At 66.8% G+C, this 52426-nt stretch carries 50 protein-coding genes and 2 pseudogenes; 31 read left to right on the top strand and 21 right to left on the bottom strand.

Annotated elements, in window-relative coordinates; translation table 11 throughout:
• On the top strand, positions 1–753 hold a 753-nt coding region (locus U5775_RS33920), incomplete at its 5' end, for a DUF1521 domain-containing protein (protein WP_322062497.1).
• A gap of 334 nt (positions 754–1087) precedes the next feature.
• Here the strand turns inward: U5775_RS33920 and U5775_RS33915 are convergent.
• Complete coding sequence (locus tag U5775_RS33915; protein ID WP_322062496.1) at positions 1088–1738, bottom strand: hypothetical protein; 651 nt, start codon at positions 1736–1738, stop codon at positions 1088–1090.
• Positions 1739–2070: 332 nt separating this feature from the next.
• Positions 2071–2385, bottom strand: a complete 315-nt coding sequence (locus tag U5775_RS33910) for a ribbon-helix-helix domain-containing protein (protein WP_322062495.1) — start codon at positions 2383–2385, stop codon at positions 2071–2073.
• 289 nt (positions 2386–2674) lie between these two features.
• On the opposite strand from U5775_RS33910, the gene sctC reads away from it, so the two are divergent.
• From sctC to U5775_RS33835, 15 genes are all read left to right on the top strand, one after another.
• Positions 2675–4627 (top strand): type III secretion system outer membrane ring subunit SctC, encoded by a 1953-nt coding sequence (gene sctC / locus U5775_RS33905; protein ID WP_322062494.1) that lies wholly within the window; start codon positions 2675–2677, stop codon positions 4625–4627.
• Complete coding sequence (locus U5775_RS33900; RefSeq protein ID WP_322062493.1) at positions 4624–5721, top strand: FHA domain-containing protein; 1098 nt, start codon at positions 4624–4626, stop codon at positions 5719–5721. The genes sctC and U5775_RS33900 overlap by 4 nt, the downstream gene beginning before the upstream one ends.
• 127 nt (positions 5722–5848) lie before the next feature.
• Positions 5849–6259: a hypothetical protein gene (locus U5775_RS33895; protein ID WP_322062492.1), complete on the top strand. Its 411-nt coding sequence runs from the start codon at positions 5849–5851 to the stop codon at positions 6257–6259.
• Positions 6260–6388: 129 nt separating this feature from the next.
• Complete coding sequence (locus tag U5775_RS33890) at positions 6389–6679, top strand: hypothetical protein (RefSeq protein WP_322062491.1); 291 nt, start codon at positions 6389–6391, stop codon at positions 6677–6679.
• Positions 6679–7563, top strand: coding sequence for a type III secretion system inner membrane ring lipoprotein SctJ (gene sctJ, locus U5775_RS33885; protein ID WP_322062490.1), 885 nt, complete (start codon positions 6679–6681; stop codon positions 7561–7563). Before U5775_RS33890 ends, sctJ begins: the two co-directional genes overlap by 1 nt.
• Positions 7560–8141: a hypothetical protein gene (locus U5775_RS33880; protein WP_322062489.1), complete on the top strand. Its 582-nt coding sequence runs from the start codon at positions 7560–7562 to the stop codon at positions 8139–8141. The genes sctJ and U5775_RS33880 overlap by 4 nt, the downstream gene beginning before the upstream one ends.
• Positions 8135–8944 (top strand): FliH/SctL family protein, encoded by an 810-nt coding sequence (locus U5775_RS33875; RefSeq protein ID WP_322062488.1) that lies wholly within the window; start codon positions 8135–8137, stop codon positions 8942–8944. The genes U5775_RS33880 and U5775_RS33875 overlap by 7 nt, the downstream gene beginning before the upstream one ends.
• On the top strand, positions 8941–9924 hold the full coding sequence (locus tag U5775_RS33870) for a FliM/FliN family flagellar motor switch protein (protein ID WP_322062487.1): 984 nt from the start codon (positions 8941–8943) through the stop codon (positions 9922–9924). The genes U5775_RS33875 and U5775_RS33870 overlap by 4 nt, the downstream gene beginning before the upstream one ends.
• Positions 9921–10571, top strand: a complete 651-nt coding sequence (sctR, locus tag U5775_RS33865; RefSeq protein WP_415913717.1) for a type III secretion system export apparatus subunit SctR — start codon at positions 9921–9923, stop codon at positions 10569–10571. Before U5775_RS33870 ends, sctR begins: the two co-directional genes overlap by 4 nt.
• Entirely contained in the window at positions 10568–10843 is a 276-nt protein-coding gene (sctS, locus tag U5775_RS33860; protein ID WP_322062486.1) for a type III secretion system export apparatus subunit SctS, read from the top strand. Before sctR ends, sctS begins: the two co-directional genes overlap by 4 nt.
• A gap of 2 nt (positions 10844–10845) precedes the next feature.
• Positions 10846–11583: a flagellar biosynthetic protein FliR gene (locus tag U5775_RS33855; RefSeq protein WP_322062485.1), complete on the top strand. Its 738-nt coding sequence runs from the start codon at positions 10846–10848 to the stop codon at positions 11581–11583.
• Entirely contained in the window at positions 11580–12320 is a 741-nt protein-coding gene (locus U5775_RS33850; RefSeq protein WP_322062484.1) for an EscU/YscU/HrcU family type III secretion system export apparatus switch protein, read from the top strand. The genes U5775_RS33855 and U5775_RS33850 overlap by 4 nt, the downstream gene beginning before the upstream one ends.
• Positions 12321–12322: 2 nt before the next feature.
• Entirely contained in the window at positions 12323–14398 is a 2076-nt protein-coding gene (locus U5775_RS33845; RefSeq protein WP_322062483.1) for a flagellar biosynthesis protein FlhA, read from the top strand.
• Entirely contained in the window at positions 14395–15735 is a 1341-nt protein-coding gene (locus tag U5775_RS33840) for a FliI/YscN family ATPase (RefSeq protein WP_322062482.1), read from the top strand. The genes U5775_RS33845 and U5775_RS33840 overlap by 4 nt, the downstream gene beginning before the upstream one ends.
• Positions 15732–16148, top strand: coding sequence for a hypothetical protein (locus U5775_RS33835; protein WP_322062481.1), 417 nt, complete (start codon positions 15732–15734; stop codon positions 16146–16148). Before U5775_RS33840 ends, U5775_RS33835 begins: the two co-directional genes overlap by 4 nt.
• Before the next feature lie 59 nt (positions 16149–16207).
• Here the strand turns inward: U5775_RS33835 and U5775_RS33830 are convergent, their stop codons facing one another.
• The 4 genes from U5775_RS33830 to U5775_RS33815 form a co-directional block, all read right to left on the bottom strand.
• On the bottom strand, positions 16208–18223 hold the full coding sequence (locus U5775_RS33830) for a cation-translocating P-type ATPase (RefSeq protein WP_322062480.1): 2016 nt from the start codon (positions 18221–18223) through the stop codon (positions 16208–16210).
• 89 nt (positions 18224–18312) lie between these two features.
• The gene (locus U5775_RS33825; RefSeq protein ID WP_322062479.1) at positions 18313–19347 is read right to left on the bottom strand and encodes an SPFH domain-containing protein; all 1035 of its coding nucleotides are present in this window, start codon (positions 19345–19347) and stop codon (positions 18313–18315) included.
• Positions 19344–20411: a protease modulator HflC gene (locus U5775_RS33820; RefSeq protein WP_322062478.1), complete on the bottom strand. Its 1068-nt coding sequence runs from the start codon at positions 20409–20411 to the stop codon at positions 19344–19346. The genes U5775_RS33825 and U5775_RS33820 overlap by 4 nt, the downstream gene beginning before the upstream one ends.
• Positions 20412–20498: 87 nt before the next feature.
• Positions 20499–22520: a protease modulator HflK gene (locus U5775_RS33815; RefSeq protein ID WP_322062477.1), complete on the bottom strand. Its 2022-nt coding sequence runs from the start codon at positions 22518–22520 to the stop codon at positions 20499–20501.
• Positions 22521–22818: 298 nt separating this feature from the next.
• Here U5775_RS33815 and U5775_RS33810 point away from each other — a divergent pair, with 298 nt between their 5' ends.
• Both U5775_RS33810 and U5775_RS33805 read left to right on the top strand, forming a co-directional pair.
• On the top strand, positions 22819–24270 hold the full coding sequence (locus U5775_RS33810; RefSeq protein WP_322062476.1) for a GGDEF domain-containing protein: 1452 nt from the start codon (positions 22819–22821) through the stop codon (positions 24268–24270).
• Between the two features lie 37 nt (positions 24271–24307).
• Positions 24308–25399, top strand: a complete 1092-nt coding sequence (locus U5775_RS33805) for an alkaline phosphatase family protein (RefSeq protein WP_322062475.1) — start codon at positions 24308–24310, stop codon at positions 25397–25399.
• Between the two features lie 255 nt (positions 25400–25654).
• Here the strand turns inward: U5775_RS33805 and U5775_RS33800 are convergent, their stop codons facing one another.
• A complete protein-coding gene (locus U5775_RS33800) occupies positions 25655–26425 on the bottom strand; it encodes a peptidoglycan DD-metalloendopeptidase family protein (protein WP_322062474.1) in 771 nt (256 codons plus the stop codon).
• 25 nt (positions 26426–26450) lie between these two features.
• Between U5775_RS33800 and U5775_RS33795 the strand changes: the two genes are divergently transcribed.
• Positions 26451–26918, top strand: coding sequence for a hypothetical protein (locus U5775_RS33795; RefSeq protein WP_322062473.1), 468 nt, complete (start codon positions 26451–26453; stop codon positions 26916–26918).
• Between the two features lie 11 nt (positions 26919–26929).
• Here the strand turns inward: U5775_RS33795 and U5775_RS33790 are convergent, their stop codons facing one another.
• Positions 26930–27421: a flavodoxin family protein gene (locus tag U5775_RS33790; protein ID WP_322062472.1), complete on the bottom strand. Its 492-nt coding sequence runs from the start codon at positions 27419–27421 to the stop codon at positions 26930–26932.
• Between the two features lie 109 nt (positions 27422–27530).
• Between U5775_RS33790 and U5775_RS33785 the strand changes: the two genes are divergently transcribed.
• Both U5775_RS33785 and U5775_RS33780 read left to right on the top strand, forming a co-directional pair.
• Positions 27531–28046 (top strand): DUF1697 domain-containing protein, encoded by a 516-nt coding sequence (locus U5775_RS33785; RefSeq protein ID WP_322062471.1) that lies wholly within the window; start codon positions 27531–27533, stop codon positions 28044–28046.
• 106 nt (positions 28047–28152) lie between these two features.
• Positions 28153–28830, top strand: a complete 678-nt coding sequence (locus U5775_RS33780) for a DUF2278 family protein (RefSeq protein ID WP_322062470.1) — start codon at positions 28153–28155, stop codon at positions 28828–28830.
• 93 nt (positions 28831–28923) lie between these two features.
• On the opposite strand, the pseudogene U5775_RS33775 reads toward U5775_RS33780, so the two are convergent.
• Positions 28924–30075 (bottom strand): annotated as a pseudogene (locus tag U5775_RS33775) (cysteine desulfurase family protein); the annotation flags it as partial.
• Positions 30076–30472: 397 nt separating this feature from the next.
• On the opposite strand from U5775_RS33775, the gene U5775_RS33770 reads away from it, so the two are divergent.
• Complete coding sequence (locus tag U5775_RS33770; protein ID WP_322062469.1) at positions 30473–31519, top strand: glycosyltransferase family 2 protein; 1047 nt, start codon at positions 30473–30475, stop codon at positions 31517–31519.
• Here U5775_RS33770 and U5775_RS33765 read toward each other — a convergent pair whose 3' ends face one another.
• From U5775_RS33765 to U5775_RS33740, 6 genes are read right to left on the bottom strand one after another with little or no spacing between them, the layout of a single operon-like run.
• Positions 31520–31828, bottom strand: coding sequence for a putative quinol monooxygenase (locus U5775_RS33765; protein ID WP_322062468.1), 309 nt, complete (start codon positions 31826–31828; stop codon positions 31520–31522). It lies immediately after the preceding gene.
• Positions 31821–32429, bottom strand: a complete 609-nt coding sequence (locus tag U5775_RS33760) for a glycerol-3-phosphate responsive antiterminator (protein WP_322062467.1) — start codon at positions 32427–32429, stop codon at positions 31821–31823. The genes U5775_RS33765 and U5775_RS33760 overlap by 8 nt, the downstream gene beginning before the upstream one ends.
• Positions 32430–32437: 8 nt before the next feature.
• Complete coding sequence (locus U5775_RS33755) at positions 32438–33988, bottom strand: FAD-binding oxidoreductase (RefSeq protein ID WP_322062466.1); 1551 nt, start codon at positions 33986–33988, stop codon at positions 32438–32440.
• The gene (locus U5775_RS33750) at positions 33985–35664 is read right to left on the bottom strand and encodes a glycerol-3-phosphate dehydrogenase/oxidase (RefSeq protein ID WP_322062465.1); all 1680 of its coding nucleotides are present in this window, start codon (positions 35662–35664) and stop codon (positions 33985–33987) included. Before U5775_RS33750 ends, U5775_RS33755 begins: the two co-directional genes overlap by 4 nt.
• An 18-nt stretch (positions 35665–35682) precedes the next feature.
• Entirely contained in the window at positions 35683–37206 is a 1524-nt protein-coding gene (locus U5775_RS33745) for an FGGY family carbohydrate kinase (protein WP_322062464.1), read from the bottom strand.
• Positions 37203–38666 (bottom strand): MFS transporter, encoded by a 1464-nt coding sequence (locus U5775_RS33740; RefSeq protein ID WP_322062463.1) that lies wholly within the window; start codon positions 38664–38666, stop codon positions 37203–37205. The genes U5775_RS33745 and U5775_RS33740 overlap by 4 nt, the downstream gene beginning before the upstream one ends.
• Positions 38667–38985: 319 nt before the next feature.
• On the opposite strand from U5775_RS33740, the gene U5775_RS33735 reads away from it, so the two are divergent.
• Complete coding sequence (locus tag U5775_RS33735) at positions 38986–39423, top strand: PRC-barrel domain-containing protein (RefSeq protein WP_322062462.1); 438 nt, start codon at positions 38986–38988, stop codon at positions 39421–39423.
• A 91-nt stretch (positions 39424–39514) separates the two neighbouring features.
• Here U5775_RS33735 and U5775_RS33730 read toward each other — a convergent pair whose 3' ends face one another.
• Positions 39515–40459 carry a LysR substrate-binding domain-containing protein gene (locus U5775_RS33730; protein WP_322062461.1) on the bottom strand — a complete coding sequence of 315 codons (945 nt, stop codon included), beginning with the start codon at positions 40457–40459 and terminating at the stop codon, positions 39515–39517.
• A gap of 166 nt (positions 40460–40625) precedes the next feature.
• Between U5775_RS33730 and U5775_RS33725 the strand changes: the two genes are divergently transcribed.
• Genes U5775_RS33725 through U5775_RS33715 form a run of 3 tightly spaced genes read left to right on the top strand, consistent with a single transcriptional unit; the run spans position 40626 to position 43892 of the window.
• Positions 40626–41471 (top strand): acyl-CoA dehydrogenase, encoded by an 846-nt coding sequence (locus U5775_RS33725; protein WP_322062460.1) that lies wholly within the window; start codon positions 40626–40628, stop codon positions 41469–41471.
• A 52-nt stretch (positions 41472–41523) separates the two neighbouring features.
• Positions 41524–42684, top strand: a complete 1161-nt coding sequence (locus tag U5775_RS33720) for an acyl-CoA dehydrogenase family protein (RefSeq protein ID WP_322062459.1) — start codon at positions 41524–41526, stop codon at positions 42682–42684.
• Positions 42685–42713: 29 nt separating this feature from the next.
• The gene (locus U5775_RS33715; RefSeq protein WP_322062458.1) at positions 42714–43892 is read left to right on the top strand and encodes a CaiB/BaiF CoA-transferase family protein; all 1179 of its coding nucleotides are present in this window, start codon (positions 42714–42716) and stop codon (positions 43890–43892) included.
• Between the two features lie 129 nt (positions 43893–44021).
• On the opposite strand, the gene U5775_RS33710 is transcribed toward U5775_RS33715, so the two are convergent.
• Complete coding sequence (locus U5775_RS33710; RefSeq protein ID WP_322062457.1) at positions 44022–44663, bottom strand: DUF1109 domain-containing protein; 642 nt, start codon at positions 44661–44663, stop codon at positions 44022–44024.
• On the bottom strand, positions 44660–45205 hold the full coding sequence (locus tag U5775_RS33705) for a sigma-70 family RNA polymerase sigma factor (protein ID WP_322062498.1): 546 nt from the start codon (positions 45203–45205) through the stop codon (positions 44660–44662). The genes U5775_RS33710 and U5775_RS33705 overlap by 4 nt, the downstream gene beginning before the upstream one ends.
• Before the next feature lie 454 nt (positions 45206–45659).
• On the opposite strand from U5775_RS33705, the gene U5775_RS33700 reads away from it, so the two are divergent.
• The 5 genes and pseudogenes from U5775_RS33700 (at position 45660) to U5775_RS33680 (ending at position 48967) form a co-directional block, all read left to right on the top strand.
• A complete protein-coding gene (locus tag U5775_RS33700; protein ID WP_322062456.1) occupies positions 45660–46298 on the top strand; it encodes a cytochrome b/b6 domain-containing protein in 639 nt (212 codons plus the stop codon).
• Positions 46299–46331: 33 nt separating this feature from the next.
• A complete protein-coding gene (locus U5775_RS33695; protein ID WP_322062455.1) occupies positions 46332–47117 on the top strand; it encodes a molybdopterin-dependent oxidoreductase in 786 nt (261 codons plus the stop codon).
• Positions 47118–47163: 46 nt separating this feature from the next.
• Positions 47164–47424, top strand: coding sequence for a pentapeptide MXKDX repeat protein (locus U5775_RS33690; protein WP_322062454.1), 261 nt, complete (start codon positions 47164–47166; stop codon positions 47422–47424).
• 222 nt (positions 47425–47646) lie between these two features.
• A pseudogene (locus U5775_RS33685) lies at positions 47647–48360 on the top strand (GNAT family N-acetyltransferase); the annotation flags it as partial.
• Positions 48361–48655: 295 nt separating this feature from the next.
• Positions 48656–48967 carry a high-potential iron-sulfur protein gene (locus U5775_RS33680; protein WP_322062453.1) on the top strand — a complete coding sequence of 104 codons (312 nt, stop codon included), beginning with the start codon at positions 48656–48658 and terminating at the stop codon, positions 48965–48967.
• Between the two features lie 82 nt (positions 48968–49049).
• On the opposite strand, the gene acs is transcribed toward U5775_RS33680, so the two are convergent.
• The 3 genes from acs to U5775_RS33665 all read right to left on the bottom strand — a co-directional run bounded on the left by acs (position 49050) and on the right by U5775_RS33665 (position 52172).
• Positions 49050–50990 carry an acetate--CoA ligase gene (acs, locus tag U5775_RS33675; protein ID WP_322062452.1) on the bottom strand — a complete coding sequence of 647 codons (1941 nt, stop codon included), beginning with the start codon at positions 50988–50990 and terminating at the stop codon, positions 49050–49052.
• A gap of 85 nt (positions 50991–51075) precedes the next feature.
• Complete coding sequence (locus U5775_RS33670; protein WP_322062451.1) at positions 51076–51657, bottom strand: acetate uptake transporter; 582 nt, start codon at positions 51655–51657, stop codon at positions 51076–51078.
• 257 nt (positions 51658–51914) lie between these two features.
• Entirely contained in the window at positions 51915–52172 is a 258-nt protein-coding gene (locus U5775_RS33665; protein ID WP_322062450.1) for a hypothetical protein, read from the bottom strand.
• Positions 52173–52426 lie beyond the last annotated feature (254 nt).

Raw genomic sequence — 52426 nt, 5'->3', positions numbered from 1 at the left:
GCCAATGTTTCGATGGGCTCCTGGAATCATGGCAGTTACTTCAATGGTTCGATGCCGTTCCCGAACCAGAACGGTTTCAATAGTTCGATATCCTTACCGAATATGGGCGGCGGCGCCAATGTTTCGATGGGCTCCTGGAATCAGGGCAATTACTTCAATGGTTCGATGCCGTTCCCGAACCAGAGTGGCGGCGGCGGCAGTTCAATCGCATTGCCGGATCAGGGCAGCAGCGGCGGATCCTCTTCCAGCGCCGAGCAGCGCAACGCATGGTCCGACACCGGCGTCAACGACAACAAGTCGTCCATCAATCTCGGCGACTACACGATGGACCTGAACAAATCGGACTCGTCGCTGACGCTCACCGACCCCACGACGGGAAACCAGACCAAGGTCTGGGGCGACCCGCACATCGACTTCGACGCCAACACGTCCGACCCGGCAAGCACCATGGTCGACGGTCCGCTCCACTTCACGTTGCCCGGCAACAAGCAGGTCTTCGTCAACACGCAGCCCTCGGACACGCCGGGCGCCTCGTACGCCAGTGACGTGTACGTCGTCCAGGGCAATCGTGCTTACGAGGTCCACGGGCTCAGCGAGAAGGACAATACGCCGCTGTCCGTGAATTACAGTCCTTATGGCGGCGCCGCGCTCGAACAGAAGGCGCAGCAGGGTTTGAAGAACTACATTGCTAACCCCAACGGCATGATCGACGCCGATACTGGCCGTCCGGCCCGGGAAAGTGTCTCCGCCTAAGCATTCCCACCGCTCCTCATGAGGGCGGTTTCGCGCCGACCGTAGCGCACTGCTATGGTCGGCAAGGCATCGTTATCGATCGCCCGGTCCCCTCTTTGCCAGCCGCGCAAGCGCCTTTCGCACACGTCCCGCCAGCCGCGCCCCGATAGCCTGCAATTCGAACCAGGCGGCGAAGCATTGCGCACCGTTCAGGCACGCTGGATTTCACGACAACAGCACCCGCCCCTCTTCGGCGCAGCTCGTCCACGCCACGCCGGGGCATCGAACGGACGCGGGAGTGCATGACATACGACTCCGTCATGCACTCCCGCGTTACTCAACGCTGCGATAGCGATCAATCGCCTCCACCGCCGTCACCGCCGCCGCCATCGCCGCCATCGGCCGCCGCGGCAGCGTCGCCTCCGCCATCCGCTGCGGCCGCGCCATCGGCCGGCGCACCATCGCCTGCGTTCACGCCAGCCTCGGAAGCGCCACCGGGCATCCCTGTGCTCCCGGAGGACGGATCGTCGCCGGGTTGGCCGCCGTTCGGCTGACTGCCATCAGGCTGACTACCGTTCGGTTGGCTGCCGTTCGGTTGACTGCCGTTCGGCTGACTACCATTCGGCTGACTACCATTCGGCTGGCTGCCATGAGACTGACTGCCGTTGGGCTGACTGCCATTAGGCTGCGTACCGTGGCTGCCGTTGGACGTATTGCCGCCCCCTCCGCCACCGCCTCCCAAACGCGGCAACCCTTTCAGGAGCGAGCCGAGCAGGCCGCCGAGATCGCCGAGCCCACCGCTACCGCCAGCTGCCGAGGCTTTTGGAGCGGGTTGCTTCCCAGCCGCCCCGGTTTGCTGAGACGCTTGCGGCTTGCCCGCGCCAGCCTGTTGGCCCGATTGCTTTTCAAGCAACGCCCCGAGCTTGTCCACGGCAGCCTTCAGTTCGGCGATGCGATCGGTACCGCCGCCACCGCCACCGCCCTGCAACTGGGCGAGCGTCGGCATGTGCGCGCCGGTTGCGGGCGTACCGCCCATCTCCGATCCACCTCCGGGATCCCCTGCCGCTTGGGGTGGTGGCACGAGAGCCATGGAAGGCCCCGCCGCAGCGGCGCCGTAATCGTTCGGTCCGGCAAGCAACCGGTCAACTGGAACTGCGCCGGACATTGAAGCAGGATTGATTCTACTCATGACTTGTTTCGATTCCTCTTAATTTGAATTTACGCAAATTACGCATACATTCATTCAGAATTGAAAATCGTGATTTTTCATGTATCTCTAAATAACCATGACCCCCTCCTTTCGCCAGACAGAGATAAACCGGATATCTTCTCGCATGGCTAATGACGACATTTTCGAACTCCCTCCAACTCTTCCGGGCTAATCCTCCCCATTCGCCGAACCAGCTGAACAACACAGACCACTCTGATATATCCGGTGAAATTCTTGACGACATCGCATGCCAGATCCATTTCAAGCGCCCATCTCGAGAGCAACCTTCCAACCGTCACGGATTCCTGACGAGCAAGGATTTCGATGATGGTCCAATAGACCTCTTCGAGCCGGATGCAGGTCGCAAACCCGTTGATACGTATAGATCGCTGACGCGGCGTAACAAGCTCGATGCTGAAGTCGCAATACCGTTGTGTGGCCATAAACAGGTACTCATAAAACCAGAGGTGGCACGCCGGTACACAATTTTTCGTCGCCGCAGATCGCACCTCCTTCACCAACGCTTTTCACCGTCGTACGGAATTTTCTTTGCATGGCTATCCTCGATAATTCAGATTAATTGATGGGTCAATCGATGCACCTCGAAATGAGATATTGATGTAGTTGAAAGCTATTTGTGTGGTACTCCTATACGACCTCATATCGTCTCCGCGCCGTTAAAGTCATTCCGATACCTGCCGCAAAAAATTCGGCACGAAACAAGGAATGCCCATGAAATGGCGTAGAGAGAAGAGCCAGCTTTTGATTCGCAGCAAAAGATCGAGCGCCATTGCGCGCGGTCTGTTATTCACTTATCTGGCGTTGCAGGCGCACGCGGCAGAACCGGCGGAGCCGGCGTGGCGCGCCGAGCCCATGCATTACGTCGCGCGCAATTCGCGCCTCGTCGACGTTCTGAACGATGTCGCCGCGGCCGGCGGGCTGCGCCTCGATGTCACACGCACTGTGCGCGGCACCGTCAACGGCGTCTTCGATCAGTCGCCGGCTGCGGTGTTTCGCTCGCTGATCGAGGCGTGGAGCCTCGCGTGGTATTTCGACGGGCAGACCATTCATGTATCAACCGCAACCGACGTGCGTTCCCGCACGATTGCGTTCGCCCCGTTGACGAGCGATGAAGTGTCGGCATTGCTGCATAGCCTCGATCTCGACGATGCGCATTTGCCGCTGCGCTATTCGAGCGACAGCGTGAAGGCCGTGGGTCCGTCGCGCTACATCGATGCGATTGCCGATGCGATCGCCCAGGCGCAAGGACAGAAAGCGCCTCCGGAGCCCACTGCCGAGCAGACCCAGATCCGCGTCTTTCCGCTGCGCTACGCGCAGGCCCAGGACATTACGTATCGCTCGGGCAATAACCAGCAGACCATACCCGGCGTGGCCTCGCTGCTGCGCAAGCTCATGGAGAACACCGGCGTGCCGCAGGCCACGGCTGCGCACACGAACTCGCGCGCCAAGGCCCCGCACGCGCCGCGCGGCGTCCCTCCGCTGCCGAGCCTGCCCGGCCTCGGCGAAGCGGCCGACAGTGCGCCCACGGATATCGACAGCCCGCCGGTCCTGCCGCAATCCGCGTTCACGCCGGCGCGTCGCAACATCATTGCGGACGCCCGCACGAACGCCGTCGTGGTCTACGACGTGCCGGAGATGATGCCGGTCTATCAACGTGCGATCGCCATGCTGGACCGGCCGCAGGATCTCGTCGAAATCTCGGCCGTCGTGATGGACGTCTCGAGCGACGCGGCGCGCGAGCTGGGCATCCGCTGGGGTGCGGGCGCATCGTCGGGCCGCCGTTCGGCGCCCCCTTATGGCAGCGGATTACCCAACGTGGTCACCGCGGCGGCGGCCATCGACGCCGGCATCACCTTGACCACGTTGATCGGCAATTCCGCGCACTATCTGTACGAGCAGATCCATGCGCTCGAACAGGGCGGCCGCGCGCGCATCCTCTCGCGCCCGCGCGTGCTCACGCTCAACAACGCCGAGGCGGTGCTCTCGTCGCGCAACTCCGTCTATGTGCGCGTGGCCGGTAATCAGGACGCCAATCTTTTCAATGTCGATACCGGCCTCACGCTCAAGGTCACGCCGACCGTCGAGCAGGGGGGCGAGCACGGCAACATCTTGCTGAGCGTGCAGATCGAAGACGGCTCGTTCGACGGCACGTCGTCCGTCGACGGCATCCCGCGCGTCAACAGCAATTCGATCATCACGCAGGCCGTGGTGGGCGACGGCGAAAGCCTGCTGATCGGCGGATACGAGTACGAGCACAGTCAGACCAGCGACTCGAAGGTTCCCGTGCTCGGCGACATTCCGATCATCGGCGCACTGTTCAGCGACAACCGCACCGCCGTCGACCGCACCGAGCGGCTCGTGCTCATCACGCCGCAAATCAAGCGGCTTTCGCCGGGCCGGGCCGTCCCGCGAACGGACGTTGCCGCAGCGGCGGCCTCGGCACCGGCTTCGGACGCGATCGCCATACCGGCCGCACTGTCGTCCGCGAGTCCGGCCACGATACCGGCCACCATGCCGGCGACAAAGCCCGCGGTTGCACAGCCACCCGAACGCGACGTGTCCGCCATGCCGCCCATATTTCCGCCGTCCGCGCCTGCGAACGCCGTGCCCCTGCCCACCGGCTTGCCCCCGGCATCGCCCGCCTCGCCCAGGAGCGCGCGATGAACGACTCCCCGCGCCTTCTCGTCGCGAGCGGCCTGCACGCGGGCGCGAGCATCGCGCTCCCGGAAGGCCACGCGCTCAAGATCGGCAACGGCAGCGGTGTCGACCTGATCCTCGCCGACGCGGGCGTCGCACCCCATCACGCCACGGTGAGCCTGAGCGGCAAGCGCCTCCTCGTGCACGCCGTGAGCGACGGCGTGACGGTGTTCGGGCGCATATTGAAGAGCGGCACAAACACGCTGCTTCATCACGGCGCGAGCTTCGGCCTCGGCGAGGCCCGTCTGCAGTTCAATCACGGCGAGCCGTTCAAAGAAGGGACATCGCTGCGAGCCGAACGCGCCTGGCTGTTGCGGCACGCCCCGCTCGCCTGGCTGCTCAAGCGCTTTGCGACCCTGCCGCGCCTCGTCTGGTTCGCGCTGGCCGCGACTGCGCTCGCGCTCGCTGTGGCCTATGGGCTGAAGCTGTACGCCCCGCGGCCGCCGCGCCCGCATGCGCCGCTGCTCGAACAGCCGGCCTATCGCCAGGTGCATGTGCGCACCGAGAAGGAAACCGGCCGGCGCGTCTATGAAGGCTACGTGCAGAGTGTGGGCGAGTTGGGCGCGCTGTCGCTCGACGCGCGCGCCCAGGGTGGCGCGCCGGTGCTGCGCGTCGCCGTCATCGACGTCATGCAGGAGCAAGTGAACGACTTTCTCGACAAGTACTACCGCGGCGCCCAACTGCGTGCTGCCGGGCCCGGCGTCTTCGTCGCCACGCCGCCGGCCGCCGATGCCTACCTGGCGCCGGAGTCCTGGGATTACGCGCGCCTCGATCGACTGGCGCGCGCACAGATCGAAGGACTGAAGGCGCTCCGGTTCGCCGGCCACGAAAACGACAGCGGGCCCGTACGCATTCCGCTCGAAGCGCTCGGCCTCAATCTGCTCAGCACCTCGCACACCGCCTGGCTCGCGGATGCACAAGGCACGCGCTATTTCGCGGGCGCGCGCCTGCCGCTCGGCAAGATCACAGGCATTGCCGGTTGCGGCGCAACAGTGACTCGCGACGACGGAAGTGTCTACCTGCTGACGGTGAATCGGGCCGCGAAAGCCAGCCCCTGCTGAGCGGTATGTCAACCAGGTCAACCAGGTCAACGAATCCATGGCTTCGGGCGCAGGCGCGCTGCCCGGGGAATTCAAAAGCACGTCATGTGCTTCGAAGCGCGCCAATTTTTAATAAGGATACCTTCACATGTTTCCAGATGCAGTGGCAGGCGGCTATTTCTATTCGATGCCCATCACCCCCCGGCTCGGCAGCACGAGCACCTCCAGCCTCGCGTCCTTGCTCGCTCCGGACGGGACGCTATCCGATGCAGCCCTCGCCGACTATTGCTCCGGCGAACTGCGACGCATGGCGCGCGACATCAATCAGAACGCGCAGGCAAGCACCAACGATACGCCAACGAACGACGGCGATGGCAGCGGTGGCAGCGGCAGTGCCGGTGATGGCAGTGGCGGCGGCGCAGGTAACGGCGGCGGCGACGCAACGAACCTGAAGCTGCAAACGCTAGTCAGCAATTACCAGGCAACGGTGACCCGCTTCAGCACCATGCTCGCAAGTCACGGCGAAACCAAAAAGAGCGTCGCCAACAACACCAAGTAAGCGCGCATTTCCGCTTTCCGGGGACCCCGTCGCGGGCCCCGGGAAGTCGGACGCGCGTATGTGCAGCACGTCATTTTTCAATCGAACCCGAAAGCTACACCCATGCTCACTCAAGTCTTAACGAACCCCATGCTTCAGGACGAGGCGCGCATGCCAGCCGCCTCGCTGCCTGCCTTGCCGCAGCCCGGCGAAAGCACCGCCGGGCTGGACAACTTTGTCGAAGGCGCTCAGGAACTGGTCAAAGGCCCGGCCCTGCGGATCGAGGAAATGTTCCAGGCGGCGCGCCAGCACCCGCTTTCCACGGCGGAAACGCTCAGGCTGCAGGTCTATTTCAGCGACTATCAGGCCGGCATCACCGCGCTGCACAGTTGCGCGCGCTCCTGCGCCGACACCATTCAATCTCTCACGCAAAGAAACTGATGCGTCCCCTGCTCTATCTTCTGCCGCTCGTCCTGCTCGCCGCGTGCAAGACTTCGCTGTTCGAAGGGCTCGACGAAGACCAGGCCAACCGTATCATCGCCGTGCTCAGCCATCACGGCATCAACGGCTCCAAGGAGCGCGGCGCCGACAAGACGTGGAGCGTGTCCGTCGACGACAGCAATGCCGTCGTCGCCACGGAGCTCACGGGCGCCTACGCGCTGCCGCGCGGCGGCCATGCCAACCTCGGTGAACTCTTCAAGCGCGAAGGATTGATTTCCAGTCCTGATGAAGATCACGTGCGCTACGTGTACGGGATCACCGAGGAGCTCTCGGAAACGCTCGAAAAGATCGACGGTGTGCTCATCGCGCGCGTGCACGTTGTCGATCCTCCGCGCGACCCGTTGAGCGGCCCCGTCTCGTCGCCCAGCGCCTCGGTGCTGTTGCGCTATCGCAGCGATTTCAACGTGGAGGGCATGCGCGAAAAGATCCGCTCGCTCGTCGCCGGCGCCGTCGAAGGACTGACGGCCGATCGCGTGTACGTCACGCTCGTTCCCGTCACGCCCGTGCTCACGCCGGCCGAGATCTGCGCGCAAACAGGCCGATGCCCATCGACCACCGACATCGCGCGCGAGAACACGACGCTCACGCTCATCGGGCTCACCCTCATGGGGATGCTGCTGATCGTCTCGGTCTGGGTATGGGATTCGGGGCTGCGCACCGTCCCCCGATTACGCGGCATCACGTTGTTCCGGCGCCGCGGCAAACGCGGCCGTCAATCGCAGGCGGAACCGTCCGGTGCGGCCACGCCCTCCGCCGGTATGCCCGCCGCCGGTACGCCAGCCCGCAAGCCAGCCAAACCCACATCCTCAGGAGAGCGCTCTTGAATCGTCATTCGATACTGGCCGTCGCCGACTGGGCTCACCCCAGCTGGATCGACAGAAGCCGGCCCTTGCGCTGCGAACGCGCGCGCGCCGAGGCGTCCGCGCAACTGCTCGGCCGCTACCCGCAGCTCGCCGAGGCCGGCACGGCATTGCTTCCGTGGTTTGCCGCGCCGCTCTCGCGTCCCGCCTGCGCGCGTCTCATGCGCGTGTGCGCGGCGCTGGCCAACGCCCACGCGCTACGGCTCGTGGTTGCCGCGACCGCCCGCGAACGGTTCTCGCGCGCAACGGGTCTCTTTTCGCTCGCGCAATTTCAGCGGCACCCGCGCGGCAACCTGGCCGATCTGCGCTTCGACGCGCCCATCGACTGCTTCAACCGGCAGGCCCTGACCGCGGCGGGCCTCGCAGTCGCGTTGCGCGCGACTGCCACTGCGCCCGAACGTCTATGGCTGCAGTTGCGGCTGCCGCGCCAGTATGGCCACACCGCCGCGCAATGGCAGATGCCCAAAGTCGCGCCGCAGGAAGCAATCGAACTGGTCCAGGACGCACTCGATCTGCTGGGTGCGAGGAGGGCGTCATGCTGATCTGGCGTCTGGCGGACTGGCGCGTCGAATCGGATGGCTATATCGGCGGCCAGCAGGTCACCGAACTCGAAGACCTGCGCGCATTGCGCCGCGCCAGCGTGCAACTGGCGGCGGCGGAAACCACGCGGCTCGCCGAGCGCGCGCGCCACGCGAGGCGCCGCGCCATCACGCGCGGCTATGCCGCCGGCCGCGCGGCCGCGCTGCACGACCTCGTGATTCCGCGCGCGGCAGCCGCGTTCGTGCTCGCTCACATCAAGGAGCGCCTCGTCCAGATCGTCATGAAGGCCATAGCCGAGATCGTCGATGAGCTGCCGCCCGGCGCCATTCTGCCGAACCAGTTGCGCCGCAGCCTGCTGGCCGCATCGGGGCATCGCCTGCTTTCCGTGCGGGTTGCCGCGTGCGATCTGGACGACGTGCAACGCGCCATCGGCAAGGTCGAACAGGAACTGGGGCTTTCGCTCGTGAGCGTGCTCGCCGACGCCGATCTGCCGGCGCGCTCGTGCATCGTCGAAACCGACGGCGGCGTGATCGACGGCGGCCTGCGCCACCAGCTTGCGGCGCTCGAGCGCGGCATGCGCGACGCCATCGGCGCCGTGCTCGAGGAATACACGCGCATGGACGACGCGCTGCTGCGCCAGCTCGACATCGTCACGGACGGATTGCGCGACGCGCTCGACGTCCTGTCGCGCGAAATCGTGCCTCCCGAGGCCCCCGCCCGACCCCGGCGAGCCGCGAAACGCAAGCCCGCGCGCCGCCCAGCGGCTACACCGGCCACACCCACCCCTGGCGAGGGTAGCGCATGAATCCCTTCATCGGACTCCCAAGCTTCACGCGCGATCAGGCCGAGCGGCTGAACATCGCGGCGCTGCAATTCGGCGTGCCGTGGCCCGTCAATGTGGGCCCGCGCCGCTTCACGCTTGCGTTCGAGCCGTGCCGCCCGCGCTATCCGTTGCGCCTGCACGGCACGGCCTCGGGCGCACCGCTCGAGCTCGATCTCGACGCCAGCGCGCTGATTCCCGCGCTTGCGGTGCAGAGCATTGCGCAGGCCGGCCCGCTCGCCCACCGGCTCATCGCCGATGCCTGCGAGGACTGGCTTTGCGCGCTCGAAGGGGCGTTTGGCTTTGCCCTGGAAATCAGCGCGGTGTCTTACGACGCCACGCCCCATCCCGATGCTTACGGCCTTGCGCTCACGCATCTGCGCAGCGGCCGGATGGCGAGTCTCTCGTTCCGCTGCGAGGCGGTCGACTTGTGGTTGCGCGCCCGTCCGCCGATGCGCGCGGACCTGCAATCGCTCGCGCGCCAGATCGTCGTGGACGTGCCGGTCTGCATTGCCGGACCGACGCTCTCGTTCTCGCGCGTGCGCCGCATCCGCGCCGGCGACGCGCTGGTGCTCGAGCGCCGCACCCACTATCTGCGCGTGCCGCTACGCGACGGCGCGCAACGCATCCTTTTGAAAATATCCGGAGATCAAGCCGTGGTTGACCGTCCTCTGATGGAAGAAGAAAGCAAGACGCCCGAACTGAGCAGCGAATTCATCCCGATCGACGCCCTGACCTTCACGTTCGACGCCATGATCGGGTCCTTGCGTCTTTCGCTCTACGAACTAAGTCGGCTGCGCAGCGGCTCGCTGGTGTCGCTGCAGCTCTCGCTGCGCGAGCGGGCCGTGACGCTGCTTTGCCAGGGCGTGCCGTTCGCGCGCGGCGAGCTCGTCGACATCGACGACGTGCTCGCGGTGCGCATCACGAGCACCGTCCAGCCCGCTCAAGTGGAAAGCGCATCATGATGGCGGGGCAGCCGGGACAGTTGCAGATCGTCACGCTGTTCTTTTTCCTGAGCCTCGTGCCGCTCGCGGTGGTGATGACCACCTCGTTCACCAAGTTCAGCATCGTGCTCACGCTGCTGCGCTCGGCGCTCGGGGTTCAGCAAGCGCCCGGAAACATGGTGATTTCGGGGCTCGCGCTCGCCGCCACGCTCGTTGTCATGGCGCCGACCCTGCACAAGATCGGCGCCGGCCTCTCGGTGGACGAGCGCCTCGAAAGCGGCGCGCTGCCGCCGGTCTCGCAGATGGTCGATGCCGTGCGCGAGCCGTTGAGCGAGTTCATGCTCGCGCATTCGCGGCCCGCCGAACGCGCCTTTCTCGTCGAGGCCGCGAGGCGCATCGATCCCGAGCGCGAGGCCCAGGAAACCGACTTCTCGCTGCTCGTGCCCGCCTTTCTCATCAGCGAAATCTCCAGCGGCTTCGAGGCCGGCTTCCTGCTCTACATCGCGTTTCTCGTCGTCGACCTCATCGTCGCGAACGTGCTGACCGCCATGGGCATGATGATGCTCTCGCCCAGCACGGTGTCCATTCCGCTCAAGCTGTTCGTGCTCGTGGCCGCTTCGGGCATTCCCAAGCTCATGCACGCCCTCATCCTGAGTTACGCCAAGTGAATACGCTTCCTTCCCTCGCCTCGCTCGCCGGCAACGCGCTGCTGCTCGTGTTCTGGCTTTCGCTGCCCATGCTCGCCGTCGCGACCGCGGTCGGCCTGCTGCTCGGCCTGCTGCAGTCCGTCACGCAGATTCAGGACCAGAGCCTGCCCTACGGCGCCAAGATCATCGGCGTCGGGCTCGTGCTGATGGTGGCGGCGCCGTGGGCCAACCGCGAAGTCGCGCGCCTGCTCGGGCAGATATTTTCGATGATCGCCGTGGGGCGCACGCACTAGCCATGAACTTCTTCGATCAACTGGCGGGCTTCGCGTTCTGCATGATCCGCCCCAGCGTCGCGCTGAGCCTCATCCCGTTCGGCAACGACGGCGCACTGGGCGTGGCGCTGCGCGTGCCGCTCGTCCTGATGTTCGCCTCGTTTCCGGCGCTCTCCGCGTGGCCGCCGGATCTGCTGCGCGCCGGCGCGACGGAGGCGCTGATCGGCCTCGCGCTCGGGCTGCTGCTCGGCATCGTCTTTCACACGGCGGCGGCGGCCGGCGCCATCCTCGATCAGCAGGGCGGCTACACCATCGGCGCGGTCTACGACCCGAACTTCCAGCAGGAATCGTCGCTCTTCGAAACGCTGTTCACGCAGTTTGCCGCGCTCACGTTCTTCACCGGGCACGGGCTCGTCGCGCTCAGCGGCTTTTTCGTGGATGCCTGGGTGCTCTGGCCGCCGGGCGGCGGCGGCCCTCAGAGCGGACTCGAGCGGATGTTCGGCGCGCTCGCCGAAACCCGCGTGCCGGCGGCGTTCGTCGATGGCCTGCAACTCGCCGCACCGCTGCTCGGCCTCATGCTGATCGCCGATATCTCGCTCGGGCTCGCCTCGCGCCACGCCCGGCGGCTCAATCCGTTCTCGACCGCGCGCTCGGTCAAAGCGATGTTGCTCTCGTTCGCCGCGATGGCATGCGTGCCGGCCTTGCTCGCGCGTCTCGAACGCACGGTCGCTTCCGCACTACATCTGGGCTGGCACCCATGAGCGAGAAGACCGAAAAGGCCACACCGCGGCGCCTGCAGCGCGCGAGGCGCGACGGCGACATCGCCAGGAGCGCGCATTTGAGCACCGCGATCAGCAGCCTGCTCTGGTGGCTTCTGTTCGCATTCGAGGCGCCCGTGCTGTTTGCCGCCTGCGTGCGCGCAACCGGCGCGATTCTGAGCCTCGATGCGACGCGGCCGTTCGAATGGCAACTCATGAGCGCGCTGGAAGCGTTGACCGAGCCGGGGCGCACGGTGCTCGTGATGAGCGGGCTCGGCGCAATGGCCGTCATCGTGCCGGAGCTGGCGCAAACGCGCGGCCTGATCGCGTTCAAGCGCATCGCACCGGACTTCAAGCGCCTGAACCCGGTCGAGGGCTTCAAGAACCTCTTCGGGCTGAAGCTCGTGTTCGATACCGGCATCGTTCTGGCTCAGTTCGTAATCCTGATTTTCATCGCATGGCGAGTGATCGAGAACTGGATCGGTCTCGCCGTGCCCGCTCACGCACTCGCGCCGCTCGCGCAGCTCACGCTCATCGCCGATGCGCATATGCACCTGCTCGGACTCGTGGCGCTTTCGCAACTCGCGCCCGCAGCCGGCGATTACGCGTTGCAGCAGGTGTTGCGCAACCGGCGTCTGCGCATGAACAAGGACGAGCTCAAGCGCGAATACCGCGACGAAAACGGCGACGCCCACGTGAAGAGCCGCCGTCGCGCACTCCATCGACAACTGAACCAGTAAACATGACTCCACGTCCCTTAGCGGTACTGACCGGCCTGCCCGCGCTGCTGCAGCGCCACGCCGACGTCACCGTCGGCCTGGGCCTGATCGGCATTCTGGCGCTGCTGATCCTGCCGGTCCCGCCGTTCCTGCTCGACTTCTTCATTTGCGTGAGCTTTTGCGCGAGCTTTGTGATGCTGTGCGCCACGACCTACGTCTCGCGCGCCGCGGATCTGCCGGGGTTTCCCTCGCTGCTGCTGATGACCACGCTGCTGCGTCTCGCTCTGGCCATTGCGTCGACGAAGATGATCCTGCTGCATGCGCACGCCGGCCAGATCATCGACACCTTCGGCAGTCTCGTGGCGGGCGGCAACGTCGCGGTCGGCGTAGTGGTCTTTCTCGTGCTCTGCGCCATTCAGTTCATCGTCGTGGCCAAGGGCGGCGACCGCATCGCGGAAGTCGCGGCGCGCTTCACACTGGACGGCATTCCCGGCAGGCAGATGAGTATCGACGCCGACCTGCGCAGCGGCGTGATCGGCGCGGAGCGCGCCGCGCAGCTGCGCGCCGAGATCGAGCGCGAAACCTATTTCTACGGTTCGCTCGACGGCGCCATGAAGTTCGTCAAGGGCGACACCATCGCGGGCTTCGTGGTGGCGATCGTCAACATCGTGGGCGGACTCGCGATCGGTGTCGTCCAGCGCGGCATGCCGTTCGGCGACGCGCTGCATGTCTATACGATCCTCACCATTGGCGACGGACTCGTCTCGCAGATCCCCTCGCTCATCGTCTCGATCGCGGCGGGCCTGCTCGTCACGCGCGTGTCACCGGCGGGCGGAGCAAGCGATCTCGGTTCCGACCTGTACCGGCAGCTCACGCTGCAACCCAAGGCGCTGCTCATGGCCGCCGCGTGCTGCGCGGCGCTCGCGCTCGTGCCCGGGTTTGCGCATCTGCAGTTCGCACTGATCGCCACGGCGCTCGGCGCGGTCGCGCTGCTGCTCATGCACGGCAGACAGCGCGCGCAGAGCGAAGCGGGCGTGCCCATGCCTGCGCTCGCCCGCGACGGCAGCCATCATGTGCCGCGCATGCTCGAAGACGCGGAGCTGGGCACGAGCGCGGCCATGCGCCTGAGAATCGGCAGGACGGCCTTCGACGCCATTCAGCCCGGGCCGCTCAATCGCGTGCTCGCCGGCTTGCGGCACGACCTGAACCTGCGTCTTGGCTTGCCGTTTCCGGGCCTGGCCTTGCTGCTCGATGCGAAGCTCGAACCCGAGCGCTACATCGTCGACGTGGATAATGTGCCGTTTGCGAGCGGGACGCTGATCGCCCAGCACGTGCTGGTGAGCGGCCGGGCCGCCCACGTCACGATGGAAGGCGCGCCGGGCTACCGGCCCGGCTTCGAGAAGTCGGTCTGGGTTCCGGCGAGCGCGGCTGCCACGCTGGACGCCGCCCGATTCGCCATGTCCTCCGCTGAGGACGTGCTCGCGTTCCATCTCGGCGAGGTGTTCGAGCGCTCGGTCGCGCGCCTGATGGGCGCTCAGGAAGCGCGCTTCCTGCTGACCCGCATTGCCGGCGAATTCCGCGAACTGGTCGTGCAGATCGAGCAACGCGTTACGACAGTGCAGCTCGCCTCGATTCTGCGGCAGTTGCTCATGCAACGCGTCTCGATCCGCAACCTGCGCGGCATCCTCGAAGCCATTTTGCGCATCCCCGACAAGGAGCGCACGATGGACCGCATGATCCGCGAATGCCGTATCGAGCTCGGGCCTCAACTGGTGCGCGCCTATGCCGACCTGAACACCTGGGAGATCCGCGCGGGCGTGATCGAGCCGGCGTGGGAGAACGAGCTAGAAGCGCTCATTCAGCGCGGCCCCGACGGCGAGCCTCACTGCGCGCTCGATTACAGCCAGCTGGACGCGTTACGGCGCGCGCTGACCGACACGGCGCAACCCGCGCGGCTGCTCGTGACGAGCGCCGTCCTGCGTCCGCATCTCGCGCGTGTCATCGGTGCGCTTGGCATCCGCACGGAGGTGCTCGCCGTAGAAGAAATTCCGCGTGATGTCTATCGCGTTCAAACCATCGCCATATTCACCAAACCATGAGCAGGATACCTAAGGAAGTCTGTGCAGCATCGGAGCGCACGCTGCCGCTGCTGGGCGCGCCCGCCGTGCTTGGCGGCCGCGTGGTGGAGGCGCGAGGCGTACTCGTGCGCGCCGTGGGCGCCTCGCTGCGCATCGGCGAACGAGTCCGGCTCGTGCGTCCCGATACGCTCGAAGAACAGAGCGGAGAAGTGGTCGGCTTTGCGCAGGACGGTGCGCTCATCATGCCGCTCTCGGGCCTGGCCGGGCTTTCCGACATCACGCGCGTGGAGGGTTGCGGGCTCGACTGGCGGCGGCTCGACCTGAGCGCGCTGCCGGGGAGAATCCTCGACGGCCTCGGCAATCCGCTGGACGGCCTGCCGCCGCCCGCCGACGATCCTCGCGCCTATGCACCGCCTGCGCCGATCAATCCGCTCGCGAGACCGTTGATTGCACAACCTTTCGTGACGGGCGTGCGCGCCATCGACGGGCTGCTCACGTGCGGCGTCGGCCAGCGCGTCGGCATCTTCGCGACGGCGGGCGGCGGCAAGAGCACGCTGATGGGCATGATCGCCAACGGCGCGCAGGCCGACACGGTCGTGGTCGCGCTGATCGGCGAGCGCGGACGCGAAGTGGCCGAGTTCGTTCACGATCATCTGCAGGCGCGCCGCCAGCGCGCGATCGTGATCGCCTCGACCTCCGACCGGCCCGCGGCCGAACGCATTCGCGCGTCGCGGCTCGCCTGCGAAATCGCCTCGGGGCTGCGCGCCGCCGGACAGCACGTCGTGCTGCTCTTCGATTCGCTGACACGGTACGCGCGGGCGCTGCGCGAGGTGGGGCTCGCCGTGGGCGAGCCGCCGGTGCGCCGGGGCTATCCGCCGCGCGTGTTTGCCGAGCTGCCGCAGCTGATCGAGATGGGCGGACTCACTCGCGAAGGCAGCGTGACCGCGTTTTTCACGGTACTCGCGGAAGACGAGGATCTCTCGGACCCCATCGTGGAAGAGGCCCGCTCGCTGCTCGACGGCCATATCCAGCTCTCGTCGCGTCTTGGCGGCGCGGGTCACTATCCCGCCATCGATATCCTGGGCAGCAAGAGCCGCCTCATGCCGCGTGTCGCCCACCCCGAGCATCAGGCGCACGCGCGGCAGATACGCGAATGGCTCGCGCGGTATCAGGATCTGGAACTGCTGCTGCAGATCGGCGAGTACCGCCGCGGCAACGACGCCATGAGCGATCGCGCGATCGACATGCACCCCGCCATCGCGGCGTTCCTGCGTCAGCGTGCGAACGCCTATGTCCCCTACGACGAAACGCTCGCCGCGCTGCAGGCCCTGTGCGGGGCCCCTCTTCACGCGAAATGAGGGCGCTCGCGGCCGAAGCGCGGCGCTGGTCGGTGATCGCCCGCGTGCGCGAACTGCGTGTCAGGCGCCGGCAGACCGCGCTGGCCGAGGCCAGGCGCGTGGCCGATGCGGCGCGCGCCGAGCGCGAGGCCTGCGAGGCCCGGCACGCGCGCCACGCCGCGCAGCGTGCCGACCTGCTCGCACGCTGCACGCATGGTTTCGCCGATTCCGGGCTCTGGCGTAGCGCACTCGTGCAACACCGGCTGCGAGACGGGCAACTGGTGGCGGCGGTCGGAACGGCGCAGTCCGCGCTCGCGCACGCGCTGGTCGAATGTGGCCGCACGAGAACGCTGCTGCAACGGGAGACCCTGGCGCGCGACGACGCGAAAAAGCGCTTGAGGGAGCTTGCGGCGAGGTTGCGAGAAGAACCGTGACGATGGACGGCCCCTCGCGTATCGCGCGACCTGTTTTTCCCTGCTGATGCTCGATTCGGCTAGCGCCGCACGTTCTCCGCCGCCTCACTCGTCGACAACCCCGCCGCATCCGCATCGCGCCGCAACAGGCGCCCCGCATTGGCGATCACGACGAGCGTGCCCACGTTATGCAGAATCGCGCTCGCCACAGCGCTGAGCACGCCGAGCGCCGCGAGCGCGATCACGGCCACGGTCCACGCAAGGCCGATGGCCGCGTTGGCCGTGGCGATCCTTCTGCAGTGCCTGCCGAGGCGAATACAGTCGGGCAAGCGGCGCAGGTCGTCGGCGAGCAGCACGACGTCGGCCGAGGCCACCGCAATGTCGATGCCGCGCTCGCCCATCGCCACGCTCGTGGAGCCCGCCTTGATGGCGAGCACGTCGTTCAGGCCGTCGCCGACCACGAGCGGATGATGTCCCGCATCGATCTCGCGCAGCACGTAGTCAAGCTTGTCGTGCGGCAGCGCCTGCGCGACCACCGTTTCGATACCCACCTCGCGCGCGAGCCGTTGCGCGACGCTCTCGCGGTCGCCCGTCACGAGCGCCTCGCGTGCGATGCCCAGCGCGCGCAGGTCGTCGAGCGCCTCGCGCGCTTCGGGGCGCAACGTGTCCGCGAAGGCGAACCACGCGAGCAGGCGGCCATTGAGCGCGAGCCCCGCGCAGGTGCCGTCGAAATCGGCGGGCGCGGGCGGCAGTTCATGCACGTGCTGCGCGAGCAGATCGTGGCGGCCCAGCACGGCCTCGCCGGCGTCGGTCTGCGCACGCACGCCGAGTCCGCGCAACTCGCGCGCATCGGCAAACGGCACGCCCGCGTGCTCGGCGCCCGATGTTGCGCTCCCCTCGCCTTCGCGCACCAGCGCGCGGCACACCGGATGCGCGCTGCTCAACGCGAGCCGCAGCGCCAGCGCGCGCGCCTGGGCCTCGTCCACGCCGGGCTGCCACGCCACGCGCGTGACGCGCAGCTCGCCGTGCGTAAGCGTGCCAGTCTTGTCGATCACGAGCGTATCGATCTCGGCGATCTTGTCGAGAAACGCAGCATTCCTGAACAAAATGCCACGCCGCGCGCCCGCCGCAATGCCCGCGATGGCGGTCGAGGGCGCCGCGAGCACGAGCGCGCACGGGCACGAGGCGACGATCACCGCGAGCATCGCCTGCGCGTTCGCGCTCACGAACCAGACGATGGCCGCGATCAGCAGCACGAGCGCGAGGTACGCGTCCATGTAGCGTTCGAGCGCCTGGGTGATGGGCGGCTTGGCGGCTTCGGCGCGCTGCATGAGCTCGATGACCTTGCCGAGCGTCGAGGCCTCGCCCACCTGCGTGATCTCCACGCGCAGCGCGCCGTCGAGGTTGATCGAGCCGCCGTACACGTTCGCGCCTTCGGCGGCGTCCTGCGGCAGCGATTCGCCCGTGATCGGTCCGTTGTCGATGCTCGAACGGCCGTGCCGCACGACACCGTCGGCGGGAATGCGCGCGCCCGGCAGCACGTCGACGAGATCGCCGGGTCGGATCGCGTCGTATGGCACTTCCTCGATAGCGCCCTGCGCATTCACGCGCCGCACGTTGCCCGAGGTCAGCCGCCCGAGCGCGCGGATGGCTTCTTGCGAGCCGAGCACGCTGCGCTCTTCGAGCGCGTGCCCGAAGGTCATCACGATGGGCAGCAGCGCGGCCGTCGTCATGTCGCCCACGGCCCAGGCGCCCAGCATCGCGAGCGCGATCAGGCGATCGGTCACGCCGTGCAGGCTCGGCGACTTGAGGCTGTGCCATGCGCCCGCGAACACCGGCGGCGCGACCACGAGCGAAGCCGCCGCCGCGAGCAGTTGTGCGAGCGTCGCGCCGCCGCGCGCAGCCGTGGGCCAGAGCCATGACCATGCGAGCGAGAGCAGGAGCAGGCCGCCCGCGATCAGCGCGAGCAAGGTATGGCGCGTGATGGCGCGGCGCTCGGCGGCGGACATCGCGAGCGCGTGGACTTCGTGTTCGCTGGGGTTGTCGTGGCCGTGCGGGTCTTCGCGCGCTTCGTGAGCCGCGTGAGCTTCGTGCACCTCATGCACCTCATGGGCTTCACGCGCCGCGTGAGCCCCGCCGCGCGTCCCCGCCGATGGCCGGCGCCCTACCGGTTCATACGGTGTCGTCATGGCGCGTGCCCCGGCAAGACCAGGCTCGATGCGTCGTTCGGGTCGATGGTCGTCACGCGCGCGGCCCTCGCGAGCACGGCCTGCACGCGGTCCCGGTACGCGCGCGCGACGAGCCCCGGATCGTGGTCCTGCGCGAGCGCCGCTTCGAGCTGCACGATGGTGGAGGTCTCCGACTGCGCCGTGGCCACGCGCTCGGCGGCGTTGGCCTGGGCGTCCTGCACGATGCGGTCGGCGTTCTGCTGCGCGCCCTGGCGCGTCTTCTCGGCAATGGTGCGCGCCTGCGCGATGTCGCGCTCGGCGTTCTGCATCGAGCTCAGCACGGCGTTGAACGCGTCGATGGCCGAAGCGGGAAACGACGCCTGCATGTCCACCCGCGTCACCTCGATGCCGAGCCCCGCGTGCGCGGCGGCGAGCGCGTCGAGGTGACGCTGGACCGCGCGCGCGAGGTCGCCGCGCAGCGCTTCGCGGCGCGCGGCCATCTGCTGGTCGGCGGCCACCATCTCCGGGCGCGCCACGAGGATCGCGTCGAGGTCGCGCTGCGCGAGCGTCTCGCCCACCGCGGCGGGGACGATGCGTTCGAGCGCCGCGTCGAGATGATCGAGCTGCAGCGCATAGGCATAGGGATCGGCCACGCGGTAGAACAGCGTCGCGCTCACCTGCACGACACCGTTGTCGCCGGTGAGCACGTAGCCGGACCCGGCAAGCGCGTCGGAGGCCGTGCTCAGTTGCGAGCCCGCGCGCGGATCGCGCATCAGCGAAACGATGCGGCGTTCGAGCACGCGCTCGCTGCCGGGCACGAGCTGCACCGTTTCGAACGGACGCGGCCACGCCACCAGCAAACCCGCGCCCTGCCAGCGCACGTAGGCGCCGAAGCGCGTAACCACGGCGCTGCTGTCGGCGGGAATGCGGCGTACGTTCGAGGTGGCCCACGCGAGCGCGGCCAGCACCGCCAGCGCTGCGACGAAGCGGAACGAGAGCCGTACCGCCTGCGCGCCGGGGCCGAGCGCGGGAAGGTTTTCGCGCGTGCTCATCGGCTGTGCCCGTGGGGGCGCGCAGTGGACGCACTGGCATTCGCAGCCGCGCCCGAAGAACTACCGCCCATCCCCGGCGGCCCCTGCACGAGCGCGCGGAACGGCGCCGCGTCGGTGCGCAGGATCAGGTTCGTGTTCTGGTTGACGACCGAGCTCAGCGTGTCGAGCGAGCGCAGCATCGTGTAGAGCTGCGGATCGGCCGCGTAGCTCTTGCCGTAGATCGCCGCCGCGTCCTTGCGCGACTGCGCCTCGATGTCGGCCGCTTTCACGTTGGCGTCGGCGATCATCACGCGCGCGTCGCGGTCGGCGTCCGAGCGGATCTGCGCCGCTTCGCGCAGGCCCTCGGCCGTGCGTTGCGCGGCCACGGTCTCGCGCTCGGCGCGCATGCGCTCGACCGTCGCCGAGAGCGTCACGGCGGGCAGCGTGAGCCGCTCGAGCCCCACCTGCACGACGTGCACGCCATACGCGGCATAGGCCTGCGCGTCGATCTGGCGGCGCAGCGCCTCTTCGAATGCGCCGATGCGCACCTGCGAAGGATCGGTGTTGACGAGCGAGGCGAGATCGAAACCCGCCGAGGTGGTCTGCAGCGCGGAGCCCACGAGCGAGCGGATCTGCCGCGCGGCTTCGTCGGGTTCGTTGCGCACCGCGCGCACGAAGCGGCCGATATCGTTGGCATTGGCGGGCACGCGCCACGCCACATAGGCCTGCACGATGATGCGCAGACCGTCGCGCGTGCCCACGTCCTGCAGGCCGCTAGATGTCGTGTGCAGCCGCAGGTCCACGGGCACCGCCGCTTCGACGGGCGCGGGCAGACGCCACGCGAGGCCCGGCGCGAGCAGCACGCGCACCGGGTCGCCGAAGCGCGTGACCACGGCCGCCTCGCCCTCGCGCACCTGCACGAAGCTCGCGACCACGAGCGCGACGATCACGCACGCGATCGCCAGCGCCGCGCGCAGCGCGAAGCGCGGGCGGTTCGCGGGGGCGTTCCCGCCTGGCTCGCCGCCGTGTCCGTGACCATGATGATGATGAGAGTGCGCATCGCCATGCGCGTGAAAGAGGCCCACTTCAGATCACCTTGCTCAATGTCGATGCCGATGTTGTCGTCGCTGTCGACGCCGTTATCGATGCGTCCGCGCGGGACTCCACGCGCGTCACCATGCCTGCCTCACGCCGGCCGCCGTCGCGGGCGTCAACGTGCGCAGGTCGATGGTCGCGCGATTGCCGCTCGCGAGACGGTCGTCGATCACGGTCACGTTCGCGTTCTGCAGCCCTTTTTGCAGGCTATGCAGGTAATACTCGAAGGCGAACGCGGGACCGCCCAGGCCTTGCGCGATCACGTCGGCGTCGAAGCCCGCCTGCTGCACGCGCGCGGCGGCCAGCGTGTCCGCCGCGTTCGCGCGGCCCTCGGCGACGGCTTCGATCGCCTGCTGCTGCGCACCGCCGATCGTCTGCGCAGCGAAGCCGCGCGCCTGCACCACGCTCGCCTGCGCGCGGATCTGCGCCGCCTGCACGCCGTGATACGCGGCCGCCGCGCCTGCGGGCGGATGCACGCTTTCGATCACGACCGCCACGACTTCGATGCCGCTCGCGAGCCCATCGAGCTGGCGCTGCACGGCCGCGCGCAGCGTCGCGGCCATCGCTGTCTGCGGCGTGTCGAGCAGCGACTGCAGCGTGCGCGACGCGAGATAGCGCACGACCTCGCGGTTCGCGATCGAGCGCACGGTCGCGTCCAGATCGACGGTGCGATAGAGCGCGGCGCGCGCGGCCGCATCGGAGAGGCCGATGCGGTAGTCGAGGCGCACATCGGCGCTCACGATCTGGAAGGCTTGCTGGTCGCCGCTCGTGCCCGCGATCACCTGGGTGGTCTCCCACGGATGCGCGACGTCCCAGAGACGGTTGAGCTGCCCCGGCGGCGGCGCATCGGCGGCGACGGACGGCGCGGCGCGGCTATCGTCGTTGGCGCTGCCCGAGACGATCAGCTGATGGACGGCGCCGTTGTCGATCACGCGCGCGCGGCCGAAGGGCCAGGGCAGCCCTATATGCAGCCCCGGCTGCCATACGGCGATGGGCGCGCCGAAGCGCTCGTAGACAGCGCGCTGATCGGGCCCGAGGATCGTCACGCCGCCCAGCAGCCAGCCCGCGACGACCATAGCCGCGAGCGTGCCCGGCAAGAGGCGCACGAAACTTTGCAGCGCCCAGTTCTGCCGCAAGTCGATGCCGTAGCGCGAGCGCAAACGCGCATCGAGCGCGGCGAGCGGATGCGCATGCGGGCGCAACGCGTTCGCGAGGGCGCTGCGCAGGAACCAGATATCTTCTGTGCCCTCGGCATTGGATGCGAACGACGCCGTTGCTGCCGATGCCACCGGTGCCGCCAGCCACGCCCATGCCGAACGCATCGCCAGTTCGATCGCGACCGCGCCGCTCAGCACGGCGAGCACGCGCGGCAGCCAGTTCATCGCGTAGCCCCCATGCGCGGACCAGGCCGCCGCTGCCGCCGCGCCCAGCGCCGCGACGATCAGCACGCGCAGCAACCCCACGAGCGCAGCGGATGCGCGCGAATCCGCGCTGCGTTGCGCATGAACGCGTTCCGCGACGAGCGCGCCGAATGCGAGCACCAGCGTGAGCGCAACCGCCACGAGCAACGAGGGCGGCATACCGGCTGCATACGATACGGATGCACGCGCGGGTGCGGGCCTGGCCCAGGCGAGCACCGCGAGCGCGAGCGAAGCGAGCGCGATGAGCGGCGCAACCCACGGCTGCCAGGGCAACGCCCGCAGCAGGTTGGCGAGATCGGGGCGTTCGATCTCGCGGGCTTCGTGAGTCTCGCTCGCCTCGTGGGCGGCCTCCGCGTATTCACCGGCACGCGTGGCCTCGCGCCTGAGCGCGAGCCGCGCGAGGCCCAGCAGCGTCTTCCACAGCGGCACGCGAGTGGCCGGCGCCACCGGCTCGCGCGAAACGATGAGCCGCGTCCCGATCACGGCGACGCCGATATTGAGGCATGCGCTCGCCATGACCGCGCATGCGCGCGCGTCGAGCGGCAGGCGCGGCATGCATGCGAGCACCCCGAGCACGACGCCAAGCCCCAGCGCGAGCACGCCGAGCCGGCTCTGGCCCGCGCGGCCGGCGAACCACCCCCAGGCTGCGTGGTTGTCGCGCGCTGCGCGATGCACCATCAGGTATCCTTACATAATAATTACGAAAAACAGGCCAGCGCTGCAACGCATCTCAGCCGGCCCGAAGCGCGCGCCCAATGTAGCGCGCTCGATAAGGAAACTCAACCGCAACGCTCGCGCGCGCCAGGCGCGGCAAGCCCCGCTTTTCGGTTCATTCGGCCGCCATCGGCAAACGAATCGGCGCAAAATAGCGGCGCAACGGGACGCGCAAACATTTCTTCTTTCAGCGACACACTCGCGGCCTGCGCGCCGACACTCATAATCAATAAACGAACCGCTCTCCACGCAACGGGACGCCATGTACGGCTTGCTGATCGGACCCGCAACACGCAGGCAGGCGATCTTCGCCGGTCTTTGCGCGTTCGCGATATTGCTGACGCTCGCGCTCGCCGCGCCACGCGCGCACGACGCGCTGCCCGCCATCGGACCATTCATGCCGATGTGCGCGCTAACCGTGTTCACGACGTCGGGCATCGCGGCATTCCTGCTCGGCGCGCGCTTCGCGGCCACGCGTCTGCCGATGCTCGGCGCGCTCGGGGGCGCCTACGCGTTCACGGCGATCGCCGTCGCGCTGCAGTTACTGATGTTTCCTGGCGTGTTCACGCGCACGGGCCTCCTGGGCGCGGGCCCGCACAGCGCCGCGTGGATGTGGGTCTTCTGGCACGCGGGCTTTCCCTTGCTCGTGATGCTGGCCGAGCTGATCCGCAGCCGCGCGCCCGACGATGCGCCCGCGCATTCGCGCCTCGCGGGATTCGCGGGACTGCGCGCACGCGCCTGGCTCCTGCTCGCGGGCCCCGCCGTGCTCGCCGCGGCGCTTGGCGTGCTCGTCGTTCGTGTCGATCTTGCCGCGCCGTGGCATGCGTCCTCCGCAATGGCCGCCGCGCAGATGCCGCCGGCAGGCATCGCCGCCAACGCCACGGGGCTCGTCATCTGCGCGCTCAATCTCGTGGCAATCACCATCGTCCTGTTCAAGGGACGGCTGCGTCTCCTGCTCGACTGGTGGATCGCCGTGGCGCTGCTGGCCTCGCTCGTCGACGCCGCGCTCAATACGCTGAGCATCGAGCGCTTCACGCTGGGCTGGTACGTCGCGCGTCTGTTCAGCATGCTCGCGCCCGGCGTGCTCGTGTGCGTGCTGGTCTGGGAGGTCACGGCGCTCTACCGGCAGTTGTCGGAGGAGCATGCCTCGCTGATCCAGACATCGGCGCACGATGCGCTCACGCGCGTGTATAACCGCAGCTATTTCGACGAGCAGTTCCGCCGGGCATTCGAGCGCGCGGCGCTCGGTGCGCAGCCGCTTTCGCTCGTGATGATCGACGTCGATCACTTCAAGCACTATAACGACGCCTATGGCCATCTGCACGGCGACGCGTGCCTCTGCGCCGTGGCCGAAGCGCTCGCGCTCACGCTGCGGCCCGGCGACTTCGTCGCGCGCTACGGCGGCGAAGAATTCGCGCTGGTGCTGCCCGGCGCCAACGCCGACGAAGCCTGCGCCGCCGCAGAACGCGCACGCGCGGCGGTCGCGCAGCTTGCCATTCCCGCGCCCGTGGCGGCGGGCCGGGTCACCGTGAGCGCCGGCTACGCCACGAGCGCGCCGGGCGGCCTGGGCACGGCGGGCCACGGAGGCAATGCGGGTGCCCCGGCCGCGAGCACGGCCCCGCATGCGCTGATCGCCGCCGCCGACGCGGCGCTCTACGCGGCCAAGCGCGCGGGCCGCAACCGCGTCGCTCGCGCCGGCGCGAGCGTGGCGTGAAGTCGGGCCGCGAACCCCGAACACACGGAGACAACCTATGGCCGACATCGCGCACGTGTTCGTCCTGATGATGGAGAACCGCTCGTTCGATCACCTGCTCGGCCTGGCCGGCCTCGAAGGCGTGACACCGCCGCCCGGCTCATGGCGCTTCGCGCCAGGCGCCCTCGACCGGCTCGCGAGCGACCCGCCTCACGAATTCGACGACGTCGCCGCGCAGCTCGGCGACACGCCGCCCGTGAGCGGCTTCGGCACGGGCGAGTATGCGTCGCTCGCGATGTGCGGATTCGGACCCGGCGCGCTGCCGGTGATCGGCGAGCTCGCACGCGAGTTCGTGCTGTTCGACAACTGGTATTCGTCGATGCCGGGGCCCACCTGGCCGAACCGCTTTTTCGCGCATGCGGCCTCCTCGGGCGGACTCGACAACAGTCCGGACGACTTGACGAGCGCGGCCTCGGAAACGATCCACAGCCTGGGCTTCTCGTTCGGGAACGGCACACTGTTCGACCGCCTGGCCGCGGCCGGCAAGAAGTGGCGCGTCTATCACGCCGACGCCTTCCCGCAGGTGCTCGCGATCCGCGGTCTCGTGGGCAGCTTCTTCAATGGCGACACGTTCCGCACGATCTCGCCGAAGCACGCCAACGACGCCTTCGCGCAAGACCTGCACGACGACTACGACATCGACTACACCTTCATCGAGCCCGATTACGGCCTGCTGAGCGGCAATTTCGCGGCGGGCAATTCGCAGCATCCAGTTGGCTCGATGTTGGCGGGCGAGCAGTTCATCCAGTACGTGTACGAGACGATCCGCAATGCGCCGGTCTGGCCGCGCTGCGTGCTGCTCCTCACGTGGGACGAGCATGGCGGCTTCTTCGATCACCGCGTGCAGCCCGCCGCCGTGCCGCCCGGCGACGCCAACACCAACGGCGCGCGCGCTGCCAAACCGCGCAATTTCGCGTTCGACCGGCTGGGCGTACGCGTGCCCGCGCTGCTGATCTCGCCGTGGGCGTGCGCTCGGTGCGCGAGATTTTCGGCATCGACAAGCCGCTTACGCAGCGCGATGCGAGTTCGCCCGCGTGGACGGGGGCATTTCTCGATATCTGTAGAACGGGCGGGAATGACGGGCCGCTGAGCTTGGGTGCGACGCTGTCGCCCGCTGTGGCCGCGGCGGGTGCTGCGGCTGGCGCTGGCGCGGCGACGGCTGCAGAGGCGAGCGCGCCGCAGCCCTCGGCGGCAATCGGCCCGACGGCCACGCAGGTCAATGGATTCGCCACGATCGCGCACGCGCTGGATCTGCAAATGGCGCAGGATCTGGGCAGCATGCCGGCTATTCGGGATCAGGCGTTGTTCGGGGGGCGGCTTAAGGCGGCGGTTGGGCCTGACCACCCTACTCCACAACCGGCCCCGAATCCGCCGGCAAATGCGCGAGCGGATCCACCGCATGATTGCCTTCGCGCATCTCGAACTGAAGCCGCGCCTCGCCGTCGCTTTGCGTGCCCATTTCGGCGATAGCCGCGCCGCGCTGCACCGCGTCGCCCTCGTGGACGAGCATCCGGCGGTTATTGCCGTAAGCCGTCACGAAGCCGTCTTCATGCTTGATGATGACCATGAGGCCATAGGTCTTGATGCCGTTACCCGCATAGACGACGCGGCCCGCGGCGGCGGCCTTCACGGGCGTCCCCGCGTGTCCCGCGATCTCGATGCCGCGCGAGCCGCCCTCGCCGAACTCGCGGACGATCATGCCGTTGACCGGCCACGCGAATTGCACTGGAGCCGTTGCGGGCACAGCGCTCGCCGTTGCGGCAGCGTCGGGGCCCGCCTGGTGCGCAAGGCTTGCATGGCGGGACGGCGCATCCGGCGGCGTCAGGCGCAGCAACTGGCCCACGCGCAGCGGCGCGCCGGGCGAGACGCCATTCCAGTACGCGACATCCTGCGGCTTGCGTCCAAAACCCTGTGCGACGCTGTCGAGCGTATCGCCGGGCTGCACGCAGTATTCCCCCGCGCTCACCGCGCGACAGGGCGGCGAGATTGCCGATGTTGGCCAGATCGCCGATATGTCCGGGCCCGTATCGAAGGTGCACCCGGAAAGGACGCCGCCAGCAGCCAGCATGGCGATCCCTATCGCGCCATGCCGCCGCAACTTCAAGCTCGATCTCATTAATTCGTCATCCTGCATTTAACGGGTGAGCCGAGCATTATCGAAGACACCAGGCGCGGCCCATCTCAGTTTTACAGGTGCGTCGCAGCGACCTGCGCGCTGGCGCCTCGCACGATCCGCATCAGGGCTTGAAATCGGGCGCCGAATCGAGCGGCTCGGCGCGATCGCCAACCGACTCGTCATGGTGGCCGCTGCGATGCTGAGAATGCTTCTGGTGGTGCTTGTGATGTTTGCCGCTGTTGTGGTGGACCGGTGCGGACGGCGTCTGCGCAAAGGCGGCAGCGGACGCGACAAGGGCAAGACTGGCGATGAACATGCGCTTCATGGCGGGATCGACTCCGTTTCGAAGTTGAGGATCGACGGGCCGGATGGCCGTCTCCCGCATAACGCCCGCATGATGCGCACGTTGACGACCGCGCGCGAACCTGACAATCCTTTACAACGCCGCGCGAACATCATGCAAACGCCGCGCAAAAGCCGCATGAGCCAGTGAGCATACCCGCCTCAAAAAACCCCCAGCGCGAGCCCCGCCGCCAGTCCCGCGCCCAGTTCCGCGCAGCGTTCGAGATCGTCGGCGCCGATGGTCTTGGGCGCGAGAATGCGCTCGGGCGTTTGCGCATGCGTGCAGACGATCACGCCCTGCGCCACCGCCTTGAGCCGCCAGCCCGTCGCGATCCGGTCGATCTGGCGCAGCGCGTTCTGCCCGTCGCTGCCCGCGCAGATCATGGCCGCGTAGGGGCGGCCGTTCACGCGGTCGAGCGCCGCGTAGTAGCTGCGGTCGAAGAAGTCCTTCATGAGCCCCGAGATGGCCGCGAGATTCTCCGGCGTCGCGAACAGATAGCCGTCGGCGGCCAGCACGTCTTCGGGTTGCGTCGCGTCCGCGCGCTGCAGCTTCACTGCCACGCCCGCTTGCTCGCGCGCGGCAGCGGCCGCCGCCTCGGCCATTTGCTGCGTTCCTCCGGTCATCGTGTGGTAGACGATCAGCAGCGTCTTCATGCGTATTCGCTCGTGGGTGCGCCGACGCGCCGGAATGGCGCGTCCCGTCGCGTCGATGATACCGCCACGCTCACGCAGCGCCCCACGCGAACCGCAGTATCATGCGCCCATGCCTACCTATATCGCTCTGCTGCGCGCCGTGAACGTCGGCGGCACCGGCAAGCTCCCCATGACCGAACTGCGTGCGATGTGCGAGACGCTCGGCTTTGCCGGCGTGCGCACCTATATCGCGAGCGGAAACGTCGTGTTCCAGAGCCGGCTCGCGGCCGTGAGCGTCAAGAAGCAGCTCGAGCGCAGTCTCGAGGACTACGCAGGTCAACCCGTGGGCGTGCTGTTGCGCACCGCCGACGAGATGGCCGCCGTGCTTGCGGCGAATCCGTTCGCCGACGCGCCGCCCGAGCGCACGCTCGCACTCTTTCTCGACAGCGCCCCGAGCGCCGATGCGCTCTCGACCATCAGCGGCCAGGGCACCGAAGCTCTCGCGCTCGGCAAACGCGAAATCTACGTGTACTACAAAGACGGCGTCGGGCGCTCGAAGCTCAAGATTCCCGCGGCGAAGAACGGCACGGCGCGCAACATGAACACGGTGGCCACGCTCGCGCAATGGGCCATGCAAGCGCATTGACCGAAGCCCGCGCCGCTGCCCTCACGAGCCGCCGCGCAGCACAACTGTCACGCCGCCGGCCTATGATGGACGGCCCCGCTGCCAGCGATTCCAGGAGATGCCAGAGATGACGCTTCCCTACGGCTACGCTAAAGGCAAGATCGTAACGACGCCGCAACTGAAGCCCACGCAACGCCCGCACGAAGTGCAGTATCACCTGCACTTCGGGCTCTCGGTCGCGGGCGCGCAATGGGACATCGCGGTGAACGTCGGCACCACCGACGCCGACGACTTGCTCAAGTACAAGCTGCCGTTCGACTTCAGCCACCCCGTGCTCGCGACGCTCCAGAGCGCCGCGCCCGGCTCGCACGATCTGACCGGACAGGACGCGCTGCCCGCGATCGACTTCCAGCGCAGCGACTTCCTCGCCAACACGGGCGCCTGGCTCAACAGCGACGTCATGAACGGCTCGGACACCCTCGAGCCCATCGCCACGCTTCAGAGTCTGCTGGTGCGTGCGATGCAATCGGACTTCGACGTCTACGTGTTCGGGCGCTTCTATAGCGAAGGCAACGGCATGCACGACGTGCATATGAACCAGGGGTCGAAGGGCGAGTTCATTCATCGCCCCGGCAACGACAGCAACGATCACAACGACATCTGGCAGGACGGCGCCGTGCTCGTGGACCTGGGCGCGCCGCAGGGTGCTCCCCAATGGGCGCTCTACGTGGCCGCGTTCGATCAGCAATGGCTGCCGACCGACGATCTCGGCAATCCCACGAAAAATTCGAAGCCGATTTCGTAGGTTGCGCTAGCGCGCGTGGCTGGGCAACGCAAGGTCCGCTTCGATTGAAACAACCCCGCGCGCCGTTGCCCGTCGTCACGCTACGCGCGCACAGGCCGCCGCGGGCGCGCATTGCGCCACGACCGCGCGAATGCACGCGATCGCACGGTCGACGTCTTCCGCCGTCGTATAGCGGCCAATGCTGAAACGCAGCGTGCGGCTGGCCGCTTCGGCATCGAGCCCGAGCGCGCTCAGCACATGCGAGGGCGCGCCCGAGGCCGAGTTGCACGCCGAGGTGGACGACACGGCCAGATCCGCCGCCAGCATGAACGGAAAGAAGCCGGGCAGGCCGATGGTGAGACTCAGCGTGTGCACGATCCGGCGCGCGGCGCACGCGTTCTGCGTCACGCCTTCGAGACCGCGCACGCCATCAAGCAGACGCTCGGCGAGGCCCGCGATGCGCTGCGTGTCCGCGTCCATCTCGGCGGCGGCGAGCGCGCAAGCCGTGCCCATGCCCACGATCTGGTGGGTGGCGAGCGTGCCCGAGCGCAGCCCGCGTTCGTGACCGCCGCCGTGCATCTGCGGCGCGATGCGCGCGGCCACCTCGCGGCGCACGTAGAGCGCGCCAATCCCCTTGGGCCCATAGACCTTGTGCGCCGACATCGACAGCAAGTCGATGCCCATCGCCTTCACGTCGATGGGCGTCTTGCCGAGCGCCTGGGCCGCATCCACGTGCAGCAGCGCGCCCGCTTCGTGCACGAGCGGCGCAATCGCGGCGATGTCGGTGAGCGTGCCGATCTCGTTGTTCACGAGCATCAGCGAGACGAGGCCGGTGTCGCTGCGCAAGGCCGCCTTGACGGCCTCCACGCCGATGCTGCCGTCCGCGGACGGGCGCACGTAGGTCACGGTCATGCCGCGCGCTTCGAGGCTCGCCATGGTGTCCAGAATCGCCTTGTGCTCGAGGCAGCTCGTAACCAGATGACGCGCGCCCGTGGCCGCGTCGGCAAAGCCCTTCAGGGCGAGGTTGTTCGATTCGGTGGCGCCCGAGGTCCAGACGATCTCGTCGGGCGCCGCGCCGATCAGCGCCGCCACCTGCGCGCGCGCCTCTTCCACGAGGCCGCGCGCCTTCGTGCCCGCCGCGTGCGAGCTGGAGGCCGGATTGCCGAATGCGCCCTCGATGCCGAGGCAGGCGCACATCGACGCGATCACGCGCGGGTCGGCCGGCGTCGTGGCCGCGTAATCGAAATAGTGCAGTTTCTCGCCCATTATTCGTCGTTCTGTCGCTGATTGAATGGGTCATCATGCTACGCGGCAGCCCGTAGAAAGTGCTTCCATAATCCTGGGCGGCGTGCTTGGGGCGAAGAATTATTTTCTCTTGTGCGTATTGCCAGGCGAATTTCCCAGACAGTGTCTGAGATTTTCCAGAAGCGCTTCCCCCATCGGCAAGCCGCAAGCCACGGCCTTTCCCCCCGCCCCCGATTTTCTTTTTCAATCCTCTTACGATTCACCGGTAATTCCCGCCAGATAAGCGTTTTCCCGCATGACCGGGCCTTGCGATTTATTTTCAATTTCTTTCGAGTTTTGATCCTTTACCGTCATGCCAGCCGAATGGCGTTCGCAATGCGAACCTTTTCCACATCCCTAAAGAACAAGGGGTAGGCCCATGACGATAAAAACCAAAGTCTCGATCTGTCTGCCCACGTACAAGCGCCCGGATCTGTTGATCGGCTGCATCGAATCGTGTTTCGCGCAGACGCACACGAATATCGAAATCGTGATCGGCGACGATTCGCCGGACGAGCGCACCGAGCGCTGGATCGCCGAGCGCTATGGCAACGACGAGCGCATCGCCTATCGGCGCAATACGCCCGCACTGGGCCAGGCGCGCAACGTCGCGAGCCTGTTTGCGCGCGCAACGGGCGACAAGATCCTGCTGATCCACGACGACGACTACCTCGCCGCGCGGTGCATCGAGCGCCTGCTCGCACAGTGGGAGCGCCACCCCGGCATTCAGGCGGCGTTCGGCAATCAATACGAAGTCGATCACGACGGGAGCGTCGATTACGCGTCGAGCCAACGCATGAATCACGCGTATCACCGCACACCCGCGGCGGCGGGCCTGCAGGCGCTGCCGGGGCGCACCGGCATCGTGCAGATGTTCCCGAATAACGGCTGGCTCGCCGACGCCGCGCTCGTCAAGCAGATCAGCTACGACGAGCAGCATGCCGTGTGCTGCGATTACGTTTTTGGCGTGCGCCTGTGCCTCGCTGCGCGCGGGGTCTGCTATATCGACGAGCATGTTTCCTATTACCGGAAAACCGATGTCTCGGTTTCGCAGTCGACGCGCAATACGACCAGCGCGTCGTCGATCGCCGCGTGGCGCTTCCTGCAGGGGCTCGCGCTGCCGCCCGCGCTCGAGCCCGCGCGCAAGCTCGCGATGCGCCGATTCGTGCCCATCGTGGTGTCGCTCCATGCGCGCAATCACGAGGCGCGCGCCGGCTTGCATCTCGCGCTCGGCAATCTGCACGCGTACCGGTACGGATTGAGCTTGCGGCTCTACTATCACCTGCTGATGATCTGGAAGAGCGCGCGGCGCACGCGTGGCCAAGTGCCCACGCTCGCATTCGATGCCGACGATGCGGGCGTGGAGGTCACGCCGATCGTGGACGTGGCGCCGATGGTCGACGTCACGCGCACGCGCGTTCCCTGATCAGCTTGCGCCTTCCTCCACCATATAGCTGCTCACCTCGCGGCGCTCCAGCAAGGGAATGATCGTCCCCACGCCAATGCGCTGGAAATGCGGCGTCTCGCGATGCTCGGCGAGACCATCGGCGTCGCTGTACTGCTCGAGAATCACGAAGTGCTCCGGCTCCTCCAGCGAGCGGAAGTACCCGTAATAGCGGTTCTTCGGCTCGGTGCGCGTGGCCGCCGCCAGTTCGGCGAGCCGTGCCGCCACCGTGTCGCCGTGGCCCGCCTGCGCGTAGTAATGCGCGATCACCTGCAAATAACGCTTAGCCATTCATCGCTCCCGCCATGCCAAGGGTTCGACCTTCGAGGTCGAGATTCCAGAGTTCGGTGTCGCTCGTCGACACCGCCACGGCGCCGCCGCCGAGTATCGCGAGCACGTCCGCTTCATTGCACACGAAGCCCGACGCGACGATGGGCGGCAACGCCTTGCGGTCCTGCGCCGAGAGCCGCGCGAGCATCGGCGCGGGCATCAGCTGCACGAGATTCGGGTCGCTTTGCTCTAGCGCCTTCACGCTGCGCGGCCAGGTCGAGCGGTCCGTCACGAACACCTTCTGCATCGTGACGAGACCGGCCCGGTTGCCGCGCTGGATCGTGGCCACCCGCGTGGAAACGAGGCTCGTCACGCCAATGTCCGCCAGATACTCGACGCCGCCCTTGTCCTGCGAGAGCCCGTCGCAACTGTCGATATTGACGATGACGTATTTGTCCGCCTTCGTGAGCGCCGCCACGACCCGATGCAGCTTGCGCAGATCGACGTTCGCGACGATGGCGACTTCCGCCGCGCCTTGCACGAAGCAATCGATTTCGTCCGGGCCGTAGAGCGTCGCGATGACCGGATGGCGCGTGAGGCGCCCGCCAAGTGACCTGTCCATGGGAATCGCTATTTCGTTTCGTGGAGCAGCTCGTCAGTCAAGCCGAGCTTTCCGGGGTTGAGGATGTTCTGCGGATCGAGCGTGCGCTTAACGGCCTGCAACACCGCAAACGCCGAGCCGAGCGAATCGCTCATATACGGCGAGCGTAAAAGGCCCACGCCGTGATGATGGCTCAGCGTCGCATTGTATTGGATGATGACCGCGTTCGCGGCGTCCCACGCGGCGCGATACCACAGCGCGCGCTCAGCCACCTCCACCTCGCCGCGCAGCGAGAAATAGAGGCACGCGCCGTCCACATACGCATGCGACTGGTGCGCCGATCCCGCGAGCGTGCCCGGCACCGCATTGATGGCCGCCACCACGTCGCGATAGATCGCCGCGAGATGCTTCCACGGGCCGATCATTTCGAGCGTATCGGCGACGAAGCCGGGGCTGCGCTTGAAGCCTTCGGCGCTCTTGCCCGTGAGGTAGCGCGTATCGAGCCACTTCTCGAAGATGGCCTCGTGATCGAGCCGCTCGCCGAGTTCCGCGCACACGCGCTCGCTGATCGTCAGCACGGCCTCCACCATTTCGCGCGGCCCTTCGTCGGCGACCAGCAGCACGTGGGTATTTTGCAGACCGAACTGAACGCCGCTTTCGAGCTCGTCGTAGAGGCGCAGCGCCGCCGGATTCGCACCGCGCTGCAGGATCTCGCGGCACGCGTCGAGCCCCTTGGCGAACGAGCCGAAGCCGTAGGCAATCGCGCGTCCATAGTCAGGCAGTCGATGCAGCTTCAGGCGCACGCGCACGATCACGCCGAGCGTACCCTCCGAGCCGATGAAAAGCTGCTGCAGATCGGGGCCCACGGCCGCGCGCGCGTATCCGCCCACGGTAATTAGCCGGCCGTCGGCGAGCACGACGTCCATGCCCGCTACCATGTCCTCGATCTTGCCGTAGCGCGTGGAAAGCTGCCCCGCGCCGCGGCACGCAACCCAGCCGCCCACCGTGCTGATCGCGAACGACGAAGGCCAATGCCCCATCGTCATGCGGTATTCGCGCTGGATGGTCTCCTCGAAGATGTCGCCGAACATGCCCGCCTCGACTTCGACGATCTGGCTCTCGCGATCGAAGCCGATGAATCGATTCAGCGCGCACACGTCGAGCACGATGCCGCCGCGCAGGGGCAGCGCCGCGCCGGTCACGTTGCTGCGGCCCGCCGAGGGCGTCACCGGTATCGCGCCGGCGTGCGCGATGCGCATCACGGCCTGCACCTGCGCCACCGTCGAAACGCGCACGATGACCGCATGCGGCGTGGCCGGCTTGCCGGCCGTCTCGGTGACCATCGAGCGCGCCCACCAGTCGCGAGTGAAGGCAACCACGTCGGCGCTCTGCGTGAGCACTTCGTCGGCGGCTGCGTGCAAGGCGTCGATCTGCGCCTGCGTGAGCGCGACCGGGTCGCGCTGCAGGCCCGTCTCGGTGCCGGGCTTTTCGAGGCCCGCCGCCCAGGGCGGCGGCGTATGCGCGCCCACGACGTAGTTGCCGCGGTTGTAGCCGCGCTTGATGGCTTCCTTGCTGATCATGCGGTATCTCCCATAAGGACGGATTTGTCGTGCTCGACAGCGGCGACGTAGTCGCGCACCTGGCTCGCAACGGTGCTCGAAGGCAGGCCCAGTTCGGCCTGCAGAATGTCGCCCACGCGCGCGGCGGCCCGCACGGAGGCATCGCGCGCCATCAGGCGCGCGCGCATGCGCCGCGACAGCACGTCGTCGACGGTGCACGCGAGTTCGTGGCGCGCGGCGTACAGCACTTCGGCTTCGGTGTAAGGCAGATCATCGACGATGGGGCGCAGCAGGCGCGGATCGGCCTGCGCCAGGTCAGTGACAAAGCGCGCCTCGGTGCCGTAGCGCTCGCCGAAGTGCGCGCTCAGGCCGCCCGAGGCGACGATCGCCTGGGCGTCGTAGCCCGCCGCGCCCAGCAAATAAGCCGACTTCGTCGAGCATCGGGCGCGCTTGCCGATGACTTTCTGCGCGGCGTCGATGGTCTGCTCCGCCATGTGCCGCGAGGTGGTCAGCTTGCCGCCGACGATCGTCACGAGGCCATCGGGCGCGACGTGAATCTCGTGATTGCGCTTCATTTCCAGCGTCTTCCCCCCCGGCGGCCCGACGAGCGGCCGGCATCCCGCGATGCTGCCCACCACGTCTTCGGCGCACAGATCGGTCTTCAGCGCCGAGCACGCGCCTTCCAGAAGGAAGTCCAGTTCCTTGCGCGTGCAACAAACGTCGTCGAGATCGCCGCGGTAATCCTCGTCGGTGGTGCCCAGATAGGAGACGTTGCCCCAGCGCGTGATGGTCGCGCGGCGGCTGCGGCCCGGCACCGGAATCGTCACCGTGCAGTCGTTGCGGATCTTCAGCCACGGAATGGCCACGTGCACGCCCTTCGCGGGACGAATCTGCAGCGCGGGATCGTCGCCTTTTTTGCGGCCGCTCCAGTCGCGCAACCAGACGCCCGTCGCCATGATGACCGCGCGCGCCTTCACGCGCAGCTCGCGCGCGTCCGCGTGCACGATCAGGCCGTCCACGCGCCCTTGCTCGTTGCGCGTCACTTCCATCGCCTGCGCATGATTGATCACGGCCGCGCCATGAAAGGCCGCCGTGCGCGCAAGGTTCAGCGTGAGGCGCGCGTCGTCCACGCGCGCGTCGAAGTACATGAAGCCGCCGGTCAGATGCGTTTCGTTGAAGGTCGGGCAGTGCGAAAGCACTTCGGCCTTGCTGAGCTTCTGATGCAGAATGCCTTCGCGCCAGCCGCCCGCGAGGTCATAGGTCCACAAGAGGCTTTCGAAGGCCTTGGCAAGGCGCTTGTCGAAGACGCCGTCCTGCTCCATCACCGGAAACAGGAACGGCAGGCGCTGCACGAGATGGCGCGCGTTGCGGCGCAGACGCTGGCGCTCGAGCAGCGAATGCCGCACGAGGCCGAGATTGCCCTGCTCGATATAGCGCAGGCCGCCGTGCACCATCTTCGACGACTTCGACGAAGTGCCCGAGGCGAAGTCGCTTTTCTCCACCAGCGCGACGCGGTAGCCGCGCAAGCTCGCGTCGAGCGCCGCATAGGCGCCGGTCACGCCGCCCCCCACGATGGCGATGTCGAACGTCTCGCTCGCGAGCCGGTCGAGCTGCTCGGCGCGCACGAGACGCAGCGGCTCCGTGCCCGTCATGCTCGCGCGCTCGCGATTGGCCTTTCTCGATGGAATCCACACCATGTAGTTCGTTCTCCTGCTTTATCGTGCTTCGAATGCGTTCGCGTGGGCGAGCTCGTGCTCCACGCGCGTGCGCCACGAGGCGCGGCGCTGCCCGCGCGCGTCTGCTGAAACGCGCGGCTCGAACACCGCGTCGGTCGCCAGCGTCGCGCGCGCGTCGTCGAGCGAGTCCCACAGCAGACCGGACGAGCCGGCCAGGAAGGCCGCCCCGCGCAGGCTCGCGCGATCGCTCCCGCGCATGCGCCGCACCGGCACTCCGCCCAGGTCGGCCTGGACCTGCAGCAGCGTGTCGCTCGCCGACAAGCCGCCGCCCACGATCAGCTCGTCGGCCGCCACCTGCGCAACCGCCGCGTTCGCATCGCTGCACAGCGCCACCGACTGCGCGATGCCTTCGAGAATCGCGTAGGCCACTTCGGCCCGCGTGGTCGCCATCGACAATCCCGCGAGCGAGGCGCGCGCACCGGGCTGCAATTGCGGCACGCGCATGCCGGTCAGCGCGGGCAGAAACGTCACGCCGCCCGCGCCCTGCACCGTGGCCGCGAGCGCGCTGATCTGCTTCGGGTCGTCGAACCACTGGAGCTTTTCGCAGATCCAGTTCAGCGCGGAGCCCGTGGTGGGCACGAAGGTCTCGAGCGAGAAATGCGAGACCTTGTCGTGGCGGCGCGCGGTCATCGTCAAGGTGCCTTCGTGGCCGCCCCCCTCGTGCGGCAAGGCCGTGCCGATCAACAAGTCGACGAAGCTGCCCGTGCCGTGCACGCACAGCGACTGGCCGCGGTCGAGACAGCCGAGGCCCACCGCGCCCGCGAGCTGGTCGCCGGCGCAGGCGAGAATGGGCACCTCGATGCCGAGCACGTCGGCGCGCGTATGGCCGAACGCGTCGGCGTCTTCGCGCAATTGCGGCAGCAGCGCGTGCGGAAAGCCGAGCGCGTCGAGCCAGTCCGCGCAATAGCGGTGCTCGGCGAGCACATAGGCGCTCGCGGAGGTCGCATTGGTGGGCGTGGTCACGCAAACGCCGGCGTTCGACAAATGCCAGAGCAGCCACGTGTCGACGGTGCCGAACGCGAGCCGCCCCGCGCGCCGCGCGTCGATCACGGCGGGCGTTTCGCGCAGCTGATGAGCGGCCCACAGATACGGCGAGCGCACGCCCGCAGGACGCCCCACCCGCTCGATCAGCGTGCGGTCCCAGCGCCCGGCGAGGCCCGCGAGCTCGCCCGCGTGGCGCGTGTCCTGCCAGACCATCGCCGGCACGAGCGCGCGGCCGCTGTGCGTGTCCCAGAGCACGGCCGTCGCGCGCTGCGTGGCGACCGCGAGCGCCACCACCTCCAGACCTTCGGCAGCGGCTTGCGCGAGCGTCGCGCGGCACACCTCGACAGTCTTCGCGAGCGTGACGTTCGCGTCCTGCTCCACCACGCCGGGCTGCGGGCTCTCCACCTGCAGCGGGCGATACTCGAGACAGGAAACGTGGCCGCGCGCGTCCACCACGGCGGCGCGCGTGCCGGAGGTCCCTTCGTCGATGGCGAGAATGACGGGCTGGGTTCGGGTCATCGCTGGGTCTTCTCCATGGCGGGATTCATGAAGCGGCTCTCGCGCGCGGCGTCGCTGTCGAACTGCGGCGCGTCGGGTTCGTTATCGGGCGTGATGCTCGTGCGCGTGGGGTCCCAGCGGATAGCGAAGCAGATCACGCTCGCCACGAGCGGCACGACGGCGAGAATGAGAAAGGTGTGTTCGAGTCCATAGCGCTCGCGAAACAGCGGAAAGACGAACAAGCCGAGCGCCGCGCCGATCGAGCCGAGCGCGCCCACGACGCCATTGGCGCCCGCGCGCAGCTCGCTGCGAAACGAGAGCGAAGACAGGCTCTTGCCGTTCGCGCCGGGCCCCGACGAATGAAACAGGATGAACAGCGAAGGCACGGTCACGGCCAGCCACATCGGCATCTTCGCGCCGTAGAGCCCGAGTATCAGCAGCATCGCGAACACCGCCGCGAAGCCGAACGCGGAGGCGCGGCGCAGGCCGATGGTCTTGCCGACGAGCGGCGACATGAAGCCGCCTGCGATGCCGAAAATATTGAAGACCAGCGCGCCGAGCGTCGCGTAGACGAAATCCTTGCCGAACAGCGCCGCGCTGATGAGCGGGAGATACCAGCCGATGGCGAAGTACTGAATCGACTGCGCGATCTGCACCGTGGCGGCCAGGATCGTGCGCGGCAGGTAGACGCCGCGAAAGATCAGCGCGATGTTGGCGAAGCCGCGGCGCGCCTGATTGAGCACGGGAATGCGCTCCGCGGGCGGCGCGGCCTCGAACGCGCGCGCATAGATGCGGCTCATCGCGGCGGCGGCATCGGCGAGACGCTCCTTGCGCGCGAGCCACATCGGGCTTTCGACGAGATAGCGCAGTTGCAGCAGCAGAATCGCCACGCCGAAGATCGCCGTGGCCGCGATCGAATAACGCCAGATCGAATCGCCCACTTGCCACGCATGAAATAGCAGCGCTAGCACGAGATTCAGGCAGACGGCCGTGTACCACATGCCTTGCCACGCATTGAGGCGGCTTTTCAGGTGCGCGGGCGTGAATTCCGCGAGCATCGCCATGGCAATCGCGAAGTCGATGCCGTAGGCCATGCCCACGAAGAAGCGGCCCGCGAGTATGACCGCATAGCCCGGTGCGAACATCACGAGCACGGCGCCGGCCACGGCAAAGCATTTCGCGAGCACGAGCGGACGCACGCGGCCCCAGCGGTCCGCCATCCAGCCGCCAATGGGGTTGAACGCAATGGCGACCCACGAAGCGAACGAGGTCATTAGCGCGATTTGCGCCGCGTCCAGATGGAGATCGCGCGCCATGGGCCCGAGGCCCGCACTGAGCGCGGAATTGGAGAATGCGTCGAGAAACAGTCCGCCTAGCGCGAGCCACCAGATAATGCCGGCTCGACCGGGAATGCCAGGACAGGAATCGATGAAGGAAATGACGTCGTCGACGCCACGAATCTTGACCGCGACCGATTGCACAATCTGCCTCCAAGTATTTGTACTGTAAGAGGCCAATGCAATTGCGACGCGCATAAGAGACCACCTTACAGATAGTCTCTTATCTAGATCTGCGCCCACACAGTAAGGCGCAAAATTCATGGTGTCAAGTGGGGACTGCGCGTGCGGCGCCGCTGGTTCATGCCTGCTTCGTGCCTTCCATTCGCGCTTTCCTTCAGCGCGCCAAAGCAGCTTGCGCGCAGCCATTCCCCATTCCCGCTAGTATTGCGATTCGATTATTTCGCGCGGCCGCTGTCGCCGATTGACCTTGAAGCAAAACCTCGAATCAGGAGTCCAGGAAATGTCTTTTCGCATGACGATGTTGACGGCCGCCGTTCTGGCCGCAAGCGTGGCCAGCGCTGGCGCGCAAGCCCAGGTCGCGGGCGCGCAGCCGCTCTCCGTGACGGTCGAGCAATCGCAGGCGCTGCTCGAAGGCTGGAGCGTGAAGAAGAGCGTGCTCGGCAAGGCCGTCTATAACGACGACAACGTGAAGGTGGGCACCGTGCGCGATCTGATCATCGCGCCGGACGGCACCGTGTCGGCGGCCATCGTCTCCGCGGGTGGCTTCCTCGGCGTGGCCGCGCACGACGTGGCCGTGCCCATCGCCTCGCTCGACGTGCGCGGCGGCAACCTGTATCTGCCGGGCGCGACCAAGGAAGCGCTCAAGGCCACGCCGGCATTCCAGTACGCGAAGGTCGAATCGCCGCCCAAGCCCAAGCGCGTCGACAACAAGCAGTAAGGGCGCACACGCCACATCACGCCAGCTTCCCGGCTGGCTATTTATTCCACTGCATTCCACTGACGCGCGGCGTCTCCCCCGATGCCACGCGTCAGCCCGCCGCCGCAATCCCCTCGCGCAATTCGATTCCTGTCCATACACCGCTCGCGCAAAGCTCCTCGATCAGCTCGCACAGCGTGCGCCGCACGGCGAGCGATGCGGAACTCACCGGCAACGCATTGGGCCAGCAGATACTCGCGGGACGCCTGATCACGGGATCGACGATGCGCCGCATCCTGGGCCGCTCGGCCGGCGCGCGCAGCGCCAGCGCCGAAGCGGGCAAGATCGTGCACGCCGCGCCCGACTGCGCGACCGAGAGCAGCATGGGCAGCGAGTCCACATCGGCGACGATATTCAACGGCACCTGCTCGCGCGCGAAGACTCGTTCGAGCAGCAGACGCAGACCGTTGGCCACGCCCGGCGCCACCAGCGGCACGTCGGCGAGCGCCGCCAGCGGGCACGTGCGCGCACGCGCGGAGAGCCCCGGCTCGCCGAGCACGCACAGCTCTTCGTCGAGCACCGGTAGCGCCGAGATGCCCGGCGTGGCCGTGTCGCGAAACAGGATCGCGAGATCGAGCCGGCCATTCGCGAGCAATTCGTTCAGATAGCCGCTCATGCTCTCGAAGAATTGCAGACGGATGCCCGGATAGCGCTCGCGCACGCGCTCGAACACGGGCATCGCGAGCACCGAGGCCATCGTCGTGGGAAAGCCGATGGCGACCGTGCCCGATTCCGCGCCCACGCCTTCGCGCACTTCCTGGCGCAATTGCTCCATCTGATGCAGCACGAGGCGCGCGTGACGGTAGAGCGCCTGGCCCGCGGCGGTGGGCTTCACGCCCTGCGGACTGCGCACGAGCAGCGGCACGCCCAGGTCGTCTTCGAGCTTCGCGATCTGCTGGCTCAGCGACGGCTGCGCCACGTAGAGTTTTTCCGCGGCTTTGCCGAGACTGCCGTAATCGACGATGTTCACGAAATAACGAAGCTGACGAACGTCCATGGGCTTGAGCCCCCCTGCCCTGTCGATGCGAGGGTCATAGGATACCCTTATGACCGGTACATTCAATCGGTATTTCCGCGTCCCGGAACAATCGCATACAGTCGCCTCATTCCCTCCTCACTCTTCCTATAGCAAGGCGTTGGCCGAACCAGCGCTGGAGACGGCGATGAACACTCCCCTGCCTGAACCGCTCACAGGGCCGGTCCAGACGATCACCGACCTCATATCCCCGGCTCCCGCCGCCGCGCTGGCCGCGACGCTCGACAGCAGCCATGCGCCGGGGCCGGGCGAGGCGCTGCCGCCGATCTGGCACTGGCTCTACTTCTGGTCCGCCGCGCCGCAAGCCGAACTGGGCGCCGACGGGCATCCGCAAAAAGGCGGCTTTCTGCCCGATCTCGGCCTGCCGAGGCGCATGGCGGCGGGCGGGCGCATCACGTTCAACGCGCCGCTCGCGATCGGTGCGAATGCCCGGCGCGTGTCGCGCGTGCTCTGCGTCGACCACAAGGAAGGACGCAGCGGACGTCTCGCGTTCGTCACCGTCGAGCACGAAATCCAGGCCAATGGCGTCACCGCGATCCGCGAGGAGCAGGACATCGTCTATCGCGAGCCCGCGCAGCCGGGCCAGCCGCAGCCGAGGCCCACGCCGGCGCCCGCCGATGCCGACTGGCAACGCGAGATCGCGCCCACCGAGGCGCTGCTGTTCCGCTACTCGGCGCTCACCTTCAACGGCCATCGCATTCACTACGACCGCGACTACGCGCGCCATGCCGAAGGCTATCCGGACCTCGTCGTGCACGGGCCGCTGATCGCCACGCTGCTGCTCGACATGGTCGCGCGCTTCGCGCCCGAAGCCGTCGTGCGCGAGTACAGCTTCAAGGCCGTGCGCCCGACCTTTCTCGGGCACGCCTTCACCGTATGCGGGCGCCGCAGCGCGGACGGCCACGCCGTCGAACTCTGGGCGAAAGATCACGAAGGCTGGCTGACGATGTCGGCCCGCGCGGTGCTCGCCTGAACCACCCGACTGTCTTGACGAATCCACCAGGATACACGCAGGGAACCATGCAATGAACGACGCTACCGATCAATACCAGGACATCCGCGAAGCCGTGCGCGATCTGTGCAGCCAGTTTCCGGCCGAGTACTTCCGCAAGATCGACGAGGAGCGCGGCTATCCCGAAGCCTTCGTCGACGCGCTCACGAAAGCGGGCTGGCTGGCCGCGCTGATTCCGCAGGAATTCGGCGGCTCGGGCCTCGGCCTCACCGAGGCCTCGGTCATCATGGAAGAGATCAACCGCAGCGGCGGCAACTCGGGCGCCTGCCACGGCCAGATGTACAACATGGGCACGCTGCTGCGCCACGGCTCGCCCGAGCAGAAGCTCAAGTATCTGCCGAAGATCGCGAGCGGCGAGCTGCGCCTGCAATCGATGGGCGTGACCGAGCCCACCACCGGCACCGACACCACGAAGATCAAGACCACGGCGGTTCGCAAAGGCGACCGCTACGTGATCAACGGCCAGAAGGTCTGGATCTCGCGCGTGCAGCACTCCGACCTCATGATCCTGCTCGCGCGCACCACGCCGCTCTCGGACGTGAAGAAGAAAAGCGAAGGCATGTCGATCTTCATGGTCGACCTGCACGAGGCGATCGGCAAGGGTCTGACCGTGCAGCCGATCCCGAACATGGTCAATCACGAGACCAACGAGCTCTTCTTCGACAACCTCGAAATTCCCGCCGAAAACCTGATCGGCGAGGAAGGCAAGGGCTTCAAGTACATCCTCGACGGACTGAACGCCGAGCGCACGCTGATCGCCGCCGAATGTATCGGCGACGGCTACTGGTTCGTCGACAAGGTCTCGAAATATGTTAAGGATCGCCAGGTATTCGGCCGGCCGATCGGCCAGAACCAGGGCGTGCAGTTCCCCATCGCGCGCGCGTTCATCAACGTGGAGGCCGCGAACCTGATGCGTTTCGAGGCAGCCCGCCGCTTCGACGCGCACGAGCCGTGCGGCGCCCAGGCGAACATGGCCAAGCTGCTCGCGGCCGATGCCTCGTGGGAAGCCGCGAACGCCTGCCTGCAATTCCACGGCGGCTTCGGCTTCGCCTGCGAATACGACGTGGAGCGCAAGTTCCGCGAGACACGCCTGTATCAGGTCGCGCCGATCTCGACGAACCTGATTCTCTCGTACGTGGCCGAGCACCTTCTCCGCCTGCCGCGTTCGTTCTGATTGCCTCTGCCTGCACAAAGGAGCCTCCTATGCGCCCTCTCGAAGGCATCAAGGTCGTCACGTTCGAGCATGCGATCGCGGCGCCGTTCTGCACGCGCCAGCTCGCCGATCTGGGCGCGCGCGTCATCAAGGTCGAGCGCCCCGGCGTGGGCGACTTTGCGCGCGGCTACGACGAACGCGTGCACGGCCTTGCCTCGCATTTCGTCTGGACGAACCGCTCGAAGGAAAGCATCACGCTCGACGTGAAGCACGCCGAGGCGCTCGCGATCGTGCACGCGCTGCTCGCCGACGCCGACGTGTTCGTGCAGAATCTCGCGCCCGGCGCCACGCAGCGCCTCGGGCTCGACTACGAGACGCTGCGCGAGCGCTACCCGCGCCTGATCGTCTGCGACATCTCCGGCTATGGCAGCGACGGCCCGTATCGCGACAAGAAAGCCTATGACCTGCTGATCCAGAGCGAATCGGGCTTTCTCAGCATCACCGGCTCGCCCGACGAACCGGCCAAGGCCGGCTGCTCGATCGCCGATATTTCCGCAGGCATGCACGCGTATTCGAGCATCCTCGCGGCGCTCATCGAACGCGGCAAGACGGGGCGCGGGCGCCGCATCGACGTGTCGATGCTCGAAAGCATGGTCGAGTGGATGAGCTACCCGCTCTACTACGCGATCGACGGTCAGACGCCGCCGCAGCGCAACGGCGCGGCACACGCGACGATCTATCCCTACGGCCCGTTCAAGGCCGGCGACGGCAAGTCGGTCATGCTCGGCCTGCAAAACGAGCGCGAATGGAAGAGCTTCTGCGAGACCGTGATGCGCCAGCCTGCTTTGGCAGGGGACGAGCGCTTCTGCTCGAACAGCCGCCGCGTGACGCATCGCGCGGAGTTGGGCAAGCTCATCGAGGAGGCGTTCGGGGCACTCACCTCGGGCGACGTGATCGAGCGGCTTGAAGAAGCGAAGATCGCGAACGCGCATATCAACGACATGCAGGCGGTATGGGCGCACGAGCAGCTCGCCGCGCGCGAGCGCTGGACGCGCGTGGGCACGCCCGCGGGCGAGATTCCCGCGCTGCTGCCGCCGGGCGCGACGCTCGCCGACAACCCGCGCATGGACCCGGTGCCCGCGCTCGGCGAGCATACCGAGGCGATCCTGCATGAGCTCGGCTACGACGCAGCACGCATTCATGCGTTGAGGGAAAGCGGCGCGGTTTGAAAGTACACGGCGGCGGCGAGGCGTTCGCCGCCGTCTGCCGCGCGCAGCTTATTTAGTTAGCAATCCCTACTTTTTCGCGCGAACCGCGTCACACGACGCACAAGCCGGGCATCGCGCCCGTCGATCACACTACCACCGCAACAACCGCGGCCCAAGCCACGCGCCCACCGCCGCGGGCAGCAGCATGCCGAGCGCATACCAGACGCTCCAGAACGCCGGGCTCATTTCCGGGCAATGCACGCAATAGGCGATGGTGGCCAGCGCACTCGCGAAGAGGCCCGCGGCGGCGCCCGCAAGACGCGGCCGGGTGGGCGCAAAACCGCGCGCGGCCCAGAACACGGCCGCGAACGTGGGCACCGAAAGCAGCAGGATATTGAACGGGCAAGTGCGCCAGGACAGGCCGAGCATGAGCGGCATGCGCTCGGCGGGCGCGGCGGCGCCCAGCGTGAACCACCCCGCCAGCCACACGCCGACGAAGGGCACGGCCACCAGCGCCCACGCATAGCCGCCGCGCACGCCCGGACGCCCCAGCCGGCTCAGGACCCGCGCGGCCGTGAGCGCCACGGCCACCGGGAAGGCGAGCTTCGCCCAGAAGATCGGCGTCTGCGCGACGCTCATGAGATCGGGCCGCACGCCGAACACGAGCGCGACGATCACGAGCGATCCGGCGAGCCCGAGCGGCAGCGCGCGCGCGAAGCGGCGCAAGACCGCCTTGCGGTCCACGCGCGTGACGCCGGTGGAAAGCAGGTCGATGAGGTCGTCGGTTTTCATTGCGCCCCCCGGATACGCGCGGCGAGCGCCTTCAGGCCGCGGTGGATGCCCACCTTCACGGCCGACTCCGAAAGCCCCGTGAGCTGCGCGGCTTCCACCACCGAGCGACCTTCGAGCTTGACGTGGACGATGGGCAGGCGCTGCTTGTCCGGCAACTGGTCGAGCAGCTTGCCGATGTCGCGGCGCGCTTGCGCCGGCTCGTCGTCGGGGGTGGCGAACAGGTCGGTGTGGTCCTCGAGCGGATCGTTCAGCGATTCGCGGCGGGAGCGCGAGCGAAAGAAGTCCATCAGTTTGTAGCGGGCGATCGCGTGCACCCACGCGGTCAGCGGTTCGTCGGGGCGCCACGTGTGGCGCGCGTTGTGCACGGCGAGCAGGATCTCCTGCACGAGGTCTTCCACGTCGTCGTGCAATTGCGGAATGCGCCGGCGCAGATAGCCGCGCAAATGCCGCGTGAGTTCCTGGAGGAAAAGACGGTACGCGTCGGCATCGCCCGCAAGGCCGCCGACGAACAGCGCTTTGAGACGGATTTCCGCGGGATGCAAAGGGCGTCCTGTGTTCTCCGGATGACGGGATGGCGCGCCCGCGCCAATCTCCGCACCCGCCTCGAAGCTTGCAGCGGGCTTGCACGCAGCGGCGCCAGCGGCCGCGGCGCGACCCAATACGGGCGCAATCGAGTGAGGGTAGCCGATGGCGTCCGCCACCGCAATAGCGCCCGCGCCGCCACCCGGCGAACCGCGCTCGCGCGTGTGCATCCATCCTGCCGCCGGGTTCGCCGCGCTCACGCTGCCAGTCTCCGCTCCTGAATCTGTCCACGCGCGCCGCGTTCCCGCGACTGCGCATCCCATCGAGTTAATTCGTCGGCCGTGCGCCGCCGGTTACACCCCGCGAAAAAATTTATTGCGTCGATGCGCCCAGCGGTTTTTTTCACGCACCGCTGTAACCGCCGCCCGCCCCCCAGCGAATTCAGCAGTACCTGCCCGCCACGAGGAGCTCGCGATGGAAACCACAACCGCCCGGCCGCGCGCACACGAACCGCTTGCGCACGGCATGCGCCCGATCCATCCGCTATGGCTGCGCGCGACGCACTGGCTCAACGCACTCGCGGCGCTGCTCATGATGTTCTCGGGCTGGCGCATCTACGACGCCTCGCCGGTCTTCCCGGGCCTCGTCATCCCGACGTCGATCACGCTAGGCGGCTGGCTCGGCGGCGCGCTGCAATGGCATTTCGCGGCAATGTGGCTGCTCGTGTTCAACGGGCTCGTCTATCTCGCGCTCAACCTCGCCAGCGGACGCCTGTTCGCGAAGTTCCTTCCGCTGAGCCCGCGCGCCGTGTTCGCCGACCTGCGCGCCGCGCTCACCGGCCATCTCTCGCACGCCGACCTGCGCCATTACAACGCCGTGCAAAAGCTCGCCTATCTGTTCGCCATCGCCGACCTGATCGTGCTCGTGCTCTCCGGTCTCGCGATCTGGAAGTCCGTGCAGTTTCCGCTGCTGCGCGAGCTCATGGGCGGCTACGACAACGCCCGGGTCGTGCACTTCTGCGCGATGTCGCTGCTGGCCGCGTTCGTGGTCTTGCACGTCACCATGGTCGCGCTCGTGCCGCGCTCGCTCCTCACCATGCTGCGCGGCCGCTGAAGCCGAGCCCTCGATCATCGATAAGGAATCCAGATGAATACGAAAGACCGCAAGATCATCACGCTCGATCGCGCCGCGATTCTTGCCGACGCGCGCCGCGAAACGGCCAGGCTCGAGATGCCCTCGCGGCGGCTGTTCGGCAAGCGCCTGCTCACGCTCGGCGGCCTCTCGATGCTGACCGGCTGCTCGATCACCGACGAAGCCTCCGTCAACACGTTCCTCAGCGCCGTCTCGCGGCTCAACGATCGCGTGCAGGGCTGGCTTTTCGATTCGCACCAGCTCGCGCCCACTTACAGCGAGGCGCAGATCACGCGGCCGTTTCCGTTCAACGCGTTCTACGGTGTAGACGAAGCACCTGTCGTGAATGGCGGCAGCTATCGCCTGAAACTGAGCGGGCTCGTGACCGGCCAGCGCGTGTGGACGCTGCCCGAACTCTACGCGCTGCCTCACGCCGAGCAGATCACGCGGCATATCTGCGTGGAAGGCTGGAGTGCGATCGGCCGCTGGGGCGGCACGCCATTCGCCGGCTTCCTGCGCCGCGTGGGCGCGGACACCACCGCGAAATACGTGGGCTTTCGCTGCGCCGACGACTACTACGAAAGCATCGACATGGCCACCGCGCTGCATCCGCAAACGCTGCTCGCCTTCGACTACGACGGCGAGCGCCTGCCCGCGAAATACGGCTACCCGATGAAGCTGCGCATGCCGACCAAGCTCGGCTACAAGAATCCGAAGCACATCGTCGAGATTTTCGTCACGAACACCTACCCCGGCGGCTATTGGGTCGACCAGGGCTACAACTGGTTCGGCGGCTCGTGACGCCTCAATTGCCGGACCCAATTTTCACCCACCAAGGAGCACAGCAATGAAGAAGATCATGTTCGCCGCCATCATCGTTAGCGCCACTGTCGTGGGCGCGGGCGCCGGCAACGCGTTCGCTCAGGCGAGCGGCGCGATGGGCAACGACACCATGTCGAAAGACACCATGGGGAAAGACGCCATGTCCCACGACACGAAGAGCAAGAGCGGGGCGATGGCGCACGACAAGATGTCCAAGGACTCGTCCATGAAGAAGCACGACGCGATGGGCATGGACCATCCTGCTTCGGGTTCGATGTCGCAATGAACCTGAGGCTCGTGGCGCAATGCTCTCCACCGTACTCTCCATCGCATGGGAGACCGGATTGCGCCGCGAGCAGCGCCTCCCCTGCCGCGCCTCGCGGCGTGGCTCCAACGGCTTCGATCGCCGTGGACCTTTTCAAGGTGCCACGAGCGGGGTTACTTTTGCCATTCCCGAAGTAACGTGTCATGCACGCGACCCCCGCCGTGCGAACGGAGTGTGTGAAGAATGGCAGCCAGAACGAACGAATACCAGCAACCCATCGGCGACGCCCTGTCCGGCTGGACGGCGCGCGAGCGGCCCGCGCGCGTGAACATCGAGGGCACGCGCTGCCGGCTCGAGCCCATCGACGTCGAGCGGCATGCGGCCGACCTTTTCGATGCCTATTGTCACGCCGCCGACGGCAGCGACTGGACTTATCTGACGATTGGCCCGTTCGCGGATCTCGCGTCGTACCGCGCGTACCTCACGGGCGCGGCGGCCTCCACCGATCCGCTGCATTACGCGGTGATCGACCAGGCGACCGGCAAGGCCGTGGGCACGCTTTCGCTGATGCGCATCGATCCGGCAAACGGCGTGATCGAAGTCGGCAACGTCACGTTCTCGCCGCTGCTCAAGCGCACGGCCCTCTCCACCGAGGCGCAGTACCTGCTGATGCGCTATGCCTTCGACGAGCTGGGCTACCGGCGCTACGAATGGAAATGCGACAGCCTCAACGCGCCCTCGCGCCGGACCGCGCTGCGGCTCGGCTTTCAGTTTGAAGGCATCTTCCGGCAGGCCATCGTGTACAAGGGACGCAGCCGCGACACCGCGTGGTTCGCCATCGTCGACAAGGACTGGCCCAGTGTGAAACGCGCGTTCGAAACATGGCTCGACGCCGGGAACTTCGACGCCGAAGGGAACCAACGCGCATCGCTCGCGAGCCTGCGAGACGCACAAGCGCGCGACTGATCCGCCGCGCCCGCGTGCTGCATGACTGGCTAGCTCACGCCGTGATATATTTGGCCTCGTATCACGGTTGTCGAAGTCGATGTGCCTCGAATCGGCAGCAGGACCAGCAGGCCGGTTTCGAGGCACGCCAGGCGCCAGCGAATCCGGCGATCTGACCGGTGGGTATGGCGTATGCTCAGCGAGCTTCCATGGACCGACGGGATGCACTCAGCGTAACTGGATCACGGGCGATGCATGCCATGCGCCTCATGTTCCGCCGGCTCCATTACATATAGGAGTCCCCACCATGTCACTTTCCCGCCGGCGTTTCATGATCGTTGCCGCCTCCGTTGCATCGGCGACGATGCTTTCGACCGAGTCGCGAGCCGACGCCCCGCTGCTGTCCGAAAGCGATCCGACCGCACAGGCTCTTGGCTACAAGGAAGACGCGACCAAGGTCGACAAGTCGAAGTTCGCTCGATATCAGGCCGGGCAGACCTGCGCCAATTGCCAGCTCTATCAGGGCAAGGCCGGCTCGACGACCGGCCCGTGCCCGACTTATGGCGGCAAGCTCGTGTATGCCAAGGGGTGGTGTAATGCTTATGTGAAGAAGAGTTGAGCGGGGCGAAGTCATTCAACCCCGCGCAGCGTCGATCCAGCTTGCCGCCCCTTGCATGGAAGGTTTCGTTATCGTTTGCGCTTCAATGCGCAATCCGATGCTCGATCAATTCCTTGACGACGCGCGGATCGGCCAGCGTCGACACATCGCCGAGATTGTCGTAGTCGCCATCGGCAATCTTGCGCAGGATACGACGCATGATCTTGCCTGAGCGCGTCTTCGGCAAAACCGGCGCCCACTGAATGAAGTCGGGGCTCGCGATCGGGCCGATCTCCTTGCGCACCAGCGCCACCAGCGCCTGGCGCAACGGCTCCGTGGGCTCCACGCCCACCTTGAGCGTCACATACGCATAGATGCCCTGCCCCTTGAGCGAATGCGGGAAGCCCACTACGGCCGCCTCGGCGACACAGGGATGCGTCACCAGGGCGCTCTCCACTTCTGCGGTGCCAAGCCGGTGCCCCGAGACATTGACCACGTCGTCGATGCGCCCCGTGATCCAGTAGTCGCCGTCCGCGTCGCGATAGCAGCCGTCACCGGTGTAGTACTTGCCTTCGAACTGGCTGAAATAGGTCGTGCGCATGCGCTCGGGGTCGCCGTACACATAGCGCATCTGCCCCGGCCACGAATCGAGCATGCACAGGCTGCCTGCGCCCGCGCCCTCGATGACGGCGCCCTTCTCGTCCACGATCGCGGGACGCACGCCAAAGAACGGCCGCGTGGCGCCGCCGGGCTTGAGCGTCATGGCGCCCGGCAGCGGCGCGATCAGAATGCCGCCGGTTTCCGTTTGCCACCAGGTGTCGATCACGGGACACCGCTTTTCGCCGACGACTTCGTAATACCAGAGCCACGACGCCGGATTGATCGGCTCGCCTACGGTGCCGAGCAGGCGCAGCGATTGGCGCGAGGTCTTTTTGACCGGAGCGTCTCCGTCGCGCATCAGCGCACGGATCGCGGTTGGCGCGGTGTAAAGGATTTGCACCTGGTGCTTGTCGCACACCTGCCAGAAGCGCGAACTATCCGGGTAGTTCGGCACGCCCTCGAACATCAGCGTGATGGCGCCGTTGGCGAGCGGACCATAGACGATATAGCTGTGTCCCGTCACCCAGCCCACATCGGCCGTGCACCAGTAGACGTCGCCATCGTGATAGTCGAAGACGTATTGGTGCGTCATCGCCACATAGGTCAGATAGCCGCCCGTGGTGTGCACGACCCCTTTGGGCTTGCCCGTCGAGCCCGAGGTATAGAGGATATAGAGCGGATCTTCGGCATTCATCTCTTCCGGCGGGCAGTCCGCGGAACTCCGGCTCATCAGCGCTTCGTACCAGTGATCGCGACCCTCGCGCCAACCGACCTTGCCTCCCGTGCGGCGGACCACGATGCACGTTCGCACGTTGGGACACTTTTCCATTGCCGCGTCGGCGTTCTCCTTCATTGCGATCGAGCGGCCGCCGCGCACGCCTTCGTCGGCGGTAATCAGGACATTCGATTCGCAGTCCCGAATACGATTCGCGAGCGCCTCGGGAGAAAAGCCGCCGAACACCACCGAGTGAATCGCGCCGATACGTGCGCAGGCGAGCATCGCGACGGCCGCCTCAGGAATCATCGGCATGTAGATGGTCACGCGCTCGCCGCGCTTTACGCTGAGCGATTTCAGCACATTGGAGAACTTGCAAACCTCCGCATGCAACTCACGGTACGTGAGCGTGCGGCTGTTGGCGGGATCGTCGCCTTCCCAGACGATGGCCGCCTGATCGCCGCGCGTGGAGAGATGACGATCGAGGCAATTGCTGCAGGCATTGAGCGTGCCGTCGTAGAACCAGCGGATATGCAAGTCGTTACTGGCGAACGAGACGTCCTTGATCTGCGTGTACGGCTTGATCCAGTCGAGACGTTTGCCCTGCTCCGCCCAGAAACCCTCCGGGTCTTCCGTGGACCGGCGATACATCTCCTCATAGCGCGCCTGATTGATCGAAGCGTGCTTCGCCCACTCCGCTGTCACGGGAAAAGTTTGATGCTCAGACATGGCTTCCTCCTGATTGAGGACGTTGCGCTGCCATGCCGTCGGCGGGAAGCGCCCTCGGGCACGCGCCCCCGCCGGCGCGAAACCGCTACGCTGCCTGGGGATGCGGCGGCTCTACGTAAGGATGAGTGGGCAGCACGGTGCGCCCGAAGCTTTCATTGATGACCATGGCCGCCGACGCGTAGAACGCCAGCGCGGCGGTAATCAGGCCCATGTAGCCGCCCAGATGCGTGGCGAACGACAAGCCCGTGAACGCCCCGATCGCCAGCAGCAGAAAAGTGATCCATAGCGCGAGGAACACCAGTTGCACGGACGTGCTCGTATGCATGGAGCCGATCCACATATAAAACGTAAATACGCCCCATACCAGCAGATACCAGCCCACGAACGCCTCAGGCACCTTCGTGCCGAGAAAGGCGACAAAGAGCGCGAACGACCACCAGAACGCGCCATAGCTGAGGAACGCCACCGTACCTAGCGTATTGCCGCGCGGAAATTCCATCACGCCCGCAATCATTTGCGCCGTGCCGCCGAATGCGAACGCCAGTGCGAGCACGAGGCCCAATGCGTCGGCGCTGAACCAGCCGGCATTGACCATGCTGAGCATCCATGTGGTGAATGCGAACCCGGCTAGCCCGAGCGGCGCCGGATTGGAAAGTTTGCCACCCATAATTTGCCTCCGTGGTCATCGGTTCCGATTGCACAGGTTGTCGAAACACACAGAACCCCATGATTATTATAGGACATATATCACGTTGTGATATATGTCCTATCTATAGACGGAAAATACGGGATGCATGAGACGCTGACTCGCTACCAGCAAGCTGGTTAATCCGATGTTCTCCTAAATAATTGGGCGAAATTTTTGCAGGCGCGAAGCCGGCCCGAGTGGATTGAAGCGGCCGGCCTTCCCGCCCGGTATTCGGGTTAGTTAGCCGTTCCGGTAGCGCAGTATTGCGCGAAGTTCGCCTCGGTGGCGGCAAAGCCTTGCTGCTTCGCGAGTTCCCAAGGCCGTTCGCAGCGCTGCGTATGTTCACACCACGAATAGCCAGCGGAGCCGATGCACCCATGCGCGTCGCGATCGGCGCCCACTGTATTCGACGGAGCAGAGGAACTCGCGGCAGAGCACGCGCCAAGCAGACACGCGGCAGCGGCAAGAGAAACGCGAAGCAGGTTTCGGCGCATGAATGAACTCCGGTGGGATGGTGCTGAATGCCGGCCGAAGTTTACCAGCGCCCCGCCCGCTCAACCCCCATGTTCCCCGGAAAAATAAAGCTTTCTTCCTCGGCACACCACTCCCTGAAACTCCCACGCTTTCAGCGATTCCGCACATGCCCCCGACCCTTCAACTTACCCCCTTCGGCAAGCATATTCCCCAAACTGGTGCAGCCGGATAAAAAAGCCTTTCTCGCCCCGCCCATCAAGGCTTTTGCGGAGAA

The organism is Paraburkholderia sp. J63 (assembly GCF_905220245.1).
Classification (GTDB): domain Bacteria; phylum Pseudomonadota; class Gammaproteobacteria; order Burkholderiales; family Burkholderiaceae; genus Paraburkholderia.
Note: the sequence above shows the minus strand (reverse complement) of the source record. Positions and strands in the feature narration are given on the sequence as shown.

Coding starts and splice junctions, on each gene's coding strand:
- U5775_RS33915 (WP_322062496.1), bottom strand. CDS start 1,738: ATGCCGACGCTCGCCCAGTTGCAGGGCGGTGGCGGTGGCGGCGGTACC.
- U5775_RS33910 (WP_322062495.1), bottom strand. CDS start 2,385: ATGGCCACACAACGGTATTGCGACTTCAGCATCGAGCTTGTTACGCCG.
- sctC (WP_322062494.1), top strand. CDS start 2,675: ATGAAATGGCGTAGAGAGAAGAGCCAGCTTTTGATTCGCAGCAAAAGA.
- U5775_RS33900 (WP_322062493.1), top strand. CDS start 4,624: ATGAACGACTCCCCGCGCCTTCTCGTCGCGAGCGGCCTGCACGCGGGC.
- U5775_RS33895 (WP_322062492.1), top strand. CDS start 5,849: ATGTTTCCAGATGCAGTGGCAGGCGGCTATTTCTATTCGATGCCCATC.
- U5775_RS33890 (WP_322062491.1), top strand. CDS start 6,389: ATGCTTCAGGACGAGGCGCGCATGCCAGCCGCCTCGCTGCCTGCCTTG.
- sctJ (WP_322062490.1), top strand. CDS start 6,679: ATGCGTCCCCTGCTCTATCTTCTGCCGCTCGTCCTGCTCGCCGCGTGC.
- U5775_RS33875 (WP_322062488.1), top strand. CDS start 8,135: ATGCTGATCTGGCGTCTGGCGGACTGGCGCGTCGAATCGGATGGCTAT.
- U5775_RS33870 (WP_322062487.1), top strand. CDS start 8,941: ATGAATCCCTTCATCGGACTCCCAAGCTTCACGCGCGATCAGGCCGAG.
- sctR (WP_415913717.1), top strand. CDS start 9,921: ATGATGGCGGGGCAGCCGGGACAGTTGCAGATCGTCACGCTGTTCTTT.
- U5775_RS33855 (WP_322062485.1), top strand. CDS start 10,846: ATGAACTTCTTCGATCAACTGGCGGGCTTCGCGTTCTGCATGATCCGC.
- U5775_RS33850 (WP_322062484.1), top strand. CDS start 11,580: ATGAGCGAGAAGACCGAAAAGGCCACACCGCGGCGCCTGCAGCGCGCG.
- U5775_RS33845 (WP_322062483.1), top strand. CDS start 12,323: ATGACTCCACGTCCCTTAGCGGTACTGACCGGCCTGCCCGCGCTGCTG.
- U5775_RS33840 (WP_322062482.1), top strand. CDS start 14,395: ATGAGCAGGATACCTAAGGAAGTCTGTGCAGCATCGGAGCGCACGCTG.
- U5775_RS33835 (WP_322062481.1), top strand. CDS start 15,732: ATGAGGGCGCTCGCGGCCGAAGCGCGGCGCTGGTCGGTGATCGCCCGC.
- U5775_RS33825 (WP_322062479.1), bottom strand. CDS start 19,347: ATGAGCACGCGCGAAAACCTTCCCGCGCTCGGCCCCGGCGCGCAGGCG.
- U5775_RS33815 (WP_322062477.1), bottom strand. CDS start 22,520: ATGGTGCATCGCGCAGCGCGCGACAACCACGCAGCCTGGGGGTGGTTC.
- U5775_RS33810 (WP_322062476.1), top strand. CDS start 22,819: ATGTACGGCTTGCTGATCGGACCCGCAACACGCAGGCAGGCGATCTTC.
- U5775_RS33805 (WP_322062475.1), top strand. CDS start 24,308: ATGGCCGACATCGCGCACGTGTTCGTCCTGATGATGGAGAACCGCTCG.
- U5775_RS33800 (WP_322062474.1), bottom strand. CDS start 26,425: ATGAGATCGAGCTTGAAGTTGCGGCGGCATGGCGCGATAGGGATCGCC.
- U5775_RS33790 (WP_322062472.1), bottom strand. CDS start 27,421: ATGAAGACGCTGCTGATCGTCTACCACACGATGACCGGAGGAACGCAG.
- U5775_RS33785 (WP_322062471.1), top strand. CDS start 27,531: ATGCCTACCTATATCGCTCTGCTGCGCGCCGTGAACGTCGGCGGCACC.
- U5775_RS33780 (WP_322062470.1), top strand. CDS start 28,153: ATGACGCTTCCCTACGGCTACGCTAAAGGCAAGATCGTAACGACGCCG.
- U5775_RS33770 (WP_322062469.1), top strand. CDS start 30,473: ATGACGATAAAAACCAAAGTCTCGATCTGTCTGCCCACGTACAAGCGC.
- U5775_RS33765 (WP_322062468.1), bottom strand. CDS start 31,828: ATGGCTAAGCGTTATTTGCAGGTGATCGCGCATTACTACGCGCAGGCG.
- U5775_RS33760 (WP_322062467.1), bottom strand. CDS start 32,429: ATGGACAGGTCACTTGGCGGGCGCCTCACGCGCCATCCGGTCATCGCG.
- U5775_RS33755 (WP_322062466.1), bottom strand. CDS start 33,988: ATGATCAGCAAGGAAGCCATCAAGCGCGGCTACAACCGCGGCAACTAC.
- U5775_RS33750 (WP_322062465.1), bottom strand. CDS start 35,664: ATGGTGTGGATTCCATCGAGAAAGGCCAATCGCGAGCGCGCGAGCATG.
- U5775_RS33745 (WP_322062464.1), bottom strand. CDS start 37,206: ATGACCCGAACCCAGCCCGTCATTCTCGCCATCGACGAAGGGACCTCC.
- U5775_RS33735 (WP_322062462.1), top strand. CDS start 38,986: ATGTCTTTTCGCATGACGATGTTGACGGCCGCCGTTCTGGCCGCAAGC.
- U5775_RS33730 (WP_322062461.1), bottom strand. CDS start 40,459: ATGGACGTTCGTCAGCTTCGTTATTTCGTGAACATCGTCGATTACGGC.
- U5775_RS33725 (WP_322062460.1), top strand. CDS start 40,626: ATGAACACTCCCCTGCCTGAACCGCTCACAGGGCCGGTCCAGACGATC.
- U5775_RS33720 (WP_322062459.1), top strand. CDS start 41,524: ATGAACGACGCTACCGATCAATACCAGGACATCCGCGAAGCCGTGCGC.
- U5775_RS33715 (WP_322062458.1), top strand. CDS start 42,714: ATGCGCCCTCTCGAAGGCATCAAGGTCGTCACGTTCGAGCATGCGATC.
- U5775_RS33710 (WP_322062457.1), bottom strand. CDS start 44,663: ATGAAAACCGACGACCTCATCGACCTGCTTTCCACCGGCGTCACGCGC.
- U5775_RS33700 (WP_322062456.1), top strand. CDS start 45,660: ATGGAAACCACAACCGCCCGGCCGCGCGCACACGAACCGCTTGCGCAC.
- U5775_RS33695 (WP_322062455.1), top strand. CDS start 46,332: ATGAATACGAAAGACCGCAAGATCATCACGCTCGATCGCGCCGCGATT.
- U5775_RS33690 (WP_322062454.1), top strand. CDS start 47,164: ATGAAGAAGATCATGTTCGCCGCCATCATCGTTAGCGCCACTGTCGTG.
- U5775_RS33680 (WP_322062453.1), top strand. CDS start 48,656: ATGTCACTTTCCCGCCGGCGTTTCATGATCGTTGCCGCCTCCGTTGCA.
- acs (WP_322062452.1), bottom strand. CDS start 50,990: ATGTCTGAGCATCAAACTTTTCCCGTGACAGCGGAGTGGGCGAAGCAC.
- U5775_RS33670 (WP_322062451.1), bottom strand. CDS start 51,657: ATGGGTGGCAAACTTTCCAATCCGGCGCCGCTCGGGCTAGCCGGGTTC.
- U5775_RS33665 (WP_322062450.1), bottom strand. CDS start 52,172: ATGCGCCGAAACCTGCTTCGCGTTTCTCTTGCCGCTGCCGCGTGTCTG.